This is a genomic window from Bacteroides sp. NSJ-48, assembly GCF_014287405.1.
In the GTDB taxonomy this organism is placed as follows: Bacteria; Bacteroidota; Bacteroidia; order Bacteroidales; family Bacteroidaceae; genus Bacteroides; species Bacteroides stercoris.
Window position 1 is genome coordinate 1 of the sequence record NZ_JACOOD010000035.1, and the last position, 44,510, is coordinate 44,510.

Here is a 44,510-nt window from a genome sequence, read left to right on the forward strand (position 1 = left end):
GTCGCTGCAAGCACTTGGCTATGACGGTGGCGAATCTTGTCGTAATACATCAATTGAACTTTTTAGGCCACAAAGATAAGTCAAAGAACGCTTTAATCAATTATTCGATATAAACTCTAATATAAAAGCTATATTTTCTCATCATATCAATATTTATAAAAAAACCGCTTGCAGATACCTTGGAGACATCTACAAGCGGTTTCGTTGAATACCTATTGCGAACTTATCCCAAAAGACAGTTATCTGTATTCAGGATTTTGGTAGTTCTTTTTCTCGTCAGCACTCATTTCCATACCGTCAAGTTGTCCTTGTGGGATAGGACGTAGATAATGTCCGGGTTTGATAGTACGTGTATAAGTCACGATATTGCGGTCTCCTTTATCATTTCCGCAGATTTCGTAGCTATCGGCATATTCGTTCCACTTTTGTGTGCGGACAAGGTCGAACCAACGATAGCCTTCACCATAGAATTCACGTGAACGTTCATCTAAGATGAAATTGATGTCAATTGTTGCCGGAGTTTCAGCTGTTAATTGAGAACCATAATCCACGTCCATTTCTTCGTTTTCTGCATTATTGAATGTCCATTTTCCAGCACGATCGCGTAAAACATTAACTAATTCACGTGCACTCTTATCAGGCTTGGTTGTTGCTCCCTTTACTGCCGCTTCTGCTGCAATAAGGTAAAGCTCGGAGAACTTGGCAATATTGTACGGGCGTGTACTACCGGCATTTGGCTGGCCTGGACCAGTGCCGTTATCTGTACGATAGGGACCAAGCTTCCAAAGACCGGGGTATACGCGGCGGCTGATTGCACTGGGACCCATTACATAATCACCACGTCCTGTTATAACTCCTGCGCCAGTATTACTGTTTCCTGCACCATCTGGATATTGAATGTTAGGGTCATCTTCCGGAAGGAAGGTCAATAAAGGTTCTCCTTCAGCTACTGCAATTCCGTTAGCTCCTGAAACGGTTGTCCAATTGTTTCCATTTGTAGACCAATTACCGCGGTAAACGGTTGTAAATGTTCCATCGTAACGGGAATCTTTGGTCTTATCTTTAAACGTCTTTGTGAATACACCATGGGGAGGGGCCATACGAGTCCATGGACGACCATAGGCTTGTTCTGCAACACGAATTACGGGTGAAATAGTATTGCCATCTTTGTCTTTAGCTTGAATGTCCGTGTAATTCCAGTTCATCATCCAACCGGCAAAATTATCAGGGGCACCACCACTACCGTAACTCAAGCTACCACCATTGTAATATTCATCTTCTTGCGTGTGATCTGCATATAACAGAATTTCTTTGTTACGATCGTATGGACCGGCATTAACTTGGTAGAAACTTTCCATCAAGCCATATGGACCAGGATTGTCAATTGCTTCAGTTGCAATATCATACGCTTGTTGATAATACCATGCAGCATCATGTCCATCGGGATCTGTGCGGTCGCATTCCGGATATGTGGGGATATTATTGGGATTTTCCAACCACCAACCATACGTCAGATATGCTTTTGACAAGTATAAACGTGCTACAGTTTTAGTAACTCCACCTGTTACACGAGGGTTATCAGGCAGATTGGTGATAGCTGTTTTTAAATCGGGAAAAACGGCTTTAGTGTATACTTCGGGAACGGTGTTGCGTACAGAAGTGCGTGATGTTGATATGTTGAATTTTAATTCACCGGCACCCAAATCCAATGGCACACCGCCGAAAGTCTGTACTAATAAAAAATAGTCCATACCGCGGAAGAAATGTGCTTCGGCGAGAAGAGCCTCGGAAACACCTACTTTAGAACCATTTTCAAGGACACCATTAGCTGTGTTGATATTAGAGAAAGCTGTTCCCCACAGTACATCCGAACGACTGCTGCTTGCTGTCAAACTCCCCACACCTGATAAGTCGGCATCTTTGAAGTTTCCATCGGCGGATTGGGCATAAGTTGCTTCATCTGTTCCTGTCAAACATGAATTGTAATAGTATGCTTGTCCGTAAATATAACGTAAGTGTGCATACATGGAAGTTATACCGCCTTCTACACCTTTTTCAGTTTGAAAGAAAGTTGGTTCATAAATACTACGTGGTTGTTCATCCAGGATATCTGAGCAAGAAGTTGCAAAGAGCAAGGCTAATGCCGTAGTTCCCAGAACTCTTATATTAATAAATGTTGGTTTCATGCTTTCAAAGTTTAATTAGAATGTCAAGTTAATGCCAAATAAATAATTACGTGTGGAAGGGGCATTGGTTCCCACAGTCAAGAAACGCTTTTGAATGCCACTTGTTACTGCCACATTCTCATTACCGTAAGAGTTGGTTTCCGGATCCAGACCTGTCTCTTTATGGAATGGAGAACATATTACAAACGGGTTCTGTATTGATACATAGGCACGTAAACTTTGAATACCGAAGTTTTTCAGCCATTTCTGTTCGTCAAATTTGTAACCTAAAGAAATGTTGCGGACTTTCCAGTAAGAAGCGTCAAAATATCCTAATGTACTACCATATTTGGGATTATCACCACTTTGGATACCACCCGGTTTCGGGTATTTGGCATTGGTGTTTTCTTCTGTCCAATAGTCCACATCTACCTGGCCTCTACGTCCAGTCAACATGTTCAGATAACCGTTAGAGTGATGTAAGGTACTGATAAGCTTGCCTCCGCATTTAAACGCTGTGATGACATTCAAGTCAAACCCTTTATAGGCAACGCGTGTGCTGAAACCTCCTGTAAACTTTGGTTCCATACTGATAATTTGGCGGTCGTCTGGTCCGATTTGACGAACAGGGGTGCCATCTTCATTATATTCACCGGTATATTTTACTTTAATCATACCAACGTTTCCACCTGGTTCCAAAATATCAAGATAGGGGTCACCTTCTTGCCATAGACCTATTTTTTCATAGTCATAAATAGCATCAATAGGATGACCAACAAACCAGTTGTTGGCTTCATCACGCTCAGCTCCGGATGCTAATTCTGTCAGTTTATTGCGATTTGCTGATATATTTATACTTGCATCCCAAGTCCATCCGTTGTGGTTGTCAAGAATTGTTCCGTTTAATGTGAATTCTACACCTTTGTTTTCGGTTTTTCCTACGTTACCTACATAGCTGCTTACACCTGAAGTTGAAGGAAGATTAACACTTTGCAGCAAATCGGATGTTTTCTGAATGTAATATTCAAATGTTCCCGATAAACGGCCGCCAAGCAATGTGAAATCCAGACCAAAGTTCCATGTAGAAGAATATTCCCATCCTAAATCATAATTCGGCAATGCAGATACATAGTAACCTGTGGCATAGCCAGTAGGTCCGAAGTTATAAGGGCGTGTGGATAATTTTCCCCATGTGGAATATGGGGCTACGGCTTGATTGGAAGTTTGTCCGTATCCTACACGTACTTTAAGGATGTCCAACCATTCAAGGTCATCCATAAATGATTCTTGACCAATATTCCAACCTGCAGATACAGCCGGGTATGTATGCCATTGATGGCCTTTTGCCAAGCGGGAAGATGCATCGGCACGAACAGTTGCCATCAGCATATAACGGTTATCGTAAGTGTACATGGCACGTCCCATCCAAGACATCAAGCCACTTTTTTGGTAGTCCCAATTGTCTGGATTAACGGTGATAGTACCTTCTGCACGACCTAAATTATAGTATTGCAAATATTCTGCAGGAATATCACGTGCAGCAATATGCGATTTGGTATAAACAGTTTCCTCTGCAGAATACATACCTACTATGTTCAGTTGATGCTTGCCAAATGTACGGTCGTAAGTTATTAGATTCTCTATTGCCCAGTTAGTCGTTTCTGTATGTTCTAAAGATGCAGTAGATGGAGTATCGGCTGTTGAGCTATTTATACCTTCACCGGTGAAGACACCACCTTTAGTAGAACGGTAGTTCAAGCCCAAATTGACACGATATTTTAAACCTTTTACCCATGGGCATTGTACTTCAGCAAAAAGGTTGTTGTAGGTACCAAAACCTTTCTTTTCATTTAACCAACTATCTTCCAAATTTTCCACAACATCACGTGTCACAACAAAATTTTCATCCTGGCTGTTGAGCTTAACTGTTCTCTTCAGACTTCCGTCTTCATTGTACGGATTGGCAAGTGGAGTGTTGTTAAGTACGCTATATAAGTCAATATTAGAACCTTTTGTTACATTATAGTTGCTATTGGTAGTTAATCCGAAGCGGAAGTATTTACCTACACCTTGGTCAAATGAACCGCGTAATGAATAGCGGGTGTAATTTTGTGTAGGAATAACGCCCTGATCCTTGTAATAGGCTGCACCAAAACTATAACTTCCATTGTTTGTACCGCCAGCTACACTGACATCATGGCTGTTTACCATGCCTGTACGGTATAGAAGGTCTTGCCAGTCCGTGTTCATATCGTCTGATTCATCTAAGGAGTTTTCAAATTTACCGGCATATTTACGCATTTCAGCATATTTGGGTCCGTCCATCATAGGATATTTAGAGAATACGGATTTTGCACCTACATAACCGTTATATGTAAATTTGGCAGGTGTACCTTGGGCTCCTCTGTTCGTAGTGATTAAAATAACACCATTAGCACCACGTGAACCATAAATGGCAGTGGAAGAAGCATCTTTTAGAATATCCATGCTTTTAATGTCACCGGGATTAATATCAGACAGGTTTCCCATGAAAGGAATACCATCCAACACTACTAACGGGTCATTAGAAGCAGTCAGTGAACGAGTACCACGAATACGGATTTGCATGGTAGCACCAGGCTGTGAAGATGTCTGCGTCATATCTACGCCGGCTACACGATTTTGTAAGGCGTACGTAATATTCGTAGAAGGCATTTCTTGCAGTTTATCACCGCCTACTGATGCGATAGACCCCGTTACATCTGATTTTCTTGCTGTACCGTAACCGATAACGACTACTTCCTCCAATGCTTTGGAGTCTTCTTTTAATATAATGTTGAGATTAGTGTTTCCTTTGATAGCAATCTCTTGTGTGACATATCCGATATAGGAAATTACTAACGTTGCATTTTTTTGTACAGTCAACGAGAAGTTTCCGTCCAAGTCGGTTATCATACCATTGGTTGTTCCTTTTTCTGTTACGTTGGCACCAATAACCGATTCGCCTAAGTTATCTTTCACAATACCCTTTACCGTGATATTCTGAGCAATACTGCACAGAGGTATCAGGCAGAGTAACAATAATAGCCCCAGGGGCCTAAAATAATAAGTTGTGCATTTCATAAAAAACAAGGTTTTAATTAAATAAAAATGTTAAATCAAAGTATAGACTTATTAAGGTTCTTTTTATGTTATCATATACTATCTTTTTTATGTTAGACATTTGTTTTGATTCTCTGTTGGTTAGCAATGAAGTGAAGAACGTATTCCCAACTTCTGGCGTATACAAAAATATGAATTATTTAGCGAACGGTTGGTTATGAATGATACCTTTGCTTTGTTTTTTGTAACATGGGCTTTTATTAGTGTTACATTGTTTTTTGTATATGTTACATTGATGAAAAGATGTAATGCAGGGATGTTATATAGAGAAAAATAACTAAATTGTTTTCTTGCATTTTATGAATAAGCAAAGTTTTTAATCACAAAAACTATATAAGTATCGGAATAAATTGCTTTTTGTTTATCTTTGTCGCACTTTTGTATCTAATAAAAAGAGAAACTATGAAAAAATGCGTTTGGAAGATACTTATAATATGTTTGTGTTGTATGGTTCAAGGAGTTGAGGCACAGACTGGGAAAGTATATACCACAGATATGGGATTGTCCAGTAGCTTGATAAATCAGATATTTCAGGATCAGCAAGGCTTTGTTTGGGTTGCCACTGAGTATGGATTAAATAAGTTTGACGGCTTACGTTTTACCAATTATCGGCATGTTTCGGCAGACTCTTCTTCTATCAAAAATAACTATGTACGTACATTGTTTGAGGATAGCCGTTGCAATTTGCTGGTAGGCTGTATTGACGGGTTGATGAAGTACGATCGTGAGACAGATACCTTTTTGGAAATTCCAATGTTCCGTGCCGGTAAGCGGGTGTTTTCGCACATAACACAGATGCAGGAATTGCATAATGGGGAAATTTGGCTGACAACTACCGGTCAAGGCATGTTTCGTTTGGATGAGCGGCAGACACAGGCTGTTTCTGTAGATGATCTTCTGAAACAGTCGAATTACAATTTCCAATCTTGTTTTTATGAAGACTCCTATTATAATATTTGGATAGGAACTTATGGAAATGGACTGATTTGTTATATGCCTGCAACGAAAGAAGTGCGCGTCTTCAAAGAACCGGTTCTTGTTGATAACAATATTGCTACCATAATAGAGGATAAGCAGGGAAATCTTTTTGTAGGTACCAAAAAGAAAGGGCTATTACGTTATAACAGAAAAGAGAACAACTTTACTCTTGTTCCCTATATGGGGAATGAATCTTTGTCTGTTAGTTGTATGTCTTTGGTGGATAACCGGTTATTGGTTGGCACTGACGGGCAGGGGCTGAAAATATATAATTCTGTAAAGGGACAGTTGGAAGACTATACCATTAATTCGGCTCCAATGAATTTTTCGGATGGTAAGATCCATACAATCTTGGAAGATAAGGATGATAACCTATGGCTGGGATTATTTCAGAAAGGGATAGTTTTGATACCGAAACAAGAAAATCCTTTTGAGTATTATGGACACAAGTCCATTTATTATAATCCTATCGGACAAGGATGTATCATGTCTATTTTTCAAGATAGTAATGACCATTTATGGATCGGCGCAGACAATGAGGGTGTATACGAACTGGATGCAGAAGGGAAAAGGCTGAGGCATTATCAATCGGGGAATTCTGTTCGTTCTGTAGCTGGTACGATAATGTGTATTTATGAGGATACAGACAAAAATCTCTGGTTCGGTTCCTATACACGTGGGGTTGCTAAATTCAATCGGAGAACAGGGGACTATGAATATCTTTTGCCTATTGATGATGAAAGTGTATTGGCAATAACCGAAGACAAACAGAAAAATTTATATATCGGGACATTAGGTTCCGGCTTTTATCGATATAACTTGAAGACTGGAGATTTAAAGCATTATGAATCTTCTAAAGATGAAACAAATGATTTAAAAAGGAATGAACTTGCTAATGATTGGGTGAATTATATATATTGTGACAGCGAAGGACTGATATGGCTGGGACATTATAAAGGAGTAAGTTGTTTTAATCCGTCGACGGAGAGTTTTATTAATTATAAAAAGGTTAATACATTGATTTCCTGTTGTGTAGGCTATGTTATCCAAGAAGATTTTTCGGGTAAGATTTGGGCTGGTACGACCGATGGGTTATATTGTTTTGATAAAAAGACGGATAGGCTGGAAAGGTTTACAATGGCAGACGGTTTGCCTAGTAATGTGATTTGCGGATTGAGTGAGGATTCCCGGCATGACATATGGATTAGCACCTATATGGGGATCAGCCGGTACGATATAAACGATAATCGCTTTATTAATTACTATTCGGGAGATGGGCTGCAGGGCAATGAATTTACTCATGGTGCTTTCTACAAGAATAGGAACGGAAAGATATATTTCGGTGGTGTTAATGGTATTACGTCTTTTCTTCCGGAAAGCATAGGCAATACTTCAAAAGAAGCTAAGGTATGGATTACTGATTTTTATATATTCAATAAGCCTGTACATAAGAATACTCTTTCAGGGGGGAAGCCGGTAATCTCTACTTCGGTACAGGATGCTAAAAATTTCCGGTTGTCTTATAAAGATAATACATTCAGCATCGTTTTCTCTACATTGCAGTACAATAATCCCGAGCAAATTTCTTATCAATACAAAATCGATGAATTAGGTTCCCAGTGGCTTAATACCGAACCGGGAGAGAATCGTGTCACTTATAATAATTTGCCGCCCGGCAAATATACTTTCCAAGTGCGTGCTCTCAATTATGGCAATTATTCGGAAACGCGTACTGTAAAGATTTTGATCACTCCTCCCTGGTATCAGACCTGGTGGGCATATTGCATTTATACTGCTTTAGCCGGACTGTTGGTATTGGGCATTATCAACTATATTCTGTCACGTATGCGCCATCGCCGTGAAATAATGAAACGGGAACATGCCGAACAGTTGAATGAGGCAAAGCTGCAATTCTTTATCAACATATCCCACGAGATACGTACGCCGATGACGCTTATCATCAACCCGTTGGAGAAACTGTTGGCGGATAAAAAAGATAACGAGCTGCATAAAACGTATTTGATGATTTATCGCAATGCGCAACGTATTCTTCGTTTGATCAATCAGTTAATGGATATCCGTAAGTTGGATAAAGGGCAGATGTTTATGAAATTCCGCGAAACGGATATGGTAGGTTTTATTGATGATTTGATGCAGACATTTGAGTATATGGCTCGTAAGAAAAATATCCGTTTTACTTTTGAGCACGAGATGCCTCAATTAAAAGTGTGGATAGACCTTAATAACTTTGATAAGGTGCTGATGAATATTTTTTCCAATGCCTTTAAGTATACTCCGGAAGGGGGTGAGGTACAGGTCCGCTTGTCAACAGGTCGGGATATTACACGTCGGGATGCATTACGCGAATATTTTGAGATTGTGATAACGGATAGCGGTATCGGCATTGACAAGGATAAAATAGAGCGTATTTTCGAACGTTTCTATCAAATAGATAATGACGTAACAAAGTCTAATTTCGGGACCGGTATCGGTTTGCACTTGTCTCATTTATTAGTGCAGTTACATCATGGTGAGATTTTTGCCCAAAACAGGGAAGATACTTCCGGAAGTCGTTTCATTCTGCGTATACCATTGGGATCGGCACATTTGCGCACTGATGAGTTGGAAACAGTAGATGAAGAAACAGTGATGTTTCACACTATTGAAAAGCCTGTTTTAGCGAAACTGGAAGAGTTGGCTGCTGAGGAAGAGGGAGAATCTAAAACCAATATGAAGGCAAAGACACGTTTACGGGTATTGGTTGTGGAGGATGAGGATGAAATCAAGTCTTATCTGAAATCGGAATTATCGGATGAATACAAAGTGGAGACTTGCAGCAACGGTAAGGAGGCGTATGATTCGATTCTGCGTGATGCGCCCGATTTGGTTATCTCCGATGTTATGATGCCCGAAATGGACGGACTGACTTTGTGTCGTAAAATAAAGCAGAACACCAATGTAAATCATGTTCCTGTAATTTTGTTGACAGCCAAATCCAAACCGGAAGATACTTTGGAAGGGATGGAAACCGGTGCCGATGCTTATATGGTGAAACCTTTCAACACGGAATTGTTGAAAAAGACTATTGCCAACCTGATAGCCAATCGCAAACTGCTGCGTAACAAATTCAGCGGGGCTCAACAGCAAGAGGATAAAATGGAAAAAATTACAATGAAGTCCAGTGACGAGATATTGATGGGCAAGATTATGAAAGTGGTGAATGAACATCTGGACGACCCTGCACTGAACGTTGAGATGCTTGCTTCCGAGGTCGGATTGAGCCGGGTACATGTACATCGTAAGCTAAAGGAACTGACGAATCTTTCTGCCCGGGACTTTATTAAGAATATTCGTTTACAGCAAGCCGCGACTTTATTGGCGCAAGACCAAAAGCTTACTATATCGGAGATTGCTTATGCCACGGGATATACCAACCTGTCGCATTTTTCCAGTTCTTTCCGCGAGAAATATGGAATGTCTCCGAAAGAGTATATGAATCAACACACATAAATATCGGTTTGAAAGCAGAAAGGATGCTAAAAAGTTCTTGACTATTGAGTGTGCGAGGCAGGTTGTGCGTATTCCTTTTCAAAACGAATTGAAAGATGAGAAAAGCCATATTACTTTTACTGCTATCGGCGGTTACAGCATTGCAAGCGCAAATCGATGTCCGTACCCTGCAACTTTCTCAGACGCATCCCCGTTATCTGACGAATGCCGACGGGAAGCAGGTTACACGTGATTTAATAGAGAATGAACCATGGGCAAAAGAGGTGTTCGATAAACTGAAAGCAAAGGCGGATTCCTATACCCGCCTGACCGAGGCGCAGCCGGACTGGCTTTTGTCGCGTCTTGCCATGTACTGGAATTCCCATGCCACCGATGTATATATAAAAGGTGAAAGTTTCGACCATGCAGGCGGAACGAAGGCTCCCGTTCCTACGGTGCGTTATACCGGTACGCGTGGCACATTCGCCACTCACGGACGTCCCAAATTGGCGGATGTCATTCCCTACGACGATGATAAAGACGGTAATGTCACTTTCCATAACAACTCTCTGCCCGGCCGTCCTTTGGAAAAAGTGCATCCCGCCAAGACGGGGCGTAACATCGAAAGCCTGAACCGTGAGATTATGGGAATTGCCCGTGATGCGGCTTTCCTTTATTGGCTGACCGATGAAGAACGGTATGCCCGCCTGGCAGCCGGGGTTTTCGATACCTATATGCAAGGTATCTATTACCGCAATGTCCCTGTCGATTTAAACCACGGTCACCAGCAGACACTGGTCGGTATGAGTTCGTTTGAGGTAATCCATGAAGATATACTTTATGATATTGTTCCCCTTTATGACTTCCTGTACGGGTACTTGGCGGTTCATTATGCCGATAAGATGGGTATCTATGCCGGAGCTTTCAAGAAATGGGCGGATAATATCATAGCCAACGGAGTCCCCCATAACAATTGGAATCTGATGCAGGCGCGTTATGTAATGGATATCGGCATGATACTCGAAGATGATGCTCATTACGCCGACGGCAAAGGGCGCGGTTATTATATCGATTATGTACTCAACCAATCCGGCATCCGCCAATGGAGCCTGAAAAAACTTGCCGACTACGGATATGATTCTCATACGGGCATTTGGGCGGAATGTCCCGGTTACAGTGGTGTGGTAATGAATGACTATGCCAACTTTACAAGCCTCTTCGACCGTAACCTGCATTGTGACTTGACAAAGGAACTGCCGGTACTTCCCAAAGCTGTGGCAGCCACTCCGCAGTATTTGTTCCCCAACCGGATGATATGCGGTTTCGGGGATACCCATCCGAATTATCTGAATACCACGCCTGTTGTCCGGATGATTGAGAACGCTCAAGTCAATGGAAAAGAGGAGCAGGAGAGATATTTTACTGCTTTGCTGAAATGTCTTGACCCTGATGCCGGGAAAGCTGCGGCTAAAAAAAATGTACGTGTGTCTATCAATTCTTTTTTTGACGACAAGCCTTTGACGCTGAAGCCGGATATCCGGGCAGGCAAGATAGAGGATTATGTATCTCCTTTATTTTACGCACCAAACGTGTCGTGGCTGGTACAGCGCAACGGTATGCACCCGCGCCATAGTTTGATGATTTCCCTGAACGCCAGCGAGGGCAATCACATGCACGCCAATGGCATTTCGATGGAGCTTTACGGCAAGGGGTATGTGTTAGGCCCTGATGCCGGTATCGGTTTATACCTGTATAGCGGATTGGATTATGCCGAATATTACTCACAGTTTCCCAGCCACAATACGGTATGCGTAGACGGCATTTCCAGTTATCCGGTGATGAAGAGCAATCATTCCTTCGATTTGTTGTCCTGTTTTCCGGCATCTTCCGCAGCTGCGGCGGCAAAGGATAAATTCCCTTCCGTTACGTACAGCGATGTTTATTTCCGTGAACCGGAAAGCCGTGCAGACCAGACACGCATGATGAGTATCGTTACCACCGGTCCCGAAACAGGCTACTATGTAGATATTTTCCGTAGCCGCAAAGAACGCGGCGGAGACAAGATGCACGATTATTTCTATCATAATCTGGGACAGGAGATGACCTTGACTGCTGCCGACGGCACGGACCTGCACCTGCAGCCTACCGAAGAACTGGCTTTTGCCGGTGCGCATCTGGGAGCCTATTCTTATCTGTTCGACAAGAAATGCGCCCGTACCGCTAAAGATGTAAAAGCCGTCTTTACAATCAGAATGCCCGATAAGGATGATATTCGGATGAATATGTGGATGAAAGGTGAAAAAGACCGCACGGTGTTTTCCGCTCTCAGCCCTATGACCGAAGGGCTGAGCCGTACGCCGGGCATGCCTTACAATATTAAGGAACAACCTACCCTTACCTTTGTTGCCCGTCAGAAGGGTGAGGCATGGAACCGGCCTTTTGTAGCCGTTTACGAACCTTCGACGGTAAAGGAAGCCGAGCAGATTTCTTCCGTTACTTTTCCGGAGGTGGAGAGTAAGCAGCCGGGCAGCCATGTAGGGATTTGCGTAAAACAGAAAAACGGGCGTACGGATTATATTCTGTCTTCGGACGGTGCAACTCATCCTTGCTTGATGGATAACGGCATGAAAGCCTCTGCCACCTACGCTCTGTGGGGAAACCGACTGGGAGAGGACTGTACTCTCTTTTTAGGGAACGGTACGCTGTTGCAAACCCCTTCGGCTTCGGTCAAAGCCGATGTTCCGGTGAATGTGTTGCTCGAAAAAGAAGCGGACGGATGGTATTATACGGCATCCGGCACTTGTACGGTAACATTAGGCGGAAAGACGTACAAGATAAAGAAAGGTGTGACGAAGAAAACCAAATTGTAGGAGGAAGCCGGGTGATGGGACAAAAGGTATGGGTTATATTGCTTGTGTGGGCATGCTTCGGCATGACTGCCCGGGCACAGTTGAAAACTTATCCGGAAGGGTTGCATACGGGGCTGCCACACAATGATGATTATACGGTGCGTGTCCGTATGCCCGGCGGGGAGTGGCAGGATGTGTTTGAATACAAGGTGCAGGTCGATTTGGACAAGCCGCAAGACGCTTCCATGGTACAGTTTGATATGGGCAGTCCCGTGGAAGTCATGGTAAAGAAGAATAATGGTACGGTGCGTGAGGTTGCCATACGTCCCCTGAACAATGAGATAGCCTTTCGGCAAGTGCAAAACACAATCTTTTTCTCCTTAGATAAGCCCCGGTACCTCTCGGTGGAGTTCAATGGCGACCGCCTGCACAATTTACATCTTTTTGCCAATCCTATGGAGAAGGAGGTTTATTCCGGGGAAGCGAAAGGCGTTATGTTCTTCGGTCCCGGTGTGCATCGTCCGAAGGACTTGCCCAACAATCAGATACGCGTGCCAAGCAATACTACTGTTTATCTGGCGCCGGGTGCGGTGCTGAAAGCCAAATTACTGGTTGATAATGCGGAAAATGTCCGTATCATCGGTCGTGGAATATTAGACCACCCTGTCCGCGGTATTGAAATAACCGATTCCGAAAATGTATTGGTCGATGGAATTACGGTGGTGAATCCGGAACACTACACGGTGTTCGGAGGCGGCTCTTCGGAGATAGTTATCCGTAACCTGAAATCCTTTAGTTGCAGAAGCTGGAGTGACGGTATTGATATGATGTGCTGCCGCAAGGTCCTTGTCGATAATGTTTTTCTCCGTACGAGCGATGATTGTATTGCGCTCTATAACCACCGCTGGAACTGGTGGGGAGGTTCAAGCGATATTACCGTACAAAACTCCGTTCTGTGGGCGGACGTTGCGCATCCTATCAATGTAGGCGGGCATGGCGATCCGGATTCTTCAACAGGCGAGGTTATCGAGAATCTTACTTTCCGTAATGTGGATATTCTGGAACACGATGAAGACGACCCGATGTATCAGGGATGCATGACGGTAGATTGCGGTGATAGAAACCGGGTACGTAATGTCTTGTTCGAGGACATCCGTGTAGAGAACATTCAGGAAGGTCGTCTTTTTTATGTGAAAGTCCGTTTCAATCCTAAGTACGACAGGCAGCCCGGCAGTAGTATCGAGGGGGTTGTATTCCGTAATATCACTTATACGGGAGTCGGCGAGAACCGTTCGCTCATTCAAGGGTTAAGCCGGGACGGCATGGTAAGGAATGTGACGTTTGAGAATGTCATTATTAACGGAGAGAAGATGCGCGACTTGAAAGAGGCAGTGACAAATGAATTCATTAGCAATGTAAGCGTAAAATAACCTAAGCTCAACCGACAAATAATGGTACATTTGTCATCACTCGTCACTTTTGGCTTCAATTGGTTGATTATATGATAGTTGAGAGGTTGTAAGAAACATGATAACAGTGACGACCAAACATCGGTCGTCACCGCTTTTGGGGTATATTTCGTTGCTTTTTATTCCGTAATGCGTTGATTAACAGCTTTTACATCTGCCTTGTACGCCCTTAATTTCAATATTGTTAAAATACCTTTTTCCATCGGCAAATTGAGGTCATCCAGCGTATTGTTCTGCATAAGTCCCGTAATTCCGCTGTAATTCTTGCGTGTAAATTCGGATATTCTCCACGGGCTGTTCGGGGAAAGCCGGAAGATAAACAACGCTTTGCTTCGTTGTTTTTGTTTGTCCGGACCCTGCAAAATACCGTTATGCTTATGGTAAAACCCCGTTTTGCAGTTGCAGGCCCGGCGGTTGCCGGTTGCGGGCTGTCGGGCCCGCATATGCAGGCTCTTCGGCCCGCAACTGCAAAACGAAGTTTTACACCTTATAAAGGCATAAAATCCATGAGGGAAAGCGGGGTTTTCAACGGTTTGTTTTCTGATTATTTCCGGTTGTTTCAGGGGTAGGCACGAGGGATAAATCTCAAAACAAGAGGGGATTGCTTGCTTTCAGTCTGCTTTGATGCGTACTTGGTGAAGTCTGAGAGATAGCTGCACCTGCAATATAAGTCACCGGTTCGCTTATCTTCCTTTCCAAATACTCATGATTTTTCTGCGTATCATTACAATATTCAATGAAGATACTGCGAGGCATAGCAGGCAACCTGCTGTCCAGCATGGGAGCAATGTCCCCGTCTCCAGTTGCGGAAAGAGCGCGCCGATAATTTCCGTATAGTAACTGCGCACCCATGCCACTCCGCCGACAGACAATATTAGTACCGCCAGATTCAAGCCACAGGTCAGGATATTGTAGGGAAGCGCCACACGATTGGGACTATAGCCTATCAGAAGCAGGTTTTCCAATTTTACGGTATTCTTTTGCAACAGCAGGAAGATGCTTAACATCAGGATATAAAAGGATAAAATGCTGATGAATAATCCTACTCCCATGACGATACCGGTGATGAGGCGCAGGAAATGCGTCGTTTTTCCGGCATCTAGCCCATCGCCTTCGGATTCGTAGTGCTGCTGTTGGAAATAGTCGCTGACGGCTGTGTCGGCAGGGTTCTTCACCTCGACGATGAGGCGGGAAGGCCGGGCTTCTTTGCCGGGGGCAAAATGTTGGTTTGCCCAGTCCATGAATGCTTGGGGAACAAGTATTGTATTCAGGCGATTGGAGAACCCTACAATCTTACCTTTGAACTGCTCTGCACGTCCGTTGCCCCGTAGCATGATGTCCATCTGTATCAGGCTCATGAGGCCTTCGGAGAGTTTCGGCAGGTTACGGCTTTGTGCAAATCCGAAGTTGTACAGATTCAGGTAATTGCGGGGAATGATGATGGGAATGACTTGGGCGGACTCGTCAAAATGCCAGTTATCCAGGCTGACATCTACATATTCGTCGGGTACGGACTCGAAAAACATTTCGGTGGAAAGATGTATTCCGGCTTCCTGCATGCCTAAGCCTGCGGATACTTTAAACAAGGAAGGGGTGAAGGCGCCCACGCTTTCGGTGAAAAACTGTTCTTTCATCTCTTCGATTTCCTTGGGGGAGAAGGTGTTGCTTCTTCCGGTAAAACTGCCGAGTGCGCTGATTTTCTTTGTGGCGATGATATAATTCTTTTTCATGAAGCTGTCTCCCTGCGTGAAAACGGGGAGTACATCCCGGTAGAATTGTACGCTCAGTAATACAATCAGCATGCCGAAGAGGTTGGCGAGGAAAAAGCCGGTCAACTGACCTATACTGATATGTTGGCGGAGAAGTTTCCAAACAAGTCTGTTCATGGTGCGGATAATGGTTTATGCGTTATAGGCGGAAGGTTTCATCGTATTCGAGCTCCAAGTGCTTCCCGATGGATGTGACAATAATTCCTGCTCCCTGCTTGCCCGCCTCTTCCATGAGCAACCGGCTCATTATGGCACTGTTGTCATTGTCCAGGTGGCTGATGGGCTCGTCCAGGAAGATAAAGTCGAATGGCTGGCAAAGGCTGCGGATAAAAGCGACGCGTTGCTGCTGCCCGAAGGAAAGCTTGCCGGCTCTTTCGTCGGTTTTGTCGGGAATGCCGGTTGCTTCGAAAAGGGCGAGAATTTCTTTTTTCTTCTTATGGTTGGTCAGGCGGTTCTTTAACAAGACGTTCTCAAGGGCAGTCAGCTCGGGGAAGATACGCAGTTCCTGGAAAAGGATGCTGAGCGAGTGTTTCCTTACATCTGCCCATTCGCTGACGGAGAATGAGCGGATGTTGCGTCCGTCGAAACTGATGATGCCCTGGTAGTCGCGCCGATACCCGTAGATATAGCTGCACAGGGAGGATTTTCCGGTGCCGGAGGAAGCCTCTATCAGATAGCGCTTTCCTTTGTCGAACACGATGTCCTGATGCCACACCTGTGAAATGACGGTGTCACGGCCGGCAAAGACCTGGGGCAGGGTATGCTGTAAATGAATGTGGTCCATTACTTATGATTTACAAATTACGCATTGCGTGCTGAATATGAATCGCTGAATACCGGCTGCCGGTTACATCCCAATGAACAACTTGGCAAAGTCGGTAAGCTGCTTCAGGGCATTCTCGTTCTTTTCGTTCAGAACGACCGTAAAGTTGGTCCGGTTCTTGTCTCCCCGCAGGTTCAGCTCTTCTATTTTCATAATCAGCTGATAGAGGATACTGACTTCCGGTTCGTCCGGCGCGTATTCCATAAGCACCCGCAGGTTGCTTAAAGTAAGCAATTCGTTGCTGGTCAATGAAATGTTGAAGGCTCGTCCGTGCATCATGTTCAGCATGGCCTGTTGCAGCTCCCGCGAATTTTGAGGGTGGAAAGGCTGGTTGCTTTCTTTGGTATTTCCTTTGAAATCGGCGTTTTGCAGGGTAGCGTATATACGTCCGTTTTCAAACAGGACATAACCCAACAGTTGCGTGCCGTGCGGCCAGGTCAGTACACCGCGAACGTCCATGGGGAGAGCATCGGGAGTTGCCAGCAGGCGTATGTCTCCTTTTTGCTGCATCATCGGGGTGAAGTATTTGCCGGTGCGGATGCTTTTGTCGGCAGGTTGTTGCATGAGGGCGGTGATGGCTGGTTGCAGCTTCTTCAACTGTTCCGTACTGCCGCCGTAGACTCCCAGCAGAGTGCCGTCGTTGTAGGCAAGCAGTACTCCTGCGTCTTTTATTTCAACGCTCCGGTAACCGCCGGCCTCGACCGGAGCGGTGCACAACTGTTCCTGAGCGAATAGCCGGAGCATGGCTTCGAACTTCTTTAAATCGGCAATTTTCAGGGTGATTGCCGTGTTGTGCAGCGTAGGGGCTTCGAATACGTAGAGCGGAGCGTTCCAGTCTATCCCGCTTTCGGCAGGGTCTTTCAAAAGAGTTTCCGCTTCTTTTTTCAGGTTGGCGCTCCCGCCTTCAAGGAGCAGCCCCAGGAACTTCTGCAAGGTGGCCTGGCTGTCTGAGGTATTCAATCCGGCTTTATCGACGATGCTTTTTAGGTCGAGTGCCGCCACTTCTGTGGCATTGGCGGGGATTACATGCGTGTATTCTGTTTTTTGCCCGGTTTCGCTGCATGAGCTCAGGCATAGCACTGTTAATAAAACCGGCAGCAAATAGAAGGAAATACTCTTTCTCATATCGTATTATTGGTTTTGTAGATTCAATATGTGGCAGGCTACGAGTGCCGCCGTTTCAGTGCGCAGTCGGGAACGGCCGAGGCTGATGGGCTCGAATCCGTTTTCAATGGCCTGTTTCACCTCTTCTTCACTGAAGTCGCCTTCCGGTCCGATAAGCACCAGCGCATCTTCTCCTTTACGGACAACGTCTTTCAATAAAGGTTTTTCTCCTTCGTAACAATGCGCGATGAATTTGCGGCCTTCGAAAGGCTGGCTGATGAACCGGTTGAAGTCGGTCATCTCGTTCAGGCGGGGCAGGCGTGCTTTCAGCGACTGCTTGATGGCGGATACCAATATCTTGGCAATGCGCTCCGTTTTGATTACTTTACGTTCGGAAAAACGGCAGTTCAGAAAAGTCAGTTCGTCAAAGCCTATTTCGGTGGCTTTCTCTGCAAACCATTCCGTGCGGTCCATATTCTTGGTGGGAGCCATTGCAATGTGCAGGTGCCCGCTCCATAAAGGCGCTTGGGGGATGGTTTCGAGTATGTTGACAAGGCAACGTTTGGTTGTGGCGGTACTGATTTCCGCACGGTAGAAGTTGCCTTTGCCGTCGGTCAGTGTTACCTCGTCGCCTGTTTGCAGCCGCAGTACGCGGACTGCATGAGCGGCTTCTTCTTCGGGCAGCTCGGCTTGCGATTGTATGTCGGGGGTGTAGAATACGTGCATGATTGTTTATGGTTTCTTATGCTGGTTGATAATATCCCTTAGTTGTGCAGCCCGTTCGTAGTCTTCCTCGTCTATGGCGTTTTGAAGGGCTTCCTTTAATTGTTTCAGGGTCTTTTTCCGTGTAGCGGCATCTGCGGCGGCATCATCCGTCTGTTGGGTGGGAGTGATGCTGTGCTCTGTTTTCAGGCATTCGGCTTCTAAAATATCATCGTATATGAAAATGGGGGCATCCATGCGCAAGGCGAGGGCCACGGCATCGCTGGTACGCGCGTCGATGCGCAGGATGGTCTCTTCCGTTTTCATATAGAGGTAAGAATAGAAAACGCCGTTGTCCACTTTGTAAATAAGCACGCGCAGCAGGGTTGCTCCCAGTACCTTGAGAACTGAGGCAAACAGCGTATGCGTCAGCGGCCGGGGAGGAACGATGCCTCTCATTTCAATCATCATGGATTGTGCCTCGGCACTGCCTATGATAACCGGCAGTTGCCGCATGCCGTTTATCTCGCCCAACACCATGGCATAAGCGCCGGCCTGTGCCTGGCTGTTTGAGATATTCAATACTTGCAGCTCAATCTTTTTTTTGTTCATCGGCTGTAGTTACTTTAAATCTTCCGGATGGTGTTTGTACTTGAATACGATGGCAAACACCACTGCTACGGTCAGCGCGTAGATTGCAAATACGTACCATGCCGATTGCCATTGCGCTATCTGCGGGACATTGCTGTTGAAATCTACAAAGTGATTCACTACCGCCTGTGCACCCAGTGTGCCGATAGTGGCACCGAAACCGTTTGTCATGATAACGAACAGTCCCTGTGCGCTGGAACGGATGCCCCGGTCGGTCTCTCTGTCAACAAACAGCGAACCGGATATGTTGAAGAAATCGAATGCCACACCGTACACAATCATGGAAAGTACAAACATCCATACGCCGCTTCCGGGATTGCCCATGCCGAAGAGCCCGAAGCGCAATACCCATGCCAGCATGGCAATCAGCATCACCTGCTTGATGCCGAAGCGTTTCAGGAAGAAAGGTATCAGCAGGATGCAGAGTGTTTCGGATATTTGCGACAGCGAAATCAGGATGTTGGCATGTTGCACTCCGAAAGTGCCGGCATATTCGGGAATACTGCCGAAACTGCTGATGTAGGGATTGGCAAATCCGTTGGTAATCTGCAAGGAAACGCCCAGCAGCATGGAGAAAATGAAGAAAACAGCCATTTTCTTCTGCTTGAATAGCGTAAAGGCGCGTAAGCCCAGTGCCTCTACCAATGATTTGGCATTGTCGCCCTTGCTGGTGGGGCATTCCGGCAGGGTCAGCGCATATACGCCATACGCTACTCCGATGATGGCGCAGGCAAAGAACTGCCCGTAATTATTTTGTAGTCCGAGCAGGTCCACCACCCACATGGAGCAGATAAATCCGATTGTGCCGAAAATACGTATGGGAGGGAATGTCCTGATGGTATCCAGTCCGGCTTTGTCGAGTGCGGTGTAGGCCACGGAGTTCGACAATGCCAATGTAGGCATATAGAAAGCAACGCTTAGCGAGTAAAGTGTGAACAGGGTTCCGAAATCCACGTCCGCACCTTTCGTCATGCCGTAGTATCCGGCTGCGGCCATGAACAGGGCTGCGGTGAAGTGACTGAAGCTTAACAGCTTTTGTGCCGGTATCCAGCGGTCGGCAATGATGCCGAGAACGGCAGGCATAAACAACGATACGATTCCCTGCATGGCGTAAAACATACCGATGTGCTCGTGCAGGCCTACGTTTACCAGGTAACTGCCCATTGATGTGAGGTATGCTCCCCACACGGCAAACTGTAGGAAATTCATAATGATTAAGCGAATCTTGATGCTCATAATGCTTTCTATAAATTAACGTGTCTTTCGAAGTTGAACTAATTAATAAAACGCAAATGTAGACAAATTATCGGAAAAGGCGATGTATAAAGCATCAAAAAAAGGGAAGGCGGGAGGTATAAAAAAAAGAAGGCTATCTATCCCAGACAGCCAATCTTTATTAACCTTAAATCTAATACCATGAAAAACACGGTGCAAAGATAAAGGGATTTATGTTATAAAACATAATGTTTTGCTTGTTTTCTTTTGTATATTAACAATGTTTAGCATATAGGAGGCTTTTTCTGTCCTTCCTGTACAGAAGCCGGTCCCTGTTTATTCCACGTATAGCACAAGTCCTTTCAGGTATTCGCCTTCGGGGTGATAGATGCTTACCGGGTGGTCGGCGGGCTGCGTCAGTTGGTGCAGGATACGTACGCTGCGGCCGGACATGGCAGCGGCGGTGAATACGGCAGTACGGAAATTCTCTTTGCTGACGGCCTGCGAACAGGAGAATGTGAAAAGTATGCCTCCCGGTTTGATTTTCTCGAAAGCTTTGACGTTGAGTTTCCGATAGCCTTGCAGGGCGTTGCGCAGGGCATCGCGGTGCTTGGCAAATGCCGGCGGGTCCAGAATGATAAGGTCGTATTGGTCGCCCATGCGGTCAAGGTATTTAAAGGCATCCTCTGCATAGGCTGCATGACGGTTGTCGCCGGGAAAGTTCAATTCGATATTTTTGTTGGTCAGGTCGATGGCCTTGGCCGAGCTGTCTACGGAATGTACCAGTGTGGCATTGCCTCGCATGGCGTAAACCGAAAACCCGCCGGTATAGCAGAACATGTTCAGCACACTGCGGCCGTTGGCATAGCGTTCCAGCAGTGAACGGTTCTCGCGCTGGTCTACAAAGAAACCGGTTTTCTGGCCTTTCAGCCAGTCGATATGGAATTTCAGACCGTATTCCATGGCGATGTTATCCGTGCTTCCCCCTTTCAGGAAACCGTTTTCAGGATAGAGGTCGGCTTTGAAGGGGAGTGTCGTCTCGGATTTATAGTATATATTGTCTATTTGGTCGCCCATCACCTCGGTCAGTGCATCGGCTATCGCCATGCGGTCGAGGTGCATACCGGCGGAATGTGCCTGCATCACGGCTGTGCGGGCATAGATGTCAATCACGAGCCCCGTCAGGTTGTCGCCCTCGCCGTGTACCAGACGGTAAGTGTTGTTGGTGGGATTTCCGGCTATGCCGATGCTGCGCCGCATATCGTAAGCTATGCTGAGTTTGCGTTTCCAGAAGCCGGCATCGATAGCCTCGTCCCGGCAGAAGCTGAGTACACGGACGGCAATGCTGCCGATTTGGAAATGTCCTTTGGCTATGAACTCTTTCTTGGATGTATAGATTTCAACAACTTCCCCTTCCTCCGGCTCTCCGTCGAAATGTGCGATGGCACCTGAAAACACCCAGGGGTGAAAACGTTTTAATGATTCTTCCTTACCTGGCTTTAGATATACTTTATACATAATTATAATTAAGATGTGGTAACGTTATAATGTGGTTGTGTGGCAACTTTCTTCGATTGCCAGTTCAAAATCACCGGTACGCTTCAGCTCCTGCAGCCGGTTGTATATGTTCAGGCAGGCCCATGCGTCGGTAGCTGCGTATTGTTGTTGGGACGGTGTCAGCACATCGGCTTCCCAGTTGGACAGGCGCTGGCTCTTTGAAATCTTTTCTCCGAAAAGGATGGCATATATCTTTTGAAGGCTTCTGTCCTGAATGCCGAACGTGCGGACATATTCCTGCAGCTCGATGCAGCCGCGCTGTTCAAACGGAGCACGTTTGTGCAGCATCATGAAGTCATCGCGCAGGGAGAGACCGACTTTGGTTACGGCGGGGGTTTCGAGCAACGTGATAACCGGAAGGGTGAGTCCGGTGAGGTTGAGGCGGAAAAGGAAACAATGCTCTTCCGACGAAATCTGCAATAAAGCCACCTTATGCGACTGCCCTTTGGTGAATGACGGACGCGTTTCGCTGTCGATACCCAGTATGGAGCATTTTTTCAGATAAGCCACAGCACGCTCTGCCTCTTGAGGAGTCTGGACAACATGTATCTGTCCGGGGAAGACGGCTTTCGGCATGTCCTTTACTTCTTCTTTATTTATACTTCTTCTGATAATCATAGCTTAAAGTTTATTCATCTTCCTCCGCTTCCTCGTTTTCCTCTTCCTCATCCGGTTGGTTGTACTTCACATCGTGCAGGGCACGCAGGGTGTTCACCAGCTTTTGGCCCCAGTATAGGGCAAAGTGTTCCTGGCAGGCGGCGAGTGAATCGTTCATCGTCTCGTTGAGTCCCAGCTGGAATACGAAAATAAAGTCTCTGATGTCCTGATAGATGTCGGCCAAGTCCTCGGAAATGTTTTTGGTGATGGGCTGGTCGCTGTACTTCATATCCGATACAAATACATCCAGGTAATCGTCCTTTTCGGCAAGAATACCGGCCAGGTTCATGCGGAGTATTTCGTAAGTTTCCTCTGTTACGAATGTTTCGAGGGCTTCATCGCCTATCGTTTCGCATTTGGGAAGCATGGATGCCTTGAGATAAAGCAGGGGAAGTATCTTTAAGGATGTATCGACGAAGACGGAACGCTTCATGGTTTCCGTCTGTTCCAGAAACTTGCAGAACTCGGCAGCTACGGTTACGAATTCCACGACATTGCGGTCGAATATCACTTGACTTTCTTTTTTCATATCTTCTTGATTTGAAACGCAAAGGTACGAAAAAGGTTTGAAAGCATTACTGCATAAGCTTTTTTTTGTTACTTTTGCGTCATTGTACGGATATTAGCAGAATACATTATGGTCAAAAAAAATACAACCAAAGATACGGAACACTCTATCTCTTTTTTCGGAAAGGCAGCTGCTGTCTTAAAGAATGAAACCGTTCATTTTGTTGCCGGTCTGATACTGGTAATCTTTTCGGTTTATCTGCTGCTGGCCTTTTCGTCTTTCTTCTTTACGGGGGCGGCAGACCAGAGCATTATAGATTCGGGTAATGCGCAGGAACTGATTTCCACGCATAACGGCGTGAAGAACTATGCCGGTTCGCGTGGGGCGCAGCTTGCCAGTTATTTGATAAACGATTGCTTCGGCATCTCTTCCTTTTTCATCTTGGTGTTTCTGGCTGTAGCCGGATTAAAGCTGATGCGTGTCCGCGTGGTACGTTTGTGGAAGTGGTTCATAGGATGCTCCCTGCTGCTGATTTGGTTCTCGATATTCTTCGGGTTCGTGTTTGTGGACCAATATAAGGACTCTTTCCTCTATCTGGGCGGCATGCACGGATATAATGTCAGCAACTGGCTGGTATCTCAAGTGGGAGTGCCGGGATTGTGGATGATACTGTTGGTTACTGCCATATGCTTCCTTATTTATCTGAGTGCACGTACCGTTATCTGGTTGAGAAAACTTTTCAGTCTCAGTTTCCTGAAACATAAAGAAAAGGCGGAACGCAAATCCGGTGAAGCTCCGGAAGAGTTTACAGATTCCTGGACTGTAAAGGGGAAGAAGTCGCCGGTAATGGCGGAAACGGCTTCTGATGCGGGAAGAGAAGAAGAAACGAAGGCTCCGGAAGAAGCCGGAAAAGAAGAGAAGGATGAGGATGCTCATGAGATAATGCTCGACCTGGGAGATGCCGCAACGCATAAAGCCTCACTTGCCAAAGAAAAAGAAGAAGACGAAGTGCTTATGACGATTGAGACTCCGCCGTCCGATACCGTTTCTGCCATTCCGGCATCGGGACGGCAAGAGGAAAAAGGTCCTGTCTTTGAGGTGGAGACAGTGGAGGATGAAGAGTATCGCGGTCCGGAAATAGAGCCGTATAATCCTTGTCTTGACTTGGAAAACTATCATTATCCGACCATTGACCTGATGAAGCATTATGACAATGCCGAACCGACCATCGATATGGCAGAGCAGAATGCCAATAAGGATAAGATTATCAATACGCTGCGCAGCTTCGGTATCGAAATCAGTACCATTAAAGCTACGGTGGGCCCTACGGTGACGCTGTATGAGATTACGCCGGAACAGGGTGTCCGTATCTCCAAGATACGCGGTTTGGAAGATGATATCGCACTCAGCCTTTCCGCGCTGGGCATCCGTATCATTGCTCCGATACCGGGAAAGGGAACAATCGGTATTGAAGTGCCTAATTCCAATCCGAAGATTGTCTCGGGCCAGAGCATCATCGGCAGTAAGAAGTTTCAGGAGTCTACGTACGACCTGCCTATTGCATTGGGTAAGACCATTACCAATGAGGTCTTTATGGTGGATTTGTGTAAAATGCCCCACGTGCTCGTGGCGGGTGCTACCGGTCAGGGTAAGTCTGTCGGGTTGAATGCCATCATTACTTCCCTGCTCTATAAGAAGCATCCCGCGGAACTGAAGTTCGTGCTGGTGGACCCGAAGAAAGTGGAGTTCAGTATCTATTCGGTGATAGAACATCATTTCCTTGCCAAGCTGCCCGACGGTGAGGATGCCATTATAACGGATGTTACCAAGGTTGTACAGACTCTGAACTCTATCTGTATCGAAATGGACACCCGTTACGACCTGCTGAAAGCTGCACATGTGCGTAATATCAAAGAATACAACGAGAAGTTTATCAACCGCCGCCTGAATCCGGAAAAGGGACATAAGTTCATGCCGTATATCGTGGTGGTGATTGATGAGTTCGGCGATTTGATTATGACAGCCGGTAAGGATGTGGAACTGCCTATTGCCCGTATCGCCCAGTTGGCGCGTGCCGTAGGTATACACATGATTATCGCTACCCAGCGTCCTACGACGAATATCATTACGGGTACGATTAAGGCCAACTTCCCGGCACGTATCGCTTTCCGGGTGTCGGCTATGGTGGACTCCCGTACCATCCTCGACCGGCCGGGAGCCAACCAGTTGATCGGTCGCGGCGATATGCTGTTCCTGCAAGGTGCGGACCCGGTTCGTGTGCAGTGCGCGTTTATCGATACGCCGGAAGTGGCGGAGATAACGAAATTCATAGCCCGTCAGCAGGGGTATCCCACTGCATTCTACCTGCCTGAGTATGTGGATGAAAATGCAAACGGCGATTTGGGCGATGTGGATATGGGACGTCTTGACCCGCTGTTTGAAGATGCCGCCCGGCTGATAGTGTATCAGCAGCAAGGTTCCACTTCGCTTATCCAGCGTAAATTTGCCATCGGTTATAACCGTGCGGGGCGTATTATGGACCAGTTGGAGAAAGCCGGGATTGTAGGCCCGGCACAAGGCAGTAAAGCGCGTGAGGTGTTCTGCGTGGATATAACGGACTTGGAAACGCGTTTGAACAATTTGTAACAAATCAACGTTTGAAGTACATGAAAATCAACAGTCTTTTATTCACAGTCTGGATGCTTTTCCTGACTATCCCTACGGTTGCACAGCAGCCGGATGCCAGAGATATACTTGACCGTGCGGCAGATGCTTTCCGCAGGGAAGGTGGGGTCAAAATCACTTTCTCCGTCCGTGCGCCTGAAGGCAATACGAACGGTTCCATCCGTTTGAAAGGCGATAAATTTCTGCTGGAGACGGAAGGAGTGACGACATGGTTCGACGGACGCACACAGTGGAGTTATCTTGCTTCGAGCGATGAGGTTAATGTTTCCGAACCCACTCCCGAAGAGTTGCAGAGCATCAATCCTTATTCGTGGTTGTCGCTTTATAAGCAGGATTATAAGCTGAAAGTGGCTAAAACCGGCAATGCTTCGGATGATACGGCGTATAAAGTGGTGATGAACGCTACCAAACGCAGTCAGGATATGCAATGTATTATCCTGTATATAGAAAAAGGTTCGTTCCGCCCGTTAAAACTGAGTATGGTTCAGCGGGGCAGCAAAGATGCGGCAGTAGTGTTCATAAATTCCTATCAGACGGGCAAGAACTATGATGACAGCCTTTTTGTGTTTGACAGGAAAGCATATCCTACAGCGGAATTGGTTGATTTAAGATGATAAACGTTACTAATAAAAAAGAATAATATGGAAGCAGAAAAAGTAAAGTGTTTAATTATAGGTTCCGGTCCTGCCGGATATACCGCAGCTATCTATGCTGCACGTGCCAATCTTTCTCCGGTGCTTTATGAGGGGCTTCAACCCGGCGGACAGTTGACCACCACCACCGATATCGAGAATTTTCCCGGTTATCCGGAAGGCATCAGCGGTACGCAGATGATGGAGGATTTGCGCAAACAGGCTGAACGCTTCGGTGCGGACTTGCGTTTCGGCGTGGCTACGGCTGCCGATTTGAGTAAGTCTCCCTATAAGATAACCATTGATGAAGAAAAGGTCATTGAAGCGCAAACCGTTATTATTGCTACCGGTGCTGCTGCCAAGTATTTAGGACTGGAAGACGAGAAGAAATATGCCGGTATGGGTGTCAGCGCCTGTGCTACCTGTGACGGTTTCTTCTATCGCAAGAAAGTCGTAGCGGTAGTTGGCGGCGGCGATACGGCTTGTGAGGAAGCCTCTTATCTGGCGGGTCTGGCAAGCAAAGTGTACCTGATTGTGCGTAAACCGTTCTTGCGTGCTTCCAAGATTATGCAGAAGCGTGTAATGGAGAATGAGAAAATTGAAGTTTTGTTTGAACACAATGCGGTGGGATTATATGGAGATAACGGTGTGGAAGGCGTACACTTGGTGAAGCGTATGGGTGAAGCGGACGAACAGCGTTATGACCTGGCTATCGACGGCTTTTTCCTGGCTATCGGCCACAAGCCTAATTCCGATATTTTCAAACCGTATGTGGACACTGACGAAACCGGCTATATACTGACAGAACCCGGTACTCCCCGTACAAAGGTTCCCGGAGTGTTTGCAGCGGGAGATGTTGCCGACCCTCATTACCGTCAGGCCATCACAGCGGCAGCTACAGGATGTATGGCAGCGATTGAGGCGGAAAGATTCTTGTTAAATTAAAAATTGAGAATAAAAAAATAGGGCTGCGCGGTGTTTGTTATACAACACTTGTATTGCGCAGCCCTATTTTTTTATTCTCAATTCTCAATTTTTAATTTTAGAAGTTTATCCTATCTTACTTATCTTCTTCAGTTTTTCCTCATCGATAATTTTGATTTTTCTTCCGTCAATGGTAATCAGGCGTTCCGCAGCAAATTGTGAAAGGGTACGGATGGCATTGGATGTTGTCATATTGGAAAGGTTGGCTAAATCTTCACGGGACAGGTAGATACTTAAAGTAGAACCGTCCTCTTCCAAGCCATAGCTTTCTTTGAGGAAAATAAGCGATTCTGCCAGACGGCCGCGGATATGCTTTTGGGTAAGGTTAACCGTACGCTCGTCGGCGATACCGAGGTCAATGGACAGTCGTCTGATAAAGAACATCGCCAGTTCATTGTTTTGCGATAGTAATGTCATTATGGCAGTCATGGGTATCAGACAGACCAATGACGGTTCAAATGCACAGGCAGCGGTTACATAATCCGCTTTGGCAAAATAAGGGCGGTATCCGAAATACTCAGTGGGCTTGATCATACGGATAATCTGGCTTCTTCCGCCCACTCCGTCTTTATAGATTTTGACTTTTCCATTCAGCAGACACATCAGGCAAGTAGGTGTCTCGCCTTCACAATGGATAATCTCGTTCTTCTTATAATTCTGAAGCGTAAAATGGTTGGCAAGAAACTCTCGCTGTTCTTCATTCAGGGGTGACCATATATCGGGAATCAACTCCGGAACATTAATATCGGATAAATTTATTTTTACCATAAATGCTGCAAAACTGTGTTGTACAGCACAAATGTAAAAAGAAAAAATTAAAAATGACACATTTGTGTCAAAAAAGTGCAAGGAAGGGGGGAAGGAATTTTAAATTATGAATGATGAATTACCGTTTGGCATGACAATGCGGCAGGTTCATCATTCATAATTTGAAGTCGGTTTATCAGCAAAGCCGTTCATTTATTATTTGGTGAACAGCAGTTCCCTGTACTTCGGCAACGGCCATATCTCATCATCTATTTCCATTTCAAGATTGTCGATATGCTCGCGGATGCTTTCCAGGTAGGGGCGTACAGTTTCTTCGTATGCAAAGGCCTTGTCTTTGTAATTGTCCATGTGGTTGGCAACCTTGCGGGCTTCCGTCATTTCACGTACCTGCATTTTGATGGATGTTACGCGGTGGGAGATTTCACGTATCAGCTCCTTGCGGTCAGCGCTGAGTATTTCATACTCTTCCGGAGTGAAAGTTTCGCGCAGTCCACGCAGGTTTTCCAGCAAACGGTTCTGGTAGATAACGGCAGTCGGTACGATATGGTTGATGGCAAGATCGCCTAAAACGCGGCTTTCAATCTGTACTTTCATTGTGTACTTCTCCAGTTCCACTTCAAGACGGCAGGCCAGCTCCGTTTCGTTGAAGATGCGTTCGCCGATGAGCACGGAACGTGCCTGGCTGTCCATATAACGCATCAAGGCTTCCGGCACATGGCAGATATTGGTCAGTCCGCGTTTGGCGGCTTCCTGTTTCCATTGTTCGGAATAGCCGTCTCCTTCAAAACGGATGGGTTCCGAGGCGATGATTGTTTCTTTCAGAATGCGGAAAATGGCTTCGTCCTTGCCGACACCCTCTTCCATGAGCTTCTCAATGGATACTTTGAATTCGTTCAGTTGGTTGGCCATTGCCGCATTGATGGCAATCATTGCCGCAGCACAGTTGGCTGATGAACCGGCGGCGCGGAACTCAAAACGGTTTCCCGTGAAAGCGAAAGGAGAAGTACGGTTGCGGTCTGTCGTGTCCAACAGTATCTCAGGAATACGTCCGATGCCTAACTTTAGCGTAGTCTTTTCCTCGGCTGTCATCTTACTGTTGCTTACCTGACGGGCTATCTCATCGAGGATGGAAGATAACTGCTTGCCCAGGAATATGGATAAAATGGCAGGGGGAGCCTCATTGGCGCCTAAGCGGTAGCTGTTTCCAGCACTTGCGATGGAAGCGCGGAGCAAGTCCTGGTTTTTGTATACCATCATCAGTACATTCACAAGGAATGTGAGGAACAGCATGTTGCCTTTCGGATTTTTTCCCGGAGCAAAAAGGTTTATTCCCGTATCGGTGCAGAGCGACCAGTTGTTGTGCTTGCCCGAACCGTTCACGCCGCTGTATGGCTTTTCATGCAACAGCACGGCAAAGTTGTGTTTGCGTGCGATGCGTTTCATCAAATCCATAACCAGCTGGTTGTGGTCGTTGGCAAGATTGGCGTTCTCGAAGATGGGGGCCAGCTCAAACTGGTTGGGGGCAACCTCGTTGTGGCGCGTCTTGACGGGAATGCCCAGTTTGTGGCACTCTATTTCCAGTTCTTTCATAAAGGCAGTGACACGTGGTGGGATAGAGCCGAAATAATGGTCTTCCAACTGCTGGTCTTTGGCAGAAGAGTGCCCCATGAGTGTACGTCCTGTCAGGCATAAGTCGGGACGTGCGTTATAGAGCGCCAGGTCGACGAGGAAATATTCCTGTTCCCAGCCCAAGTTCGTATATACGCGTGCTATGTTCTTGTCGAAAAGCTGGCAGACATCCGTTGCGGCTTTGTCCACTGCTGCAAGAGCCTTGAGCAGAGGTGTCTTATAGTCCAGCGCCTCGCCTGTGTAGGAGATGAAGATTGTTGGGATACAGAGCGTGGTGTCTACGACAAAAGCCGGTGAAGAAACATCCCATGCCGTATATCCGCGTGCCTCGAATGTGTTGCGGATACCGCCGTTGGGGAAAGAAGAAGCATCCGGTTCCTGTTGGATAAGCAGCTTTCCGGAAAAGCGTTCAATGACATCCCCGTCTTCTCCGAATTCGATGAAGCCGTCATGCTTTTCGGCTGTACCGTCTGTCAGAGGTTGGAACCAGTGGGTGTAGTGGGTAACGTTCAGGGATTTTGCCCAGCTTTTCATGCCGTTTGCTATTAAATCGGCCATTTCCCTGTTGATGGGAGTGCCTTTTTCAATGGCGTCTGTTACAGCTTTGTAGGCTTCTTTGGGCAGGTATTCCTGCATCTTTTTACGGTCGAAAACATGGCTGCCGTAATAATCGGACAACTTGTTTGAAGGAGTGATGACTTCAAGAGGGCGGCGATTGGCGAGCTCTTGCAAAGCAAAAAATCTCATTTTTGACATATTAGTCTCTTCTTTTATTGGTTGTTGGGCGCAAAATTATATGTTTTTTCTGAATTACCCCCTACTTTTTAGGGGGTAATCTTGCTTTTTTATATGTTTTTTGAAGATATACCCCTAAAAAATAAGGGGTGCTCTTGAAAATAATGTTTTTTGGAGAAATATCGTCCTCTGAAAATGAAAATGGAATAAAGGTGGAAGTTATTACTTTTTTTCTATATTTGTTCCCTCATAAGAAGATATTGCGGTTGAAACATATTATATGTATATGGATAGGAATCTGTTTCTTGTGTGCAAGTTTGCAGAAGGCGGGTGCTACGGCTGTTCCCCAATCGTATGCGGGACAACGGGCTTATGCGGATTCCATTATGGACAAGGTTATCTTCTTTGCGCCTTTTTACGAGCGCGTTGTCGATGAGTACAAGGCGGAACTTTATATAAAAGGCTGGGCAAACATCCGCAAGAAAAATCACCTGCTCCGCTTTATCCCTTCCATGTTCCGTATGAAGAAAGGGGTCCGGGAGTATATGATGGAGACATACAGCGAACTGCATTATACTGCTCCCGATATTTACGACCAGAAAGTGAAAGCCAGTGTGGGCACTTCTTCCGAACTTTGGGAACTGGACGGCCGTTTGCTTGAATACTTCCACATCAATATCTACTCTTCCACCTTGCTGTATGATAAGCTGCTCTCTCCGCTGGCTTCCAATGCAAAGAAATTCTATACCTATTATATAGATTCCATAATGGGTGAAGCGCACAACCGTGAGTTCCGTATCCGTTTTATGCCGAAGAGCAAGAGTTTTCAGCTCGTGGGGGGATACATGGTGGTCAGCGACAATGTGTGGAGTGTGCGCGAGATTCGTTTTTCCGGGCGTTCCGAGATGCTGCGTTTTAATAATCTGGTAAGAATGGGACAGGTGGGGAGCGCTAATGAGTTTTTGCCTGTGCATTTCAACATCGATGCCACATTTTGTCTGCTGGGCAATGTCATCGACGGCAGCTATACGGCGGTACTCGACTATAAGGAGATTAGTCAGAAAGACCCGGCTGTTGTGCGGAACAGGACAAAAAGCAAATACGACCTGTCGGAATCTTATACTCTGCTGACGGATACCAATGCTTACCGGCGCGATACCGCCCACTTCAATAAGTTGCGCCCTATTCCGCTGACTTCGCATGAGAAAAAACTGTATGAGGATTTCTTCTTGCGCCGTGACACGCTTCTCTATAAGAAAAAGCCCAAGAACAAGCGGCTGGAGTTCTGGGGGCAGATAGGCGATGCGCTGGTAAGCAGGTATACAGTAGACCTTGCCAAAATGGGGAGTGTGCGCTGTTCGCCTCTCATAAATCCTTTGCTGCTGAGCTACAGCAAGAGCAACGGTTTCTCTTACCGTCAGGAATTTAAATACAACCGGCTGTTTAAGGGCGACCGTCTGTTGCGTATCGTTCCCAAGTTAGGTTACAACTTCAAACGGAAGGAGTTTTACTGGTCGGTCAATTCCGATTTCGACTATTGGCCCCGCAAGCGTGCCGCCCTGCATGTCAGCGTGGGTAACGGTAACCGTATCTACAGCAGCGACGTGCTGGACGATTTGAAAGCTATTCCCGACAGTATCTTTGATTTCGACCAGATTCACCTGGACTATTTTAAGGACTTGTATTTGCACATACGCCACAGCTGGGAGATTGTCAACGGGCTGACTCTGGATGTGGGGCTTTCCTTACACAGACGTACCGAAGTGGAGCGTTCTAAATTCGTTCTTGTCTATCCCGATGCCCCGAATGTGATGTCTGCGGGTGCGTCATCCGTCTATCCGGGATTCGACCCTTCGGTTCTGAAAAAGTTCCGTCACAGTTATAACAGCTTTGCACCCCGTGTACGCCTGACGTGGACTCCCGGTCAGTATTATTATATGAGCGGCGACCGTAAAATCAACCTTCATTCCAAATATCCCACCGTGTCCGTAGACTGGGAGCGCGGTATCAGCGGCGTCATGCACAGCACCGGAAAGTACGAACGTATTGAAGTGGACTTCCAGCACAACATCCCGTTGGGATTGATGCGTGACATTTACTACCGCTTCGGCTGGGGTGCTTTTACGAATCAGAAAGAGCTTTATTTTGTGGATTTCGCCAATCTGGCCCGTTCCAATCTTCCCGTAGGCTGGAATGATGAAATCGGCGGAGTGTTCCAGTTGCTCGACGGGCGTTGGTATAACTCGTCCCGCAAGTACATCCGCGGGCATTTTACGTACGAGGCTCCTTTCCTGCTGCTCCGCCACTTGAAGAAATATACTCAATACGTATTGAATGAACGGTTGTATCTGAATGCTCTGGTGGTTCCCCACCTGAATCCTTATCTTGAGCTTGGGTATGGCATCGGTACGCACATCTTCGATTTCGGCGTTTTTACAAGCTTTGCAAACTGGAAGTACCAGGAAGTAGGGGTTAAGTTTACGTTTGAGTTGTTCAATAGGTAGGTCCGAAAGGCATATTATAAGAATTTATACTTTATCTTTGTGCCAAAATTTTAAGACTATGGGAATTGTAATAGGCATAGACGTAGGTGGAAGCACTACTAAAATCGTAGGACTCAATAAAGGCAAGATACAGTCTCCGATGTTCATAACGGCGACCGACCCGGTAACTTCCCTGTTCGGAGCGTTCGGCAAGTATATCTATGATAACGGAATCCATTTGTCCGATGTGGAGCAGGTGATGCTGACCGGTGTGGGCAGTGCGTTTGTGGACAGCCCGCTTTACGGACTTCCCACCCGCAAGACGGATGAGTTCATAGCCAACGGACTCGGGGCGCGCCATGCCACGGACATCGACCGGCTGATAGTTGTCAGCATGGGAACAGGCACCTCCTTTGTAAGAATCAACGGAGATGAAATACAGCATATCGGCGGTATGGGTATCGGTGGCGGAACCTTACAGGGACTTTCGCGGCTGTTGCTCAAAACACACGACATTCATCAGGTTGCCGGTTTGGCGGCAAAAGGCGATGTGACCCGCGTCAATCTGCAAATCGGCGATATCTGTAACAACGCATTGCCCGACCTGCCCGTATCCGCTACCGCTTCATTGTTCGGAAAGGCCGACAGTAACGCCTCACCGGAAGACATCGCCTGCGGCATCATTTATACCGTGCTCCAGACTATCGGCGGTGCGGCTGTGCTTTCCGCCCTGAACAGTCCGGTAAAGGACTTTGTACTGATAGGTAATCTTACTCAACTGCCGCAATGCCGGGAAGTATTTCCGAAGATGGAAAGCATTTATCATGTGCGTTTCCATATTCCGCCCTATGCGGAATACCGCACGGCCATAGGGGCGGCTTTGGCATATGTCAGGGAGAATTCTACCATATAATAAGGTGTAAATCTTTAGAAATCGGGCATAAAGACCGGATATTTTCAGAAAGAACTTTTTGTCATTCAAGAAAATACTCCTATCTTTGCGCCCGATTTAATATGAGTCAACATAAAGTCTCACTTAATTAACGAGTTAAACAATTTATTTATTAATGGAAAATTTAAAAAATGTTGCTCCCATTGAGGACTTCAACTGGGATGCTTACGAAAACGGTGAAACCGTAACAAACGTAAGTCACGAAGACTTGGAAAAGGCGTATGACAACACGCTGAACAAAGTTAACGACCGCGAGGTAGTTGACGGAACCGTAATCGCAATGAACAAGCGTGAAGTAGTTGTGAACATCGGTTACAAATCAGACGGTATCATTCCTTTGAATGAATTCCGCTACAATCCCGACCTGAAAGTAGGTGATACGGTAGAAGTGTACATCGAAAACCAGGAAGACAAGAAAGGACAGCTGGTTCTGTCTCACCGCAAAGCTCGTGCTACCCGTTCTTGGGATCGCGTTAACGCTGCTTTGGAAAATGAAGAAATTATCAAGGGTTACATCAAGTGCCGCACTAAGGGTGGTATGATTGTCGACGTATTCGGTATCGAAGCATTCTTGCCGGGTTCTCAAATCGACGTTAAGCCTATCCGCGACTATGATGTATTCGTTGGCAAGACTATGGAATTCAAGGTTGTTAAAATCAATCAGGAATTCAAGAATGTCGTTGTATCTCACAAGGCTCTTATCGAGGCTGAACTGGAACAACAGAAGAAAGAAATCATCGGTAAACTCGAAAAAGGACAAGTTCTCGAAGGTACCGTTAAGAATATCACATCCTACGGTGTATTCATCGACTTGGGTGGCGTAGACGGTTTGATTCACATCACAGACCTTTCTTGGGGCCGCGTCAGCGATCCGAAAGAAGTGGTTGAACTCGACCAGAAGCTCAACGTCGTTATCCTCGACTTCGATGATGAGAAGAAGCGTATCGCTCTCGGCTTGAAGCAGCTGACTCCGCATCCTTGGGATGCTCTCGATCCTAACTTGAAGGTAGGTGACCACGTGAAGGGTAAAGTTGTCGTTATGGCTGACTACGGTGCATTCATCGAAATCGCTCCGGGTGTTGAAGGTCTGATTCACGTATCCGAAATGTCTTGGTCACAACACTTGCGTTCTGCACAGGACTTCATGAAGGTAGGTGACGAAGTAGAGGCTGTAGTTCTGACTTTGGACCGCGAAGAACGTAAGATGTCTCTCGGTATCAAGCAGCTGAAAGCTGATCCTTGGGAAACTATCGAAGAGAAATATCCTATCGGTTCCAAGCACACTGCAAAAGTTCGCAACTTCACTAACTTCGGTGTATTCGTAGAAATCGAAGAAGGTGTTGACGGCTTGATTCACATCTCTGACCTGTCTTGGACTAAGAAGGTTAAACATCCTTCAGAATTCACTCAAATCGGTGCGGACATCGACGTACAGGTATTGGAAATCGACAAGGAAAACCGTCGTTTGAGCCTCGGTCACAAGCAACTCGAAGAGAATCCTTGGGATGTATTTGAAACTGTATTCACAGTAGGTTCTGTACACGAAGGTACTATCATCGAAATGCTGGACAAGGGTGCAGTTGTTGCTCTGCCTTATGGCGTAGAAGGTTTCGCTACTCCGAAACACCTCGTTAAGGAAGACGGCTCACAAGCTCAGTTGGACGAGAAGCTCGAATTCAAAGTTATCGAGTTCAACAAGGACGCTAAGCGTATCATCCTGTCTCACAGCCGCATCTTCGAAGATGTAGCCAAGGCTGAAGAAAGAGCAGAAAAGAAAGCTGCCAAGAAGTCTTCCGGTAAGAGAGAAGAAGCTCCTGCTTCTATCCAAAACCAGGCTGCTTCTACAACTTTGGGCGACATCGACGCTCTGGCTGCTTTGAAAGAGCAAATGGAAGCCGGAAAGAAGTAATTACTTCTCCATATAAATAAGGTAAGGGTGCTTGTGGCAAACACAAGTGCCCTTTCTTTTTGGGCAGGCTCTTAATTTCTTGCCAATAATCTGTGCAATCTGTGATGTTACCCTTATCTTTGCACCATCATGGAGAAATTCGAACTACATATTCTCGGCTCCGGTTCGGCATTGCCCACCACCCGCCATTTTCCTACTTCGCAGGTAGTGAACTTACGTGACAAACTTTTTATGATAGACTGTGGAGAAGGTGCACAGTTGCAATTCCGCAAGTCACGCCTCAAATTCTCGCGTTTGAACCGTATCTTCATCTCCCACCTGCACGGCGACCACTGTTTCGGGCTGCTGGGACTGATATCCACGCTTAATCTCTTGGGGCGTACAGCCGACCTGCATATACACTCTCCCAAAGGATTGGAAGAACTTCTTACGCCGATGCTCGCATTCTTCAATCATCAGATGACCTATAAAATCTTCTTCCACGCGTTCGAGACGAAAGAAGCCGCCTTGATTTATGAAGACCGTTCGCTTACGGTGACAAGCATTCCTTTGCGGCATCGCATGCCTTGCTGCGGTTTTCTGTTTGCCGAGAAGCCGCGCCCCAATCATATCCTGCGCGACATGGTAGACTTCTATCAAGTGCCGGTGTACGAGTTGAACCGTATTAAGAACGGTGCGGATTACATTACGCCGGAAGGAGAGGTGATACCCAATGCCCGTCTCACCCGTCCCTCGGCTGCCCCGCGGCGTTATGCCTATTGTTCGGATACGATTTATCTTCCTTCCATAACGGAACAGATAAAAGGAGTGGATTTGCTTTTCCATGAGGCTACTTTTGCCGAAGATGCCGCCCCGCGTGCCAAAGAGACGTTCCATACCACCGCTTCGCAAGCCGCACAAATAGCCCGTGATGCGGAAGTGAAGAAGCTGCTGATAGGTCATTTCTCCGCCCGTTATGACGATGAGCAGGTATTGCTGGATGAGGCGCGCGCTGTCTTTCCGGATACGCAGTTGGCCAAAGAAACGCTTTGCATATCGGTGTGAATCGGAATTTTGCTATCTTTGCTGACGTATAAATATTATAAGTATGCAAGATATAATAAACGGACGTTGCGGCTGGTGCGGAACGGATGAACTGTATGTGAAGTACCACGATGAGGAGTGGGGAAGATTGGTGACCGATGACAGGACGCTGTTTGAGTTTCTTGTATTGGAGAGTTCCCAAGCCGGACTGAGCTGGATCACAATCCTCAAAAAGCGCGAGGGATACCGTAAAGCCTTTTGCAACTTCGATGCCGGGCAAGTGGCGCAAATGACCGATGAGGACGTTGAGCGTCTGATGCAGTTTGAAGGTATTGTGCGGAACCGTCTGAAAATCAAATCGGCCATTACGAACGCAAGGCTGTTCCTTGCCGTGCAGAAGGAGTTCGGCAGCTTTTATAACTACACCCTTTCATTCTTCCCCGACGGGAAGCCTATCGTGAATACCGTTCACTCATTGAGCGATATTCCTGTATCATCGCCCCAATCCGATGCCATGAGCAAGGACATGAAAAAACGGGGATTCAAGTTCTTCGGGAGCACGATTTGCTACGCGCATTTGCAGGCAGCAGGCTTTGTCAACGACCATCTGGCAGAATGTATCTGCCGCCAAGTCAAAGAAGAGCATTAAACAAACGAATCGGCAATATGCTTTTGTGCCTGCCGGGCTTTTTGCCTCTTGCGGATGGCTTTTCGTTTTTAATTTTCTATCTTTGCGTAGAGAAAAGATATAAATGTGAATAGACTATATGAACCCTTCTTATAACGAACGCGAAGTGCTGGCGCTTCTTCAGGAAGAGAGTACGCAGAAGCGGGGATTTGAGATGATTGTGGCGCAATACAGCGAGCAGTTATACTGGCAAATCCGGCGCATGGTGCTTTCGCATGAGGATGCCAACGACTTGCTTCAGAATACCTTCGTCAAGGCATGGCTCAATATCGATTATTTCCGGGCAGAGGCCAAACTCTCCACCTGGCTCTACCGCATCGCCCTGAACGAATGCCTTACTTTCCTGAACAAACAGCGGGCGGCGAGCACCGTGTCGTTGGACGCTCCCGAAGCCGACACCCTTCAGAAGCTGGAGAGCGATCCTTACTTTTCGGGCGACAAAGCTCAGATGGCCTTGCAGAAAGCGTTGCTCACCTTGCCCGAAAAGCAACGCATGGTGTTCAACCTGAAGTACTACCAGGAAATGAAATACGAGCAGATGTCCGATATTTTCGGTACTTCGGTGGGGGCTTTGAAAGCGTCCTACCACCATGCCATAAAAAAAATAGAGAAGATATTGGGAGAAGAAGATTAAACCTTTAACGTGAAAAAAAGTCTAACCAAACAGAAAGGAGAAGAGCTTATGAAAGAAGAAGACAACATACTCAAGAAAGTAGGGACGGAGAATGCTTTCCGTGTTCCCGAAGGATATTTTGAGAATTTCACTTCGGAGCTGATGAACCGTCTGCCCGAAAAGGAGAAACTTGCCTTCGAACAGAAAGAGCCTACGATGTGGGAGAGGGTGAAACCCTGGACCTATATGGCAGCTATGTTTGTAGGTGCGGCATTGATTATCCGCGTGGCTTCCTCTGACCGTACGCCGGCTGCAACCGACCGCATGGCTGCCGACGAAACGGAAACCGAAATGGAATATATCAACATGGCGGTGGATAACTCCATGCTTGACGACTACTCATTGTATGTATATCTGGCCGATTCCGATGCCGAATAAGCCGTAGAGAACTTTAACCGATTGAAAAAAGAAATGAAAAAGCTGATTGTTTTATTAGTAATGATGTGCAGTCTGGCACCCGTATTGTGGGCAGCGGACGGATGCAACCAACGTTTGTCGCCTGCTGAGTTCCGTGCCAGACAAAAAGCATATATCACAGAAAAAGCCGGATTGACCAAGGAAGAGGCAGCCAGGTTCTTTCCTCTTTATTTTGAATTGCAGGACAAGAAAAAAGAGCAGAATGACAAGGCGTGGAGTCTGATTCGTCAGGGAAAGGACGAAAAGACCACCGAAGCCCAATATGATGTGATTATGGAAGGCGTGTACGATGCCCGTATCGCTGCCGACCGTTTGGACAAGACTTATTTTGCGAAGTTCAAGAAGATATTGTCTGCCAAGAAACTTTATCTGGTGCAGAAAGCCGAGATGCGTTTCCACCGGGAATTATTGAAAGGGATGCGGCATAATGACAACAAAGATAAAACGCCGAAACCCCAGCCGGGCAAGAAATGAAAAAGGATATATGCCCGGATTGAAAATTGTGCGGGTGCGTCAAAACTAAAATGACTGTTCTGAAAAGTTACAGGTTGTAACTTTAATATTTAAAAGGAGAGTGTTCAAATACACTTGATGATTTCTTTCAGGCGCGGAATTACACGGATTTCACGGAAAAAGATAAAATAAATCCGTGTAATTCCGTGCCTGAAAAGAAACAGATAGTAAGTGAATTTCAGTTTCCTTTCTTTTCCAATGCTTTGGCTTCTTCCCATAATTTATCCATTTCTTCCAGCGTCATGTCGTGCAGGTTTCTGCCTTCCTTGATGCTATGTGCTTCCACATAGTTGAAGCGGCGGATAAACTTCTGGTTGGTATGCTCCAGTGCATTGTCCGGATTTATTTTATACAGGCGTGCGGCATTGATAAGGCTGAACATTACGTCACCGAATTCCTCTTCTGCTTTCTGCTTGTCCATGCGGGCCACTTCGGCTTGGAATTCTCCGATTTCTTCTTTTACTTTATCCCACACCTGTTCCCGTTCTTCCCAGTCGAAACCCACGTTGCGGGCTTTGTCCTGAATGCGGTATGCCTTGATGAGTGAGGGCAGGGCGGCGGGCACACCGCTCAACACCGTTTTGTTGCCCCCTTTTTCCTTGAGTTTCAATTGTTCCCAGTTTTCGGATACCTGTCCGGCAGTCTCCGCTTTCACATCACCGAATACGTGGGGATGGCGGAAGATAAGCTTTTCACATAAGCGGTCGCATACATCCTTTATGTCGAAATCGCCGGTTTCCGAACCTATCTTGGCATAGAAAGCCACGTGGAGCAGCACGTCTCCCAACTCTTTGCAGATGTCCTGCTTGTCGTCGCGCATCAGGGCATCGCATAGTTCATAAGTCTCTTCAATGGTATTGGGACGCAGGCTTTCGTTGGTCTGCTTCTTGTCCCAGGGACATTTCACACGCAGTTCGTCGAGTATGTCGAGGAAGCGGCCGAAGGCTTCCATCTGTTCCTTTCTTGTATGTTGCATGAGTTATTTTTTTAATTAAACATTATTGACGCAAAGATACTGTTTTTCTTCCATTCCTCATACGAAATCAGCAGACCTACCACTTCCGAGTAGTTTTTCCGTCCGCTTTCTATCTTGTTTCCTTTCAGGTATAAGTCGTATATCCGGTCCTGAATGCGGCCGATTACAGGATTGTACTTCTTCATCCAGTACTCGCTGTTCTTCTTTGCCAGTCCGATAATCTCCGGACGTATGCGCCGGAAGAGCTGCGCGTATCCCTCTTCAGCCATGAGCCGGCGGGCGTTGTTCAGGACATGCGGCAGTACGGAAAGGTAACCGCTGAAGCGGATGGCCTGCACTTGCGAGTGTGTACATACCTGATAGGCATAGAAATTGGCTTCCGCCTCGCTGGTGATACCCAATAAGTGGGCAAACTCGTGGGCGTAAGTAGCCGGATATTGCGAGGGGAGCAAGTCACCGTTCAGGGTGAACTCGCAGAAGAAAGGTCCCATGCTGCCGGTGACGCCTACCATGGAAATCAGTGGGGTGAATAGCATCGTCTTTGCGCGGGGCGTTTGATGGAAGGGGCGGTGAACGCCTAAGGAGTCACCGATTTGATTATAGACCCGTACGCTTTCACGGCAGACCAGCTCTTTTTCGACCGACGTAATATCGGTGTAAGAGCTGTTCAGATTCTCGATGTAGCCGTCCGTAAAACTCCGAAAGTTATCAGGAGTATAGGCTGTGTAAGGAATGTGCGTCCGCTCGTAAAAGTTTTTTTGCGAGTAATTCAGTCCCCATGCCAGATAGAACCATACGTACACCCATAGAAGATACTTTACATCTTTCAGCAGGATACGGTTCCATTTCTGTTTGCGGATGCAGCGTGCGTAAACAGGGTAGAGAAGTACGCCGGCGATACTTAGCGCAATGAACAGGTCGCCGATGGCGAAAGGTACAAGCCGGGAGAAGGACGAAAGTGCCCGGGCGATGGACGGGTATACGTACATGGCGTAGGCATCTCCCAAACCGGGCACTGTCTGCACGCACAATACGAGCAACAAAAAAAATATCAAAAGTAATGAATTGCCTCTGAATCTCACTCCTGCTGTTGTTATGCTACGCTTCATTCTATTCTTCTTTTTGGGGCCCGTGCCGGTTTCCTGCTTTCGGTGCTGTCGTTTCTCCCTTTGGGAACGGGAGTTTCAAGCGGTGGATACTCCGGTTTCCTTACGTGGAAACTGCTGTTCCCTTGCGTGGAAACTGCTGTTTCCTTACGTAGACACTGTCGTTTCCCTGCGTGTATACTCCTGTTTCCTTGCGTGGAAACTTCCGGTTTCGGTAGCCGAAGCCGAAGCGGCACCGGGTGCTTGTTACGGCAACTCCGTATAAAATCATCATTTGTAAAGCAAAGGTATGTAATTCTTTTCATTGCTTTTGCCGGATAAAGCTATTAATTTATTAATTTTGCGCCCATTATAACAAAATATAGATTTTAGAAACATGGAATTAGCAAGTAAGTACAATCCCGCTGACGTAGAGGGAAAGTGGTACCAGTATTGGTTAGACCACAAATTATTCAGTTCTAAACCCGATGGTCGTGAGCCCTACACCATCGTCATTCCGCCCCCTAACGTCACCGGTGTGCTCCACATGGGACACATGCTTAATAATACCATCCAAGATATCCTTGTACGCCGTGCCCGTATGGAAGGCAAGAACGCCTGCTGGGTTCCGGGTACGGACCATGCTTCCATTGCCACCGAAGCCAAGGTTGTGAACAAGCTTGCCGCACAGGGCATCAAGAAAACAGACCTTACCCGCGACGAATTCCTGAAGCATGCCTGGGAATGGACGGACGAGCACGGTGGCATCATCCTGAAACAGCTCCGTAAGCTGGGCGCTTCCTGCGATTGGGACCGCACTGCCTTCACCATGGATGAGAAACGCAGTGAAAGCGTGATTAAAGTGTTTGTAGACCTTTACAACAAGGGGCTGATTTATCGCGGTGTGCGTATGGTGAACTGGGACCCGAAAGCCCTCACCGCCCTCAGCGACGAAGAGGTTATCTATAAGGAAGAGCACAGCAAGCTGTATTATCTGAAATATTACGTTGCCGACGATGATATGTCCGGTGAGACGGGAGTTGAAGGCGAAGTGGTTCATCGCGACGCTTCCGGCAAGCGTTATGCCGTGGTAGCCACTACGCGTCCCGAAACAATCATGGGTGATACGGCGATGTGTATCAACCCTGCCGACCCGAAGAACCAATGGCTGAAAGGTAAGAAAGTGATTGTGCCGTTGGTGAACCGCGTTATTCCTGTTATCCAGGATGATTATGTAGACGTGGAGTTCGGTACGGGCTGTCTGAAGGTAACTCCTGCACACGACGTCAACGACTATATGCTGGGCGAGAAATACAACCTGCCCGCCATCGACATCTTCAACGACAACGGTACGCTGAGCGAAGCAGCCGGACTGTACGTAGGTATGGACCGCTTCGATGTACGCGAGCAGATTGAGAAAGACCTGCAGGGTGCCGGGTTGCTGGAAAAGGTGGAAGCCTATACCAATAAGGTCGGTTTCTCCGAACGTACCAACGTGGCAATCGAGCCGAAGCTCTCCATGCAATGGTTCCTCAAGATGCAGCACTTTGCCGATATGGCTTTGCCCCCGGTGATGAATGATGACTTGAAATTCTACCCTGCCAAATATAAGAACACTTATAAGAACTGGCTGGAGAACATCAAGGACTGGTGTATCAGCCGCCAGTTGTGGTGGGGACACCGCATTCCCGCTTACTTCCTGCCGGAAGGCGGATATGTGGTGGCAGCCACTCCCGAAGAGGCCTTGAAGCTGGCACAGGAAAAGACCGGAAATCCTGCCCTTAAAATAGAGGATTTGCGTCAGGACGAGGATTGCCTCGACACCTGGTTCTCTTCCTGGTTGTGGCCTATCTCCCTGTTCGACGGTATCCTGAATCCGGGCAACGAAGAAATCAACTATTATTATCCTACCAGCGACCTGGTAACGGGTCCGGATATTATCTTCTTCTGGGTGGCGCGCATGATTATGGCAGGGTATGAATACGAAGGCAAGATGCCGTTCAAGAACGTTTACTTCACGGGTATTGTCCGCGACAAGCTGGGACGCAAGATGTCCAAATCGCTCGGCAATTCACCCGACCCGCTTGACCTGATAGACCGCTACGGCGCCGATGGTGTGCGTATGGGTATGATGCTTTCGGCTCCTGCCGGCAACGACATCCTTTTTGACGATGCGCTTTGCGAACAGGGACGTAACTTCAACAATAAGATATGGAATGCTTTCCGTCTGGTTAAGGGCTGGGAAGTGAGTGAGGAAGTGCCTGTGCCGGAAGCTGCCGAACTGGCTATGCGCTGGTTCGAGTCCAAACAGAATGCCGTGGCTGCCGAATTGGCAGACCTGTTCGGCAAGTATCGTTTGAGCGAAGCATTGATGGCGGTGTACAAGCTCTTCTGGGATGAGTTCTCTTCCTGGTATCTGGAGATGATTAAGCCTGCTTACGGACAGCCCATCAACAAGAAGGTGTACGATACGACTATCGGTTTCTTCGATAATCTGTTGCATCTGCTGCACCCGTTCATGCCGTTCATCACCGAAGAGTTGTGGCAGCACATCGTCGACCGTAAGGATGGAGAAAGCCTTATGGTAAGCCCTATCTCCATGTCGACGGAAGTGGACGAGGCTTTTGTACAGCAGTTCGAGGTGGTGAAAGAGGTTATCAGTAATGTACGTTCTATCCGTTTGCAGAAGAACATCGCCCAAAAAGAACCGTTGGAATTACAGGTTGTCGGTGAAAACCCGGTGGCTGCTTTCGATGCTGTCATTATCAAGATGTGCAACCTTTCTGCCGTAACCGCAGTTGAGGCTAAGGCCGACGGCGCTGCCGCTTTCATGGTAGGCACAACGGAATTTGCCGTTCCTTTGGGCAACATGATTGATGTGGAAGCCGAAATAGCCCGTATGGAAGCTGAATTGAAGCATAAGGAAGGCTTCCTGCAAGGCGTTCTGAAGAAACTGAGTAACGAGAAGTTCGTGAATAATGCTCCTGCTGCCGTTATCGAAATGGAACGCAAGAAACAGGCGGACGCGGAGAGTATCATCAGCTCACTGAGAGAAAGTATTGCCGCTTTGAAGAAAGCGTAAGACAGTATCTCCGATATAAAAGAAAGAGGTTGTGTCAAAATGCTGACACAGCCTTTTTTTATGCGCAAAGCCCAGACTTTCTCAAGCCCGGGCTTTGTTATTACCCAAAGTTTTCGTATCTTTAGGCATAAAGTTTTTCGTTATGGCAAAGTTACATTTTCGTCCTTACATTCCCAACCAAACCGTTCTTTTTCCACAA

32 protein-coding genes are annotated in these 44,510 nt (G+C 46.7%); 16 read left to right on the forward strand and 16 right to left on the reverse strand.

Annotated features, from left to right (window positions below; genetic code table 11):
- Positions 1 to 239: 239 nt before the first annotated feature.
- The gene (locus H8S52_RS14575) at positions 240 to 2,186 is read right to left on the reverse strand and encodes a RagB/SusD family nutrient uptake outer membrane protein (protein WP_022104962.1); all 1,947 of its coding nucleotides are present in this window, start codon (positions 2,184 to 2,186) and stop codon (positions 240 to 242) included.
- A 15-nt stretch (positions 2,187 to 2,201) separates the two neighbouring features.
- A complete protein-coding gene (locus H8S52_RS14580; RefSeq protein ID WP_117667668.1) occupies positions 2,202 to 5,267 on the reverse strand; it encodes a TonB-dependent receptor in 3,066 nt (1,021 codons plus the stop codon).
- Between the two features lie 441 nt (positions 5,268 to 5,708).
- On the opposite strand from H8S52_RS14580, the gene H8S52_RS14585 reads away from it, so the two are divergent.
- The 3 genes from H8S52_RS14585 to H8S52_RS14595 all read left to right on the forward strand — a co-directional run bounded on the left by H8S52_RS14585 (position 5,709) and on the right by H8S52_RS14595 (position 14,052).
- Positions 5,709 to 9,794: a two-component regulator propeller domain-containing protein gene (locus H8S52_RS14585; RefSeq protein WP_186910100.1), complete on the forward strand. Its 4,086-nt coding sequence runs from the start codon at positions 5,709 to 5,711 to the stop codon at positions 9,792 to 9,794.
- Positions 9,795 to 9,889: 95 nt separating this feature from the next.
- Positions 9,890 to 12,643, forward strand: coding sequence for a heparinase II/III family protein (locus H8S52_RS14590; RefSeq protein ID WP_186910101.1), 2,754 nt, complete (start codon positions 9,890 to 9,892; stop codon positions 12,641 to 12,643).
- A 14-nt stretch (positions 12,644 to 12,657) separates the two neighbouring features.
- Positions 12,658 to 14,052, forward strand: a complete 1,395-nt coding sequence (locus tag H8S52_RS14595) for a glycosyl hydrolase family 28 protein (protein ID WP_186910102.1) — start codon at positions 12,658 to 12,660, stop codon at positions 14,050 to 14,052.
- 158 nt (positions 14,053 to 14,210) lie between these two features.
- On the opposite strand, the gene H8S52_RS14600 is transcribed toward H8S52_RS14595, so the two are convergent.
- The 10 genes from H8S52_RS14600 to H8S52_RS14645 form a co-directional block, all read right to left on the reverse strand.
- Positions 14,211 to 14,534, reverse strand: coding sequence for a hypothetical protein (locus H8S52_RS14600; RefSeq protein ID WP_186910103.1), 324 nt, complete (start codon positions 14,532 to 14,534; stop codon positions 14,211 to 14,213).
- A 240-nt stretch (positions 14,535 to 14,774) separates the two neighbouring features.
- The gene (locus H8S52_RS14605) at positions 14,775 to 15,977 is read right to left on the reverse strand and encodes an ABC transporter permease (protein WP_186910104.1); all 1,203 of its coding nucleotides are present in this window, start codon (positions 15,975 to 15,977) and stop codon (positions 14,775 to 14,777) included.
- A gap of 22 nt (positions 15,978 to 15,999) precedes the next feature.
- Complete coding sequence (locus H8S52_RS14610; protein WP_117906623.1) at positions 16,000 to 16,644, reverse strand: ATP-binding cassette domain-containing protein; 645 nt, start codon at positions 16,642 to 16,644, stop codon at positions 16,000 to 16,002.
- A 63-nt stretch (positions 16,645 to 16,707) separates the two neighbouring features.
- Positions 16,708 to 17,808, reverse strand: a complete 1,101-nt coding sequence (locus H8S52_RS14615; RefSeq protein WP_186910105.1) for a DUF4836 family protein — start codon at positions 17,806 to 17,808, stop codon at positions 16,708 to 16,710.
- A gap of 6 nt (positions 17,809 to 17,814) precedes the next feature.
- On the reverse strand, positions 17,815 to 18,513 hold the full coding sequence (locus tag H8S52_RS14620; RefSeq protein WP_118939528.1) for a 16S rRNA (uracil(1498)-N(3))-methyltransferase: 699 nt from the start codon (positions 18,511 to 18,513) through the stop codon (positions 17,815 to 17,817).
- 6 nt (positions 18,514 to 18,519) lie between these two features.
- Entirely contained in the window at positions 18,520 to 19,101 is a 582-nt protein-coding gene (locus H8S52_RS14625; RefSeq protein WP_117906625.1) for a bifunctional nuclease family protein, read from the reverse strand.
- Positions 19,102 to 19,110: 9 nt separating this feature from the next.
- Positions 19,111 to 20,376 (reverse strand): MFS transporter, encoded by a 1,266-nt coding sequence (locus H8S52_RS14630; RefSeq protein ID WP_118086453.1) that lies wholly within the window; start codon positions 20,374 to 20,376, stop codon positions 19,111 to 19,113.
- 315 nt (positions 20,377 to 20,691) lie between these two features.
- Entirely contained in the window at positions 20,692 to 21,873 is a 1,182-nt protein-coding gene (locus tag H8S52_RS14635; RefSeq protein WP_186910106.1) for a class I SAM-dependent rRNA methyltransferase, read from the reverse strand.
- 24 nt (positions 21,874 to 21,897) lie between these two features.
- A complete protein-coding gene (locus H8S52_RS14640) occupies positions 21,898 to 22,530 on the reverse strand; it encodes a 3'-5' exonuclease (protein ID WP_005657850.1) in 633 nt (210 codons plus the stop codon).
- 10 nt (positions 22,531 to 22,540) lie between these two features.
- Positions 22,541 to 23,098, reverse strand: a complete 558-nt coding sequence (locus H8S52_RS14645; protein WP_005657849.1) for a DUF5063 domain-containing protein — start codon at positions 23,096 to 23,098, stop codon at positions 22,541 to 22,543.
- 108 nt (positions 23,099 to 23,206) lie between these two features.
- On the opposite strand from H8S52_RS14645, the gene H8S52_RS14650 reads away from it, so the two are divergent.
- The 3 genes from H8S52_RS14650 to trxB are packed head-to-tail and all read left to right on the forward strand — an operon-like array spanning position 23,207 to position 27,339.
- Positions 23,207 to 25,723 (forward strand): DNA translocase FtsK, encoded by a 2,517-nt coding sequence (locus H8S52_RS14650; protein WP_005657847.1) that lies wholly within the window; start codon positions 23,207 to 23,209, stop codon positions 25,721 to 25,723.
- 20 nt (positions 25,724 to 25,743) lie between these two features.
- On the forward strand, positions 25,744 to 26,376 hold the full coding sequence (locus H8S52_RS14655) for a LolA-like putative outer membrane lipoprotein chaperone (protein WP_005657845.1): 633 nt from the start codon (positions 25,744 to 25,746) through the stop codon (positions 26,374 to 26,376).
- Positions 26,377 to 26,403: 27 nt separating this feature from the next.
- Positions 26,404 to 27,339, forward strand: coding sequence for a thioredoxin-disulfide reductase (trxB, locus tag H8S52_RS14660; RefSeq protein ID WP_022104977.1), 936 nt, complete (start codon positions 26,404 to 26,406; stop codon positions 27,337 to 27,339).
- Positions 27,340 to 27,444: 105 nt separating this feature from the next.
- On the opposite strand, the gene H8S52_RS14665 is transcribed toward trxB, so the two are convergent.
- Together H8S52_RS14665 and H8S52_RS14670 are read right to left on the reverse strand one after the other, a co-directional pair.
- On the reverse strand, positions 27,445 to 28,146 hold the full coding sequence (locus H8S52_RS14665; RefSeq protein WP_005657842.1) for a Crp/Fnr family transcriptional regulator: 702 nt from the start codon (positions 28,144 to 28,146) through the stop codon (positions 27,445 to 27,447).
- Between the two features lie 195 nt (positions 28,147 to 28,341).
- Entirely contained in the window at positions 28,342 to 30,531 is a 2,190-nt protein-coding gene (locus H8S52_RS14670; protein ID WP_117906630.1) for a glutamine synthetase III, read from the reverse strand.
- A 143-nt stretch (positions 30,532 to 30,674) separates the two neighbouring features.
- On the opposite strand from H8S52_RS14670, the gene H8S52_RS14675 reads away from it, so the two are divergent.
- The 8 genes from H8S52_RS14675 (at position 30,675) to H8S52_RS14710 (ending at position 39,129) form a co-directional block, all read left to right on the forward strand.
- The gene (locus H8S52_RS14675) at positions 30,675 to 33,014 is read left to right on the forward strand and encodes a DUF5686 family protein (protein WP_225982388.1); all 2,340 of its coding nucleotides are present in this window, start codon (positions 30,675 to 30,677) and stop codon (positions 33,012 to 33,014) included.
- Between the two features lie 58 nt (positions 33,015 to 33,072).
- Positions 33,073 to 33,906 (forward strand): type II pantothenate kinase, encoded by an 834-nt coding sequence (gene coaW, locus H8S52_RS14680; RefSeq protein WP_117906631.1) that lies wholly within the window; start codon positions 33,073 to 33,075, stop codon positions 33,904 to 33,906.
- 154 nt (positions 33,907 to 34,060) lie between these two features.
- Complete coding sequence (gene rpsA / locus H8S52_RS14685; RefSeq protein ID WP_016661486.1) at positions 34,061 to 35,854, forward strand: 30S ribosomal protein S1; 1,794 nt, start codon at positions 34,061 to 34,063, stop codon at positions 35,852 to 35,854.
- Between the two features lie 129 nt (positions 35,855 to 35,983).
- A complete protein-coding gene (locus H8S52_RS14690; RefSeq protein WP_186910107.1) occupies positions 35,984 to 36,898 on the forward strand; it encodes a ribonuclease Z in 915 nt (304 codons plus the stop codon).
- A 43-nt stretch (positions 36,899 to 36,941) separates the two neighbouring features.
- Positions 36,942 to 37,526, forward strand: a complete 585-nt coding sequence (locus H8S52_RS14695; RefSeq protein ID WP_186910108.1) for a DNA-3-methyladenine glycosylase I — start codon at positions 36,942 to 36,944, stop codon at positions 37,524 to 37,526.
- A 118-nt stretch (positions 37,527 to 37,644) separates the two neighbouring features.
- Positions 37,645 to 38,199, forward strand: a complete 555-nt coding sequence (locus H8S52_RS14700; protein WP_186910109.1) for an RNA polymerase sigma factor — start codon at positions 37,645 to 37,647, stop codon at positions 38,197 to 38,199.
- 48 nt (positions 38,200 to 38,247) lie between these two features.
- Complete coding sequence (locus H8S52_RS14705; protein ID WP_186910113.1) at positions 38,248 to 38,616, forward strand: hypothetical protein; 369 nt, start codon at positions 38,248 to 38,250, stop codon at positions 38,614 to 38,616.
- Positions 38,617 to 38,649: 33 nt separating this feature from the next.
- Positions 38,650 to 39,129 carry a hypothetical protein gene (locus H8S52_RS14710; protein ID WP_186910110.1) on the forward strand — a complete coding sequence of 160 codons (480 nt, stop codon included), beginning with the start codon at positions 38,650 to 38,652 and terminating at the stop codon, positions 39,127 to 39,129.
- A gap of 217 nt (positions 39,130 to 39,346) precedes the next feature.
- On the opposite strand, the gene mazG is transcribed toward H8S52_RS14710, so the two are convergent.
- Both mazG and H8S52_RS14720 read right to left on the reverse strand, forming a co-directional pair.
- A complete protein-coding gene (gene mazG, locus H8S52_RS14715; protein WP_005657821.1) occupies positions 39,347 to 40,144 on the reverse strand; it encodes a nucleoside triphosphate pyrophosphohydrolase in 798 nt (265 codons plus the stop codon).
- A gap of 11 nt (positions 40,145 to 40,155) precedes the next feature.
- On the reverse strand, positions 40,156 to 41,253 hold the full coding sequence (locus H8S52_RS14720) for a DUF3810 domain-containing protein (protein ID WP_186910111.1): 1,098 nt from the start codon (positions 41,251 to 41,253) through the stop codon (positions 40,156 to 40,158).
- On the opposite strand from H8S52_RS14720, the gene H8S52_RS14725 reads away from it, so the two are divergent.
- Positions 41,240 to 41,515, forward strand: a complete 276-nt coding sequence (locus H8S52_RS14725) for a hypothetical protein (RefSeq protein WP_040316299.1) — start codon at positions 41,240 to 41,242, stop codon at positions 41,513 to 41,515. The two genes, H8S52_RS14720 and H8S52_RS14725, sit on opposite strands and share 14 nt — an antisense overlap.
- Before the next feature lie 111 nt (positions 41,516 to 41,626).
- The gene (locus H8S52_RS14730) at positions 41,627 to 44,311 is read left to right on the forward strand and encodes a valine--tRNA ligase (protein WP_186910112.1); all 2,685 of its coding nucleotides are present in this window, start codon (positions 41,627 to 41,629) and stop codon (positions 44,309 to 44,311) included.
- Positions 44,312 to 44,510 lie beyond the last annotated feature (199 nt).

Coding starts and splice junctions, on each gene's coding strand:
- H8S52_RS14575 (WP_022104962.1), bottom strand. CDS start 2,186: ATGAAACCAACATTTATTAATATAAGAGTTCTGGGAACTACGGCATTA.
- H8S52_RS14580 (WP_117667668.1), bottom strand. CDS start 5,267: ATGAAATGCACAACTTATTATTTTAGGCCCCTGGGGCTATTATTGTTA.
- H8S52_RS14585 (WP_186910100.1), top strand. CDS start 5,709: ATGAAAAAATGCGTTTGGAAGATACTTATAATATGTTTGTGTTGTATG.
- H8S52_RS14590 (WP_186910101.1), top strand. CDS start 9,890: ATGAGAAAAGCCATATTACTTTTACTGCTATCGGCGGTTACAGCATTG.
- H8S52_RS14595 (WP_186910102.1), top strand. CDS start 12,658: ATGGGACAAAAGGTATGGGTTATATTGCTTGTGTGGGCATGCTTCGGC.
- H8S52_RS14600 (WP_186910103.1), bottom strand. CDS start 14,534: ATGCGGGCCCGACAGCCCGCAACCGGCAACCGCCGGGCCTGCAACTGC.
- H8S52_RS14605 (WP_186910104.1), bottom strand. CDS start 15,977: ATGAACAGACTTGTTTGGAAACTTCTCCGCCAACATATCAGTATAGGT.
- H8S52_RS14610 (WP_117906623.1), bottom strand. CDS start 16,644: ATGGACCACATTCATTTACAGCATACCCTGCCCCAGGTCTTTGCCGGC.
- H8S52_RS14615 (WP_186910105.1), bottom strand. CDS start 17,808: ATGAGAAAGAGTATTTCCTTCTATTTGCTGCCGGTTTTATTAACAGTG.
- H8S52_RS14620 (WP_118939528.1), bottom strand. CDS start 18,513: ATGCACGTATTCTACACCCCCGACATACAATCGCAAGCCGAGCTGCCC.
- H8S52_RS14625 (WP_117906625.1), bottom strand. CDS start 19,101: ATGAACAAAAAAAAGATTGAGCTGCAAGTATTGAATATCTCAAACAGC.
- H8S52_RS14630 (WP_118086453.1), bottom strand. CDS start 20,376: ATGAGCATCAAGATTCGCTTAATCATTATGAATTTCCTACAGTTTGCC.
- H8S52_RS14635 (WP_186910106.1), bottom strand. CDS start 21,873: ATGTATAAAGTATATCTAAAGCCAGGTAAGGAAGAATCATTAAAACGT.
- H8S52_RS14640 (WP_005657850.1), bottom strand. CDS start 22,530: ATGATTATCAGAAGAAGTATAAATAAAGAAGAAGTAAAGGACATGCCG.
- H8S52_RS14645 (WP_005657849.1), bottom strand. CDS start 23,098: ATGAAAAAAGAAAGTCAAGTGATATTCGACCGCAATGTCGTGGAATTC.
- H8S52_RS14650 (WP_005657847.1), top strand. CDS start 23,207: ATGGTCAAAAAAAATACAACCAAAGATACGGAACACTCTATCTCTTTT.
- H8S52_RS14655 (WP_005657845.1), top strand. CDS start 25,744: ATGAAAATCAACAGTCTTTTATTCACAGTCTGGATGCTTTTCCTGACT.
- trxB (WP_022104977.1), top strand. CDS start 26,404: ATGGAAGCAGAAAAAGTAAAGTGTTTAATTATAGGTTCCGGTCCTGCC.
- H8S52_RS14665 (WP_005657842.1), bottom strand. CDS start 28,146: ATGGTAAAAATAAATTTATCCGATATTAATGTTCCGGAGTTGATTCCC.
- H8S52_RS14670 (WP_117906630.1), bottom strand. CDS start 30,531: ATGTCAAAAATGAGATTTTTTGCTTTGCAAGAGCTCGCCAATCGCCGC.
- H8S52_RS14675 (WP_225982388.1), top strand. CDS start 30,675: ATGTTTTTTGGAGAAATATCGTCCTCTGAAAATGAAAATGGAATAAAG.
- coaW (WP_117906631.1), top strand. CDS start 33,073: ATGGGAATTGTAATAGGCATAGACGTAGGTGGAAGCACTACTAAAATC.
- rpsA (WP_016661486.1), top strand. CDS start 34,061: ATGGAAAATTTAAAAAATGTTGCTCCCATTGAGGACTTCAACTGGGAT.
- H8S52_RS14690 (WP_186910107.1), top strand. CDS start 35,984: ATGGAGAAATTCGAACTACATATTCTCGGCTCCGGTTCGGCATTGCCC.
- H8S52_RS14695 (WP_186910108.1), top strand. CDS start 36,942: ATGCAAGATATAATAAACGGACGTTGCGGCTGGTGCGGAACGGATGAA.
- H8S52_RS14700 (WP_186910109.1), top strand. CDS start 37,645: ATGAACCCTTCTTATAACGAACGCGAAGTGCTGGCGCTTCTTCAGGAA.
- H8S52_RS14705 (WP_186910113.1), top strand. CDS start 38,248: ATGAAAGAAGAAGACAACATACTCAAGAAAGTAGGGACGGAGAATGCT.
- H8S52_RS14710 (WP_186910110.1), top strand. CDS start 38,650: ATGAAAAAGCTGATTGTTTTATTAGTAATGATGTGCAGTCTGGCACCC.
- mazG (WP_005657821.1), bottom strand. CDS start 40,144: ATGCAACATACAAGAAAGGAACAGATGGAAGCCTTCGGCCGCTTCCTC.
- H8S52_RS14725 (WP_040316299.1), top strand. CDS start 41,240: ATGCTACGCTTCATTCTATTCTTCTTTTTGGGGCCCGTGCCGGTTTCC.
- H8S52_RS14720 (WP_186910111.1), bottom strand. CDS start 41,253: ATGAAGCGTAGCATAACAACAGCAGGAGTGAGATTCAGAGGCAATTCA.
- H8S52_RS14730 (WP_186910112.1), top strand. CDS start 41,627: ATGGAATTAGCAAGTAAGTACAATCCCGCTGACGTAGAGGGAAAGTGG.